This window comes from Staphylococcus simulans, assembly GCF_025561465.1.
GTDB lineage: Bacteria > Bacillota > Bacilli > Staphylococcales > Staphylococcaceae > Staphylococcus > Staphylococcus simulans.
The window spans coordinates 346,029-403,699 of record NZ_CP095100.1 but is presented as its reverse complement, the minus strand read 5'-3'; the positions used below and the strand labels follow the sequence as shown (position 1 = coordinate 403,699).

The window sequence follows — 57,671 nt, the reverse complement described above, 5'->3', positions numbered from 1 at the left end:
TGTCAGAATTTCAGGACCCACCTCTATTTCAATCGCAATATCCGCAACTGCACCAATCGCTGTATTTTTATTACAAGCAATCGCTGCTGTGTTCGCACCTATCGTATTCGCGTACTCTAGACCGCCAATGACATAAGGCGTTCTGCCACTCGCTGCTAATCCGATCACTGTATCAGTTTCATTAAGTTTAAGGTGCTTTAAATCTTGTTTGCCAAGTGTTTTACTATCTTCAGCACCTTCTACAGCTTCAGTCATTGCTTTAGCACCACCCGCGATTAAACCAATCACATCATTTCGAGTCACACCGAAAGTCGGTACACACTCAGCAGCATCTAACACACCTAGCCTGCCGCTCGTACCTGCACCCATATAAATCAATCTGCCGCCTTGCTTAAATCCTTCAATAACAATATCAATCACACGTGCAATAGACGTATTTTCTTTCGCAATCGCTTGTGCTACGGTTTGATCTTCTTGGTTCATCAAAGCAACAAAATCTTCAGTGCTTAATTCATCTAGATGCATCGTTTTCTCATTACGTTGCTCAGTTGTCATTTTATTAATGTCCATGACTTTCCTCCTCAACTGAAACGAATTCAAATGCGGTATTCGACCCAATCATATTTATACAATTTAAATCACGGGCGTCGACATAACCTAATACATTGACCGCTTCATCCTTAGGTAAATCACACCTTACAATTTGAAGTTCATTCATATAACGACCATATAATGCATTGTCTATCGTCACAGCACCTTTACGACGTTCTACTACATTATGCGGCGATACTTCTTCAGTAAATGTTTTTCGTGCTTCAATGGCTCTCACAACATCACGTGCGACATCTGGTCGATTATGATAAGTCCCTAAATATTTACTGTCTGAGCTTAAATTTGTTCGTAAAACAACACGGTTTAATCTGAAATACGTATCGAATTGATGAATCATAAAATCGTCAATTTGACTGTCTCCCACACAAGCAATATCACACAAATCCTCTTCCAGCTCGACTGCTGCGGCTAATGGATGATACTGACGATGGTCTTCTAGTGTTGGTAAACCGCGATAGATAGGTCCTCTTAATTGAGTACCAGGGACAAACGCCATGATTTGAATTTCAGGAAATGCTCCTTTTAATCGCTCGTTTATATGTTGAAAGAAAGTACGTTCCAAGCCTGTATCAGGTCTAGGATAATAATTATGTGCAACTAAGATATTCTCTTGAGAAATTGCGCGATCACTCAGCTCACGTAGAATTTGAAATGCATCTGTGCTCGCATTCAACATCACTGAATATTTTGCTTCTACATACTCTGCCAAACTATTTATATCGACCGCTTCATCCAAACGAACAATATCAATACCCGCATCACGAATCGATTCTGGTTCACTCAAAGACAAACCTAGTTGACGCAGTGTTTGTCCATTCACATCAGCAATAATTTGTGCACGGTTCCCATTTATTACGGCTAACTGTTTTAACCGCGTCAAATACGTATCTTGGTCATCTTCTGGAATTTGAAGTGATGTAAATATATATCGAAATCCATGATTCAACATTTTGTCGATATATGTTTCGTCAAACGCTTCTCCTAAATAGACAGAAAACCCTAAGTCCAATCCAACCACCTCTTTTAAAAGTTTTATTTTCATTTAAATCAACTGCTTTTTAGCATGTAAGACTGAGAATCAAATTAAGCAATCAACTATGTGTAATCGCTTACATTATCACACAGTTGTAATACTATTACAATATCAATCTTGAATATATGTATTTTTGTAACGAAAGTTCAAAAATAATTTTATTTTCAAACCTCCACTACACCTTATAGACGTGCTACAATAGGCAGTAATATCACATTAATGCTAGAAAAGAGGCCGACTATGATTAAAGAAACACTTCAACTTTTTAATGAAGGCACACCGATTTTAAACATCTTACAAGATGGACGACGCCAAGAACTATTAGTACTGTTATGTAAAAAAGGACCTTTAACTGTAAATCAACTAACTGAACTAGTAACCATCTCACGCCCTGCAGTTTCACATCATTTAAAGTTGATGTTAGATGCAGGAATACTTTCTGTTGAACAAAAAGGACTTGAACGTTACTATCGCTCTGACCTAGGTCCGACACTGGATTGGTTAAAGGCTTTAACTGCTTCTCTTGAAGATGATTTACAAAAATAACATTTTTTGAGCATATCTATGTTTAAGTTCGTAAACATAGTGGTATACTTTTACCAGAGAAAGAGACATTCTATATATGAAGGAGCTTGATTATGACTCAAAAAATTATTTTAGAACAAGCAGCACTTGACTTTGCGAAAGCCAATGACCCACATCCACGTATATATGAGTTACCTCCAGAAGAAGGTCGAAAATTATTAGAAGATGTACAATCATCAGATATTAAAAAATATGATGTAGATATTGAAGATACAACATTTGAAACAAAATCTTATGGCGAAGTTCCTGTTCGATTCATTCGTCCAAAAGGAAATCAAGAAAAGTTACCAGTGATTTATTATATTCATGGTGCAGGTTGGGTATTCGGAAGCCCGCATACACATGATAAACTTGTCAGAGAACTTGCGGTACGTACAAATTCAGTCGTTGTATTCCCTGATTATGATTTATCACCTGAAGCGAAATATCCGACAGCAATTGAACAAAACTACGATGTCTTACAACAATTAAAAGATGTCGCAGAGGATAAAAACTTAGATTTAAACCGTTTAACAGTTGCGGGTGATTCAGTCGGCGGTAATATGTCAGCTGTAATGACTTTAATGACAAAACAACGTAATGGCTTACCAATCCATCAACAATTACTTTATTACCCTGTAACAAATGCTGCGTTTGACACAGATTCTTATAATGAATTTGCGGAAGGTTACTATTTAACTAAAGAAGGTATGCAGTGGTTCTGGGATCAATATACAACAGATGAAAATGAACGCGCAGAAATTACTGCTTCACCATTACGTGCATCATTAGAAGAATTAAAAGACTTACCAAAAGCGATGATTATTAACGCTGAAGCTGACGTATTACGTGATGAAGGCGAAGCTTATGCACACAAATTAAGAGAAGCTGGTAATGATGTGACACATGCACGTATGCAAGGTACAATCCATGACTTTGTGATGGTTAACGATTTAGACAAAACAAATGCGACACGTGCAGCAATGGATTTATCTACAGACTGGATTAACAAACAAAACGAACAATAAAGTATTCACTTTAAGACCGATGTCAAAAGCATCGGTCTTTTTCTATGTATCAAAAAACACGCCCCTTACATCAAGGACGTGTTTTGAATGGATGATTGAATTTTAGTCATTTGGAAAAGTCATAGCGACTTATTTTTGATAATCATAAGCAGTGATGATAATATCTTTTAGTTCACTGATTAATGGTTCTTTCGGGTTAGCAGTTGTACATTGGTCTTCGTATGCAAGTTCAGCCATACGGTCTACTGTTTTATCTAATACTTCTTGTGTTAAACCTTGTGCTTTAAGATTCATTTCGATACCTACGCTTTGACCTAATTCATAAACAGCATCTGCCAAAGCTTCCACTAAATCTTCTGTTGTTTTACCTTTTAAGCCTAAGAATTTTGCAATATCTGCATAATCTTGATCTGCTCTGAAGTAATCATATTTAGGGAACATCGCATGTTTTTGTGGATCTTTCGCATTATATCTGATGACATGCGGTAATAAAATCGCATTCGTACGACCATGCGGAATGTTGTATTCTCCACCGATTTTATGTGCAATTGAGTGACTGATTCCTAAGAATGCATTAGCAAACGCCATACCTGCAAGTGTTGAAGCGTTATGCATACGTTCTCTTGCATCTGGATCTCCATCATTCGCTGAAGCTTTTAAATCATCGAAAACAATTTTAATCGCTTGTAAGCTTAAGCCACGTGTATAATCACTCGCCATTACGGATACATAAGATTCAATTGCGTGTGTTAACACATCCATACCTGTATCAGCAGTGACCCCTCTCGGCACACTTAATACAAATTGTGAATCTACGATAGCTACATCTGGCGTCAAGGCATAATCTGCTAATGGATATTTGACATGTGTATCACTATCTGTGATAACCGCAAATGGTGTAACTTCTGAACCTGTACCTGAAGTGGTTGGAATACAAACCATTTTCGCACGTTGTGCTGGCATAATTTTATAAGCACGTTTACGAATGTCTAAGAATTTTTGTTTCGCACCGAAGAATGATAAATCTGGGTGTTCGAAGAATGCCCACATACCTTTCGCCGCATCCATAACAGATCCGCCGCCGATTGCGATAATTGTATCCGGTTGGAATTCAACCATTAACTCTAAACCTTTATAGACAGTGTTAGTTGATGGGTTGGGTTCAACATCGCTAAAGATACGCACATCAGGTGCATCATTACGTCGTGCTAGTACTTCTTGTACACGTTTCGCATAACCAAGGTTTACCATGCCTTCGTCTGTCACGATTACAACACGTTCAACTTCTTTCATTTGCGTTAAATACATAAGTGAGTTTTTCTCAAAGAAAATTTTAGGTGGAAGTTTGAACCATTGCATATTATTTCTCCTTTTAGCGATTGTTTTTATATTGATTAAATCGACAGCTGAAACGTTATGAGAAACTGAGTTATGTCCATAAGAGCCGCAACCTAATGTCAATGATGGAATCATTTCATTATAGATATTACCGATACCACCTTCAGCTGATGGAGAGTTGACTAACACACGACAAGCATTCATGCGAATACCGAATTCTCTTTGTAAAGCTTCATCTTCTGTATGCACGACTGCAGTATGACCTAAGCCGCCTAAATTAAGCATACCTTCACATAATTCTAAGCCATGTTCACGGTTTTCTGCTTTCACCATTGCGAGTACTGGAGATAATTTTTCACGAGATAACGGATAATCTGGTCCTACACCTTCAAGTTCCGCAATTAACATTTTCGTACCTTCAGGCACTTTGATTCCGACTGATGCCGCAATTTCAGTGGCTGGTTTACCTACGATATCTGCATTGACTGCACAACGATCTTCACGCATCACGATACTTTCTAATTTAGATAATTCTTTTTTCTTCACTACATAACATTGATGTGCTTCAAATTCTTTTTTCACTTCATCATAGATTTCTTTATCTACAATGACACCTTGTTCAGAAGCACAAATCATGCCGTTATCAAAAGTCTTAGATACAATGACATCATTGACTGCACGTTTGATTTTCGCAGACTTTTCGATATATGCCGGTACGTTACCTGGTCCTACACCTAATGCTGGCTTACCTGTTGAATACGCAGATTTCACCATACCTGCACCACCTGTCGCAAGTACTAATGCCACTTTGTCATGGTTCATTAATAATTTAGTTGCTTCTAATGATGGATGTTCAATCCATTGAATAATATGTTCTGGTGCTCCTGCTTTGAGTGCTGCTTCATAAATGACTTTCGCCACAAGTGCAGAAGATTGTTGTGCACTTGGATGGAAAGCGAAGATAATCGGGTTACCTGTTTTAATTGCGATAATTGCTTTAAAAATTGTTGTAGAAGTCGGGTTCGTTGTCGGTGTTACACCACATACTACACCGACAGGTGAAGCTACATACGTCAAACCGCGTTGTTCATCTTCATCAATGACACCAATCGTTTTATTGTATTTGATAGATTGCCAGATATATTCTGATGCATATAGATTCTTGATAGCTTTATCTTCATAAATACCACGGCCTGTTTCTTCATAGGCAGCTTTCGCAAGTTCCATATGTTTGTCTACAGCTGCCATTGCCATCGCATGAACAATGTGATCAATTTGTGTTTGATCAAGCTTTGCTAATTCACGTAATGCATGTTGTCCATTTTCTGCAAGTGCATCAATCATTTGTTGCGTGGGATTAATTTCAGGTTGTACTTCTGTTGGTTGTTTCTCATTTTGAGTAGATGTAGTCATTTCTATTTCCTCCTCGACATGAATGCTTCTGAATTACTTTGTGAATTATTTCACAAACAGAATATCCTATTTTTTACTTGGAGTAAATGAAAAACACATATTTTTATTTTATTTCGTTACGATTGTGTGAACATCATAATTAAACAAATTCATATAAGACTTAGAACCGCAATTAGTTAAGCGCTTACATTACCCTTGTTAATTGTTCTGAAAAAAATTAAGTTGTTGTGAGCATATCAATTCCTATTTCACATTGAGCAAGGTAAAATAAATTTTACTTAGATGATCATTTAAGGAGCAGTTGATATTTTAGAAGTCACTGCTTAATTTTTTACCAACTATGTTTACGAACTTGAACATAAGGAAAAAGTAAAATAAACACACAAATTTGGAGTGATAAAGCATGCAAACTGTTCTAGGAAGTAATGGCCAAATCGGCCACGAAATTGCAAGAGAACTTTATAAAAATTACACAAAAGACATTCGTTTAGTCGGCAGAAAACCTAAAAAAATTCATGATAGTGATGAACTCGTTGCCGCAGATTTAATGAACTACGCAGAAGCATACCATGCGATTGAAGGCAGTGATGTTGTTTATTTCGCAGTTGGCTTGCCTGCCAATTCTGAAATGTGGGAACAACGCTTCCCTGTCATGATGAAAAATGTTATTAAAGCTTGCCTTGAAACCAATGCTAAACTGGCTTTCTTCGATAACACATACATGTATGAAAAAAACGCAAATGTACAAACAGAATCTAGCCCATTTGTACCTGTAGGACGCAAATCAGTGGTCCGTGCACAGATGGCTGAAATGGTCCTCAAAGCGATGAATGAACAAAATTTACAAGTGGTAATTGGTCGTGCACCTGAATTCTATGGTCCTGATAAAACACAAAGTATTACCAATACTTTAGTATTCAATCGTATTAAAGCTGGCAAAAAAGCGATTATTCCTGTCAGTGCTTCAGTGTTGCGTACTTTAATTTGGACACCAGATGCAAGTCGTGCGCTAGCGTTACTTGGCAATACACCAGACGCTTATGGCCAAACATGGCATTTACCAGTAGCCGGCAGTCTGACTTATGAGAAGCTCATCAAAAAAACAGAAGCAGTACTCAATCAAAAAATCGGCTACCATGTCTTACCAATGTGGGGCTTTAAAATTGGCAGCTTATTCAATGATCAAGTCAAAGAACTGATGGAATTACTACCAAGATATAAATACAATAATATTTTCAATTCAGATAAATTTAAGCAACGTTTCCCAGAATTCCACATCACTTCTTACGATGAAGGAATTAAAACAGTATTTAATGCTTAAACAGGGTATTTAAGAAGAAGTGGGCTTTTCCATAGAAAGAAGGTTAAAGTATGAAAAAAATTATGATAGTCAACACAAGTACAGATCATTTCGGTGAATTTTCAAAACCAACAGGACTTTGGTTAGGTGAACTTGTTCACTTTTATGATTATTTTAACGACGGCAACTACGAAATCGACATTTTCAGTGTTGAAGGCGGCGAAACGCCAATAGACCCAGTTAGCTTGAACCCTGTCTTTTTAGATAAAGTGACAAAACGTTATTATGATGATGAAAAATTTATGACACAATTAAAATACTCTAAATCGATTAAAGAAGCAGATCCATCAAAATACGATGTTATCTACTTCACTGGCGGCCATGGGGTAATGTTTGATTTCCCTAATAATAAATACATTCAAAATGCGATTAATGAAGTTTATGGTCACAACGGTATTGTGGCAGCTGTATGTCATGGTATCGCAGCGTTATTAAACGTTAAAGACAATAATGGCAGATACTTCATTGACCAAAAACAAATGACAGGCTTTTCTAATACAGAAGAATTGCTCGCAAATCGTAAAAAACTTGTTCCATTCATGTTAGAAGATGAAATTAAACGTCGTGGCGCAGATTATCAAAAAGCCATGTTACCTTTCACACCTGAAGTTGAAACAGATGGACGACTTGTAACAGGCCAAAATCCACAGTCACCTAAACAAGTGGCACAAGCAGTCAGTCGACTTCTTTAATTGAATCATTAAAGACTAAAAAAAGCTTCTTCTTGTTTAATTTTCAAAACAAGGAGAAGCTTTATTTTTATATTATTTATAGTTTGCGAATGAATGCCATTAAGACAAATTGCAATGGCAAGCGGCTGTATAAAGCCCACTTAGGTGGTTGATAATCGCCTAACGGCAATTGTTTGCGTGCCATATAAATATTAGCTGGAAATACCGAAATTAAAAAAGCATTGATACCTCGTTTAAATGCTCGGCTTGGGCGTTTCCAGAATAGAACGCCACCAATGATTAGTTCAACAATACCTGTTACAATTACTGCTGTTTTACGTAAGGGTAAATACTTCGGAACGATGCGAGTAAAAGCATCAGAACGCACAAAGTGCATGACTCCTGCTAGGCTGAATAGACCTCCTAAAACCAAACGTAATCCTTTACGCATTTCGTCACCTTCTTTTTATAGTCATCCTTTCTATTATTTCACAAATTGTAACTTTTTAACAAAAAATCAATATTTTTCACAAAAATTCAGAAAACGAGTTTAAAATGTAACTTTTTGAGGAATACTATTTCTAGTCAGAATCTTCAGTCACAAATTATTTCGGCAAGGGGGTAGGCATATGCCTAAGAAATTATTTAGTGTGGATTTGAATAAGAAAATGGATCAGCAAGCACATCCCGGACACAACCGATGGCACCCGGACATTCCGGCTGCATTTTCAGTTGAACCCGGGGAATCATTTAGGATGGAATGTTTAGACTGGACCGATGGTCAAGTCTCAAACAATGACGACCCAAGCGATATCAAGTATGTCAACTTGAACCGTGTACATGTACTGAGTGGTCCCGTATATGTCAACGGTGTTGAGCCTGGCGACTTACTCGTCGTCGACATCTTAGATATCGGCGCATTCCCAGAACACGAATGGGGCTTTAACGGAATTTTCGACGTTACAAACGGTGGCAGTTTCCTCGTCGACCATTATCCGAATGCCCAAAAATCGATTTGGGATTTCAATGGTATTTATGCGACAAGTCGTCATGTACCTGGTGTAGAATTTGTCGGATTGATTCACCCAGGATTGATTGGGGTTGCGCCTTCCCAAGAAATGTTGGATGAATGGAACCGACGTGAACAAGCATTGGTAGATACAGATCCGAACAGAGAGCCGGTATTAGCAAATTTACCTGATACGGATGCTGTAGTGCTTGGCACTTTAGAAGGAAAAGATTTCGACCGCGTCGCTAAAGAAGGTGCCAGAACCGTTCCTCCTAGAGAAAACGGCGGTAACTGCGATATCAAAAACTTATCGAAAGGTTCCCGCATTTATTTCCCAGTCTTTGTCGACGGTGCAAAGTTATCTGTCGGCGATCTGCATTTCTCACAAGGTGATGGTGAAATTACATTCTGCGGCGGTATCGAAATGCCTGGTTGGATTGATTTACGCGTCAATGTGATTAAAAATGGCATGGAAAAATATCAAATTAAAAAGAACCCAGCCTTCAAACCAGGACCTGTAATGCCGAACTATACAGATTATATTGTATTCGAAGGTATTTCAGTAGATGAGTTCAGCGGAAAACAAGAGTATTTAAATGCGAATACCGCTTATCGCAACGCTTGTTTAAACGCGATTGAATTCTTAAAAACACGAGGCTTTACAGGTGAACAAGCTTATATGTTACTTGGAACAGCGCCCGTCCAAGGTACAGTTGCTGGTATCGTGGATGTTCCAAACGCTTGTTGTACAATTGCAATACCTCGTGAAATCTTCAGAGATGATATCATTCCAAATTTGGAGCCTGATGAGTAATGCCCAATTACACTTATGCATGCGCAAAACACGGTGAATTTACGCTAAATCAATCTATGAATGAAAATCATGATTATGCAGTTTGCCCTGACTGCAATCAAGACGCAAAACGCGTCTTCGTCCCATTCAATACTTCAAAGATTGATTCAAATTTAAAAAGAAGAATTGAATCTGGTCAAGAACCAAAAGTTGTTTCGCACGATAAACTCCCAAACAAACCGAAACAACAAAATACGCATAACCGTCCTTGGATGGTCTAATCAATACTAAAAAAATCGAATACCCATCATACAAATGATAAAATTCGCATACAAACATACAGCCCATTTGCATGTGATCGATAAACCTACAACTGAAAATTAAACCAGGCACATCCATCTACGTTGAGTTATACCCTCCTCAATGAATGATGCTTGATGTCCATACAAACACTTGGCATATGAATGTTGCACATAATAAAAATAATAAACCGATATTGAAGATGTTAACGTGCAACGACACTGGATTAAATAATCCTATCCAATCATTGCCACAAAAGTAAAAGGTTAATCTGTCATAAATCACTCATGGCTGTTTTCTCCCCTTCGCAGCCATGAGGCTGACAGACAATAAGATAAGATGAATAAGAAAGACACATGTCGCCATTTCGGCGCATGTGTCTTTTATTTTTATTACAATAAGTATTTTTTTAAATGTTCGGACCATAGAGTCTCGGTGTATGATCCACCGCTTCTCCTTCAAGCAATTGACTTAACTCTTCTTTCCAAGACGGCGGTGTATAGTCATTATCCATTAGCTGACGCATCAGTTGCGGATGGTCTGTATGATGATATAATACATCATTCATCTTCGCAATTGTCCATGTTTCACATGGGCGTTCTACTAACTCAAACACATCGCCTTGTTGAATACGACCTTCCTCAAGCACTCTGAAGTACCAACCTGTACGCCCTGTATCTTGAATACGTTGTCCGAAGTCAATCCATTTCACCCGTCTGCCTGGTTTCCAACAAGGTCTGCGTGGTTGTGAGACTTGTACTAACGCTTCACCGACACGATAAATATCTCCGATACATACCGTCGTTTCATCCATATCTGTGACAGATACATTTTCACCATTTGTCCCGGCTTTGAATTCTGCATCTGGATATTCTTCTGCCCATTTATCATAATGAATGACACTATACGCAAATAATGCTTTTTCTGGTCCGCCGTGATGTTTCTTATCTCCCACATCATCACCTTCCAAACCGCTTTTAGTCAGAAAGACAGGTATCGGCATGGCTTTCTTATACGCAGCAGTCATCCACTGCTGATCCAGTTTATTAACGGCGTGCGGATGCCCTACTGTTTCCACACCGCCTACAAATAACGTTTCTATTCTGCTCACCGTCTTCACCCTTTCAACAAATCCCTTTCACACTATTGTAACGTATTTTAGTTTCAAATGAATACTAACAAGACGTTTAATGTCCTAGTTTCAAGCCAATACTCCATCTAAAATTCCGTTTGTGATTTATTTTACATTTATGAGTTAAACTATTTGCGAAATCACTTCATTTTTACCATACTAGAGATGAAAGAGATATAGCAAAATGCGGAAAGAGGAGTGTCAATAAATGAACCAAGAACAATTTGACAAAATTAAAAATGGTAAAGGATTTATCGCAGCATTAGACCAAAGCGGTGGTAGTACTCCTAAAGCGCTTAAAGCTTACGGAATTGAAGAAAATGAATACTCAAACGATGATGAAATGTTTGACCTTGTACACGAAATGCGTACACGCATCATTACTTCACCTGCTTTCAACGGAGACAAAATCCTAGGAGCAATCCTATTCGAGCAAACAATGGATCGTGAAATTGAAGGACAATACACTGGTGACTTCCTAGCAAGCAAAGGTGTCGTACCATTCTTGAAAGTCGACAAAGGATTAGCTGACCAAAATGAAGGCGTTCAATTAATGAAACCTATTCCAGATTTAGATGAATTATTGAAACGCGCAAACGAACGTCATATCTTCGGTACAAAAATGCGTTCTAACATTTTAGAAAACAACAAAGAAGGTATCGAAAAAGTTGTTAAACAACAATTCGAAGTTGCTAAAGAAATCATTGCGGCTGGTTTAGTACCAATTATCGAACCAGAAGTTAACATTCACGCAGAAGATAAAGAAGCAATCGAAGAAAACTTAGCAGCAGCAATCAAAGCTGAGTTAGACAACTTAAATAAAGATCAAAATGTTATGTTGAAATTAACAATTCCAACAAAAGCAAACACTTATAAAGAACTTATCGAACACCCTCAAGTGGTACGTGTTGTTGCATTATCTGGTGGTTACAGCCGTGAAGAAGCAAACAAAATCTTAAAAGAAAACGATGGCTTAATCGCAAGCTTCTCTCGTGCATTAGTAACTGACTTGAACGTTAACCAATCAGATGAAGAATTTAACAATAAATTACAAGATGCGATTGATACAATCTACGACGCATCAGTAAACAAAGCATAATTACAAGTATTTGATAAAAGCGAATCTCCCATTGAGGTTCGCTTTTTTATTTGCGTTAACTACCGCCACTTGTCCAAAATAATTATTTGGACGAGTGGTTTATTTTAACTTCACTTTCCCGCATAAAACGATTAATTTCTTTAAACCCATTTAATTCAATCCATTTCACTCGATTTAAACTATTTGTTTTAGCTTGAATCATAGAAGGAAAATGATTGCTTGGAAAGTCCCAAATATATTTTATAAATTCGAATCGCAGTGACTTTGGATTGCCGCCAGTATCCTCATTCTTTAATAATCTAAAATAACGTTTAACCACATTCAAAATACATTTCCAACGTGGTGCTTTCAACCAAATGACAAGTTCTGCTTGTTTTAAAAGTGTCTCTATAATTCCCATCTATTATCCAAGATTCATTTTCAGCAATTACTTTTTCGATTTGTTTTATAAACTCTTCTTGATTAATTGTTTCATGATCATTTTTCCAAAATAGTTTATCTAAATGAAAGACTGGAATATTCATTTTCTGACTTAACTGTTTAGCAAATGTTGATTTTCCTGTGCCAGGGCTGCCAATCACCAGAATCCTTTCCGCCATATTATCCTCCTCATTCCTCTTAATAGTGAATCGTTGTCATGTGTTTAATCAAGATTATATGCATCTATGCGCATACAAGCAAATCTATGGTCAAAAAGACTGATTCATCTCTATTCTGACCTATATATCACAAAAAACCTGACTCATTTTCGAGTCAGGCAATCAATTTATTTCTCAACTAAATAACGGTAAATATCATCTCGAACCGGCGTATCTAAAGCAAGATGCATTGTGACTACATCTTTGCCATCCGGCATCTTCGTTTGTACTGCAGTACCCGGCATAAAGCGTGCTTTACCTAAATAATAGAAGTCTGTTCCTTCACCGTCTTCTTTCTTCACGAAAAGATACATTGGAGTATTGAGTTCTTGGTGTCGCATTACTTTTTGAACTTCATCAGAACTTAACTTTCTTGGTGAACGCGTGAACCATTTCAGCTTATTTTGATTAATGAATTGATCTTCATACGCTGTATTGTCGCTGATATCTTCACTTTTGTGATACGTAATGAAAATTGGCAATGTATGATGTTTTTGTTTATAACCGTTAATAACTGCAGACTCATCTTTATCCCAGTTCATCACTTTCACAAAATCTTTTCTCGAATAACGTTCATACAAGATAAAGTCATTTTGATTTTGATAGACATGCTTATGTTTATATTGGGCTACTTCGATCAAATCATGGACGTGATGACGAAAGGCTTCATTTTTCAAGTTCATTTTAAACGGTTTAGTAAGACCGATAAGATTAGTCTCTTTATCCCATTCAACCATCGGTGTGCCATATCTTTTATCTATATTCTTGCTGAAGAATGTTTCATCTAATACCTTCAAACTGGTACGCACATCCGCTTCTTCAATTTCACTATCTCTATGTTGAAGTTTTTCAACTAAACGTTCAAAACTTTCATCTTGGCTCATCAACAACTCTAGTGCTAAATAATCGGTATTCTTCAAACCTTTCGCTAATTCTTGAGAAATGAACGTCAAATTCTTAGAGGCATTTTCAGAGATTCTTGTCGTAATATCTGTTTTCTCCACTAGAAATTGTTCATAATTCCCATACTTCGAAAGAATCACTTCTGGATCAATCGAATGTTGATGAATGAAATCCATTAAACTTGGCGTGCGACCAATGCGTGCTTTCACTTCATTGAATGCTTGTAAAATCATAGCTTTCTTATTTAAAGTCGCAGATTGAATCGAATCAAAAATTCTCTTTTGAGCAACTGCTTCAAAATTAATTGTTGAAACGCCTTTTAATGGCGCATAGTCTGAAATAAATTTTCGATAACTATCTTTATTATGGGAATGGTCACCTGACAGTGCTATCGGAATCATATAGTTATTTTTATAGTTTCCAATGAAATAAATGACTGTCACAAAATCTTTATTCGCACTCTTACGAAGACCACGTCCTAATTGTTGTACAAAGATAATACTTGATTGTGTGCTCCGTAACATCACCACTTGATTGATTTCAGGAATATCAATTCCTTCGTTAAACAAATCTACGGTGATAATATAATTTAATCTGCCGTCTTTTAACTGTTGAATCACTTCGTTACGCTGTTTTTGTGAATCTGAACCTGTTAAAGCTTGTGTGGGTATGCCTTCGGCATTTAACTTTTGTGCTAAAGCTTGTGCTTCTTTTTTACGACTGACAAAGATTAGCCCTTTTAATTCATCACCAGAATAACCATAATAATCCGTTTTCTCTAAAATATATTTCACACGGTCATTAGACGCTAAGAATTTTAAGTCTTGTGTGTTATCATCCACAACTTGGCCTTCTTGAATATAATCTGAGACACCAAAATAATGGAATGGACATAAAATATCACTTTCTAATGCCTTCTGAAGTCGAATTTCATAAGCAACATTATGATTAAATTGCGCGAAGACACTGAGATCATCACTTCGTTCAGGTGTTGCGGTCATCCCTAACATAAATTTCGGTTGAAAGTAATGGAAGATATTTTGATAACTTTGTGCTGCTGAACGATGTGCTTCATCAAAGACAATATAATCAAAAGCTGCTGGGTCAAACTGTTGATAAATGTCAGGCTTCGACATTGTTTGTACAGTCGCGAATAGATACTTCTCATCCAAATTCTTCTCAGTCCCCGTCAACTTCGCAAAGTCCGCTTCATTTTCATCTGCCAACACTTTACGATAAGCTGCCAATGCATCATTTAAGATGGTTTCACTATGCACAACAAATAAAAAACGTTTAGGTTTAAATGCACGGACATCTAACGCAGACATAATCGTCTTACCTGTCCCTGTCGCAGAAATAATCAATGCTTTATTTTCAACTTGTGCACGCATCTCTGCCAAACCTTTTAACGCTTCTACCTGCATTAAATTCGGTTCAATTTTAACCGCTTCATGTATTTTATTTTCCAACAACGTTTGTTTCTGACTTTCTTCAAACAACCGTTGTGTCATTTGTGGTTGATAAACCTCACGATACGCTTCAATCCAAGCTTCTGTTAAAGGAGTGCTCTCTTCCCATAACCCATCGAATTGGTCTTTCACTTTATGGACTAAATCACCATTTTGATGAGAAGATAATAAAATATTATGTTCATAATTAACTTTCAAAGCATTAGAAGTTAAATTCGAACTCCCCACAACTAACGTAGAATAGGCGTCATGATCAAAAATATAACCTTTCGCATGAAAGCCTGAGACATCTGTTACACGGACTTCAACATTGTCTAACTTCATCAGCTCTTCATACACTTTTGGGGAGTTGAAACCTAGATAATTGGAAGTTAATATTTTACCTTTAACACCACGTTGTGCCATATCATATAAATGTGACTTCAGACTTTGGAGACCGCTCGGCGTAATAAAAGCAACCGAAATCATAAAGGACTGACATTTCTCTAGTTCATCGATGAGCGTTGCGAGCACATTTTCTTCTTGATTATTCAGCAACAATTTCGGCACATGGTGCCCTTGATGCACAATAGAACGATCAATAAAGCCTTTATGAAGCGACTGGGTTAAGTCTTCAATTAAATGTTCCATAGGCATTACCCTTGTTCAACAAGCAAGTCGACTGCCGGAATATCTGCCGGTGCCCACTCTAATTGGTGTAACGCTTTAGGGGCTAACCATTTAATTTGACTATGTTCAGTTAATGTCGGCATCGTTTCTTGTAAAGTACAACGATACGTTGTCAGCTCGATAATCGCAAAATCATATTCATGTGTAGTCGTCGTGACTTTCTCACCCACTGCTAAATCACATTTCATTTCTTCTTGAATTTCACGTTTTAACGCTTCAATATCTGTTTCACATTGTTCAATTTTACCGCCCGGAAATTCCCATAATAACGGTAAGCTCATTTGTTCACTGCGTTGTGCACATAAAATGTTACCTTGATGTTCAATCACTGCACCTACGACTCTGACTAACTTTTTCATATGTATCCTCCGCTCATATCAATATTTCATTACTTATAAGCAGGATCTCATTTTTTATAAAAGATTGCCACACAATTGCAGCAATTTTTTATTTTTTTCATAAAAAATAGACAGGCACGGCCTGTCTGTTCATTTTCTTCTAACTTGTTGTCGATTCAATATGTTGTTCTGATTCATAAAAGAAACACCCCATTCATTTATATATGTCAATCTGTTTTTTTCGGATATACTACTTCCCCATCATCTTCAATAATTGGCATCGCACCCCATTGTCCTAACTTATGTGGTTGTGCAATAATGTCACCTTTATTATTCTGCATAATATGATACACGTCCCAACCATGTGCAGCTAAATAATTACTGACAATCAGACGATGACAACGTGCTGGATGATGTTCTGAACACATGTAAGCTGTCGTTTGGTTTTGGGCTGTTTCTGTTAATCTTTTAATCCCTTCTTTGAAGTCGTCTGTTAAAGTATAGTCCGCATAGTTATGGAAAGATTCATTTTGCCAACCACTATTCAAAGTACGTCCCACTGTTTCACTGGGTTGTCTGCGCCCACCTAGAAATTGGTCAGTTTGATACTCAATCCCCGCTTCTTTCAACCATGACTTCATATTGTCGTCTTTAAATTGCGGATGTTTACGGCTCTTCGTAAAGGCTCTGATATCCATTAAGACTTCAACATGATATTGTTTCAACATTTCAAGAAATGTTTCTTTATCATGATCAGAATGACCGATAGTATAAATCACCTTTTGTTTGGTTTGTCCCATAATGTTCACCTCTCTCTTACTATAGCCTGTTAAAAGAAAAACACGCAAAAACAGTCTCTTTAAAGGCTACTTTTGCGTGTTAACGTATTATTCTTTTTCTTCAATACCTTGATGAATCAATTCACCGATATATTCTGATGCTTTACCGTTTTCAATACTGCAGAAACGATTGTAGAATGCATCAATCTTATCTTGATATTCTGCTTGTACTTTCGGTAAGTCTTTTAAGCTTTCAGCAAGTTTGTGCGCATCTGTGAAAATAGGTCCTGGTAAATCATTATGGTAATCCATATAGAAGCCACGTAAACCTTTACCGTATTTCTCAATATCATACGCAAAGAAGAACTGTGGACGTTTTAAAATACCATAGTCGAACATCACAGATGAATAATCTGTAATCAATGCATCTGAAATCAAGAAGATTTCTGAGACATCATCATAATCAGATACATCTATCGCAAAGTTTTCATAACCAGATAAATCTAAAGCATTCGCAATCAGATAATGCATACGTAATAAAATGACATAGTCATCACCTAATTGTTTATATAAATTATCTAAGTCGATTTTAAGATTGAATAAGTATTGTCCTTTTTTAATAAACTCATCATCACGCCATGTCGGTGCATAAGTAATGACTTTCTTATCTTTAGGAATATTAAGCTTCTCTCGAATATCTTTAAGATACTCAGTATCATTTTGACGATTAACAAGCACATCATTTCTTGGATAACCGATTTCTAAGACACGGTCTCTATCCATCCAAAAGGCCGATTCAAAAATTTCAGTAGAATAACGGTTCGGTGATACTAAATAATCCCAACGTTCTGTCTCTTCTCTGAAATTACGTTTATATGCGGGCGTTGTTGTCCCTGGCATACGTACCACTTTCATATCATTCGCCAAACGTTTCAACGGCGTACCATGCCATGTTTGAATATACGTTTGATTCTCTTTCTTATTGATATAAAGCGGCGTGCGGGCGTTCGTAACCCAGTAATGTGCTTTTGAATAAGCTTCATAATAAGCTTTCGAACCTTTTTTCACTTTAGTCGCATTACCTGGAACATAAGTTTTAGCCGGGTTCTTTAATACCCAGATATAGTTATAGTACGGATAATATTTCTGCATATATTCATAAATGTATTTTGGACTATCACTATAGTTTTTACCGCCGAATGTCTCAAAAACAATTGTTTTGTTAGAAACATTTTCTGGCGCATCTGTTAACTGATACATAGAACGGTTTTTATTTTTATTACGCATCACAACATTCTTCACATGACGTAACATACCTCTGTATTTGTTGATCGCAATTGCGGCGTCAGGTTGATTAAACATTAACGCCAACATTTCTACTTTAAACAATGAACCGCCATCTGTTTCTTGTAAGAGATGCCATTTCAATTTTTGAGCTAATTGAATAAGTGTGTCTTGATGTTGTGCATAGTGGTAAGCATTTTGTTTATTCGCAGGGTCAAAACCGTTACGAATCATACTTGCCATTTTATGCGTCATAAATTGACGGACTTTTTTATTTTTCACTTTCTGCACGGTATGCAGATAAGCATCAGCGTAATCTTCAAATAATTGGTCGAACGCTTGTTGTGTCAGTTGTTCTGTTTCAAAAGGATCATAAACCTCTCCTCTGAAATAGAACGGGAAACCTAAAATACGCACAAAGCGTTCTGCATATGTCAGATAATCCACTACGAAAGAATTGTCGACATACGTTTTCAATGCCTCATCGAATTGAAGTTGATGCGCTTGTACGATTGCTGTTTTAAATAAAATGTTACAAGCCGTATTTTTTCTTAAGAATGAATTAGGGTTTGTCTCAGCGTTCATATATTCCAATCTAATTTTATTCTGATCGATGTATTGGGGTTGATTGAGTGTAAACTTATTAATCGGTGCAATTAAGGCATCTAGACCATTCACTGTTTTTAAATAGAATTGAATCGCATAAGAAGCTAATTCATCATCCGCATCTAAAAACATAAAATACGGTGTTTCTACATGTGACATTGCGACGTTACGCGCATGCGCATGCCCTTGGTTTTGTTCAAAGTTAATCACTTCAACCTTTTTATCATAGTTTTTTAAGGTGTCTTCTAAAAGTGCTTGAGAACCATCTGTTGATCCATCGTTGACTATAATCACATTAAAATCTTGATTGCGTTGTTGCTTCAAGCTTTCGATACAAGCTTGAATATAATCTTCTGAGTTGTAGTATGTGATAATGACTGTTAATTCATTCATGATTGTGATCTCCTTACTTTTTATATCTCTGTTTTCCACATTTTCTTATTGTACTGCTAATTTCTCAGCAAACCAAATAAGAAACCGTAACAATTATATACTAAATCTACTTTTTTATCATCGTCTTACTAATTTGGAAAAATAATAAAAGGTGTATTACTCTATTTATATTAACGTTTTAAATAACTGTTCGAAATGATGTTGTGCGGCTTTTGGTGTTAATGATTGACGTGTGTGCACATGCTTCAATGGATGGTTGATGATACGCTCCATCGCCTGTGCTAAAGCCTCGATATCACCTGTAGGTATTAAATACCCATTCTCACCCGCTTCAATGATTTCATTTGGCCCATAACGAATATCATACGCAAGAACCGGACAACCTTCATTGATACTTTCCATCATAGATAATCCGAATCCTTCATGTGTACTTGCTAAAATAGAAGCACGTGATTCACGGAAAACTTCTTGTGGATGATTAGTAAAGGATTCGATGTCTACATCTTCTGACAGACCTTCTTTAGAAATTAAATCTTTAAGTTCATCTTCTTGTGAGTCAGAAACACCGCCATATAATTTCAGTTTCGTCTCATAATCTTTAGCTTTAAATAACTTAAATGCCTTCACAATGTGATCAATACGTTTCTCTTTTGAGAACCTGCCTAAATACACAAACTGATTTTTACGTTCTTGTTCAGGTAACGTACTGGGTTTAATGAAATGCGGAATGACTTGAATTTTTTGTTCTGGAATATCTGATTGTGCTAAAATATCTTGTTTTTGTTGAGTTGTCAGCACAATATACGCCGAAACTTGCTTGTGATGATCTATCGCAAAGCGATATGAACCTTTAATATTATCACCGGATAAGTGAGAACTATGGAAGACAATGACAGGTTTAATCGCATGTTGATTGTCAATTAATGGTTCATCTAATAAACGTGCATCATTAAACACAATATCTCCATCTTTAAATATCTCATTATAAAAATACGCAAACAATGCTTTATCGTGCGTAAAACTTCTTACCACACGTCCCTCGCGATATATCAAAATGGACGTCGCTTCTGGTTTGCCTTGCTTATTTTCTTCAAACCATTTTTGACAATACACATTTCCCTCTAAATCATACATCGTCTCACTCAACTTCATGTTTTTACGTGCTGCATAGTAAGTCTTCTTATGCAGATAACCATAAGTGTTGTATTCATAACGGATGACTTTATGTTTAACTCCAGGCGTCATCACATCTTCAAAGTGGACTACTTCTGAATCCTCATAAAATTTACGATACAGTAAATATGTTTCATCAGTCTTGTCATAATAACGTACGACGTCCCCTTTTTTATTCGTACGTGTTGTGTAATCAGAAAGCGTCACAGGTTGTGCTTTATATTTCTTTTCTTTCTTAAAAGTCGACTTTGGAATGTTAAATAGATTATAGCCAGAAAGCCAATCATAGAGATTAATGACTTGTGTACCTTCGTTTAAGATACCTTTTTCTCTAAAATCAGCCAATACTTCTGGGTACTCAATATTGTAGTTGGTCGTTAAAATAGTTTGTTTAATACCTAATGTGTCGTCAATAAATTGAATTCGCTTCAACAATGCTTTCGTTCTTCCTCCATGATTCGGAGGCAAAGTTGATGTAACAGTATAAATCAACCCTAAACCCCATTTCATAAAATTTGTTAGAAAAAATTATATCATTTCTATATTTACACTTTAAACAATAAGTAAAACAGAAAAATTAAATTTATTCATACTCAAGTTAAAATATTTGCCTCTCCACCAAACATACAGTATAGTTTAATCTACATAGTAGTTTATTTATACTGATAGTTCTATACTGAAATCGAGTTGTTATCATATATATTTAACAAAAGGAGATGTGCCAAACATGAATCCCAATGATTTACGTGTGATTAAAACAAAACGTGCTTTATCCGAATCCTTGTTCAACTTATTAAGCGAAAAATTATTCTCTGCCATTACAGTTAATATGATATGTGATAAAGCATTAGTTCACCGTACGACATTCTATAAACACTTTTACGATAAATATGACTTGTTATCTTACTTAATTACGAATTTGACTAAAGATTATTTCGAAAAGGATATTCGAGAGCGTATTGAAGCACCTTTTAAAGCTTTAAGCTCTTTCTTTGATAAACCTATTGAAAAAATTGATATCAAACAACGTCATGATCAACAATTTATGGAAACTGTGACCGCAATCTTCATCCAAAAAATACGTCAAGACATCATAGACAATGCAGATATTATCGAAGTCCCTGGCAACCCTCCGATCAAAGTAGTTGCTCGTGTCTTTGAATCAGCAATTACCGCTATCGGTGATTGGACTTACGATGAACATAAACTTTGTGCCGACTATTCAAATGCGATTGATAATCCTGATTCGCTGGACAAGATGTTCAATCAATTACTCAACATTAAAGTTAAGTCAGAATAGCGTTGGAAAATACTTTAAAACTAAAAAAATCAGAACAGCTTCACGATTGGAAGTTGTTCTGATTTTTTTGTGATTTTATTTATTTTTCTTCTGTACTTTCGGTTGTAAATATTTTTGACCATAAGGTACGAATTTTAATCGTGCTTCTTGAGGTATACCAAAGTATTGTTTAAATACTCTCTGTGTTCTTACCGACCATGGTGAGGAATGTTGGGTATACACATCAAATGGCAACATTTCTACAATAATAACGTCATCTTTAGAGACATGTGCTGCTTCTTCTTTTATTTTCGCAACCCTCTGTGTATTCGCATAACTCATAAATGAAAAAGCACTCATAAACACGATTACTGCGACTAGTGCGATACTACCCGCAATGAGACTGGTACGTCTTTCAGGTAAAGGCAACTGTTTAAGTACAATTAATAAAATAATCAACCATAACACATACATAAAGTAGAAATTTCTTGGTCCGACAGGCGCAACGACTAATAAAGGCATGGTCGCAATCACAATCGAAGCTAAATTAAAGTATGTCGTCAATAATGACTTCTTAGATAAACCAATAAAATAGAGACCTACTGCGACTGCACAGAAATAGATCAAACACGCTAAGAAATTCAGACCAGCAACCCACGGAATGTGTTTCATCGCATCTAAATCAAAAGGTTCATAGACAAAGTATTTATAAACAGTAAAGAATGCTAAAGCTACCGTTATCATCACTTTATACACTAGTGACAAACTTAAAAATTTCGGACTGCGATATAAAACAATGAGTAGAACCACAGCTAAAACACTTAAAAATATGGCGCATTGGAAGTAGCCATAATACGGAATGATTTTTAATAACGTTTGAATGACTTTATCATACATCGAGGTACTAGAACCGACTTGTTGATATGAACTATTACCCGCTAAAATATTCATGTAGTTAGGATTTGTAAACATAATAATCGCGCCTATCCATGTTAAACAGAATCCTATCAATAATTTCAAGTTGATTTTGCGATAAATTACTAAATATACAAGTAACCCTAAACCGGTAATCGCAATATTATAAAGTGTGACATTCTCCATAAATAACTGTCCGGCAATACATACGATATAGAAACATACTAATTCAATACGTTGTGACCATTGTGTTTTTCTTTCTTGATTATGCAGTGTTTTTAAAACAAATAATAAAACTACTAATGCACATAAGGCACTTGTGACATAGTTATTAAATCCTGCATACCACGCATAGGTTTGTTTGAAGATTGAAGCGGGCATTAGCAGTAACATTATAAACGCGATTAATATATAAGCTGTACTTTTAGTTTTATCTGCGAATTTCAATACTATCCAAAGTATGGAGAATGAAACTAGCGCATACACTACCATGCGTAATAACAGACTTCTCACTGCTAAAATTTCTAAAATATTACCGAAATATCGACCGTTTAAATTTTTAAAATGTTCATTGAACCATTGGTTGTAGCCATGTATATACCAACCCCAGTCATCTTGCGCAAGCGGAACAATCGCCGCAAAAACAAAATAAAAAAGCACTAATAATCCATATACAAAACAATATGGGTGTTCCTTAATAATCCTCATGATGTTGTTCTCCTTGTTGTGTTAAGCATATAATACACTTTAATTATATGATTGTCATCATAATCTATAATTAGAAAACATACCATTTTATACCTCGTCAAACATACGTCATTTAATAATATTTTCACTCACTTCATTTTTTTACTGACAATTTATGACTTCAATAGTAAAATTATTAATTATTAACACAACGTGATTTATCACCTTTAAGAAGGAGAACACTTATCATCATGATTCAAATCATCTTGTATCTAACAATTGGACTGTTATTTACCCTATTAGATTTAATATTGATTCGTCGTAATCGACGTATTTTAGTTTGTTTGAGTACGTTTGTTTTTTATACACTCTTTATCAACGGCTTCATCATTGGCTTATTGTTACTATTTCTAGGAAAACCTAATGCCTTAAAGACGAATATGTACCACACATTTTTCGCAATAGAATATGGTGTGCTCGCCTGTGGTATAGGTATCGCTTTATTAGTAGTTCACGCTATTTTAATGCATCGTTTAACATTCACTGCTGTGCCAGGTCGTCGTGCTTGGCTGACTACTTTGAATGCATGTACATTATTATTACTTATGTTTCTCGGCAGTTTCTTAATCAAATTTACAGATTGGTGGTTCGATTTATTCGGAGAAACGAAACCACAAGATTTTATCTCTAAAATTCAAAGTCTTATACAATTATCCGATCGCATGATATTACCCGGCTTAATTCAAATGATATTGATATCATCTATCTTTTATACCTTGATTGTGCTGTTCGTGATTTATTTCAACCGCTTCAACTTTATTTGGAATGCTAAAACTAAAGCTATTACGATTATGAAGCGCTCATGGATTCAAACTGCACTCTTCGCTGTAACATTGGCTGTCTTTATTTCTGGCCTGATTTATAGTGTGTATCACCTGCATTTAATAGATGTATGTCTCACTTTACTGAAAAAGTAAACAAAGACGCTGTTCAGGTTTTTCTGACTGAATAGCGTCTTTGTTTGTATTTATTCTTTTTAACATTTTCACAGTTATATTTACGCACGTTTAAAGCGCTGTATTACTTGCATACCCATTTGTCGCTCGCTTTGGTTCATAATGACTGTCCACAACACGACAGAATACAAAATAACATAAACGATAATATTTATACCTAGCACGACTAACCCTTTACCTAAGAGTTGCGCAATCCATTGATAAATAAAATAGTAAATGACTGTAGAGATTATCATCGGCAACCATATTTTACTCATCTCAAACCAGAAACGATACATATTCAAACCGATTTTACGGTGATAATATACATTCATAATCAGTGTATAGCCGATAAAGCTGAACGCTGCGATAGAAAGTGAAACACCGTAACCACTATACTTCGGTGCTAAAATGACCGCACTGATCATGGCTAATACTAAGGTAATTGCTAAAGCCATAAAACGAAACGTTTGACGATTATGTGCTTGAATAATGCTGACTGCCGGCAACTGTGATAGTTGGAAAGTAATTGTAAACATTAAAATTACTGTCATAAGATACGCAGGTCTGAAATCTTGTCCTGCCCAAATCACAATAAAGTTCTCACCGAAAATCACAAAACCGGATAAGATAAACGATAATACAATCAATTGAATACGACTGATGCGTACCATCTGTTGAAGTAAACGTTCATTACTTGCACCTTCTACCACTAACATTGAGAATCCTGGGAAGGTCACATTATTAATAGAAGTCGCAAACTGTTGGAAGATTTTTACGAACTGTACAGCGATGACATAAATCGCAACCGCAACCGTTCCGTTAATCGCACCTAAAATCATTTGACCAGAATTTAACGTCAATTGTTCAATCGCTATAGAAAACAAAACTAAACCTAAATACACGTTCAATTGTTTCTGTTGCTTTAAGTGATTAAACGATAATGCACCTTTCCAATCAAAGCGTATCGATACATGACGTCGACATAAAATCATGCCTAAGAACAGACACGCAAAATTGACAATTAACGTAATCAATATAATCGTAACTGCGCCAAATCCCATCAATAAGAACGGTGTCGCAATGATAGAAGGCATAATCACTCGGATCAGCAACATACTCTTCGCAATCACAAAGTATTCATACGCTTGTAAAATACCGTTAAAAATACCTGGATAAAATGAAATCATGATATTGATAATGATAAAAATCAACATCAATTTCAGTTCTGATAATTGTTGAGGTGCTAATGCATTGCCGAATACCGCTTCAGCATTCAAATACAAAACCAAGCCCATCAGACCGACTAATAAGGAACACAAAAAGTAAATATTTAAGATATTACCTAAGATACGTGCCTCTTGTGCCTTTGAACCTTTGACTCTGTTTTGTGATAAGTATTTGGCGATCGTGTTACCGAACGCTAAATCCATAATGTTCAAATAAACTAAAAAGGATAAAACCAAATTATACAACCCATATTCAGAAGTGCCGAGCGTTCTGATGAAGAACGGTGTATATAAAATCGCCACTAGAATATTACCAAATATGGATATGTAGGATAAGATGGCGCCAGCTCTTCTTTGATTCATACTCATAACTCCTGTTTATGTTGGTTGCGCTTGCGTTCAAAGTAAGAACGCATCACACGTTCTAATCCGAAAATCACAAGCACTGTGAAAATATTCGCTGGTGAAAAAGTATCAATAATAAACGCGATTGTACTAGCACGTGGAATAAATAACATCATTCGTGCCATGATTAAAGCTGCCGCAATCACTAAAATATGTTTTGCGGTCAACATTCTCGTAAATAACGCAATTAGTAAACCAATGACAATACTGCCGAACATCATGCCGACATAACCGAAATCATGATAAGTTTCAGCAACGAAACTTGAACCATAACCTACACCTTTAAGATACAAGTCTTTCATAATGACATAAGACATTGTATGCGAGTACTGATACCCTTCTAAAGCACGTTCAACCGATTGGCCAGACCATCCGCCTTGCCCTCCAGTTAAATTGCCCCAAATATTGTAAACGGCATACTCTGTTAACGGTCCAATAGAATAGATTTTATCCGGGATTTCTTTCGCCTTCTCGATGGTATAACCAATGACATTGACACTGATACCTTGTGAGAAGAAAAATGATAACAGTGCATCAAAGAAACCACCGTCAGTCTTTTCTCCGCCTCGGTTATTACCGACAAAATTCATCAACGCTAATAAAATCGGTGCTGAAATAATGCCCGCAATAATTGTCTTTTTACCGAACCATGCTTGCGTACCTGTCTGCTTCGCTAAAATATTGCGATAACAGAAATAAATAAACAAGATGAGCACATCTAACATAAAGTCAGAACGAGATCCGGTTAATACAGAAAGCCCATCTACAAATAAATAAGCAAGTATCGGCAGCCATGCTTTCTTTTGTGCAGGCAATGTTGCGAGATATACAAAGAATGCGACTGGGAACATTCGACTAATCAACACAAACACACCTGGTAAATTCGATTTAAAACTAGAGAAATAGGCATAATACCCTTGTGATTGTGAAGCTTGAACCGCTTCTGCCAAATACATCAACTTAAAAATAATCGCAATCGTAAAGATACCTAAACTGATGATTCGGATATTTTGTTTATATGTCGTCTCAATAGGCTGAAACTGTTTAAACCCTTGTTGAACCGTGCGATCTAACATCGCAAATCCTAAAAAGAGACAAAACAAACTTAAACTTAATAAGATTAAAATATTAAATATTGTGGCTTGATCTGTAAAATACGTTCCCAGCAGTTTAAAATCCTTTTCATGATAATGGAACAGTTTGCTGACAACCATTCTGCCCATTAAAAAGACAAAGAAAGTCACATTGAACATAAAGAAGATGACCCGCTGGTTGAACGCTTCTAGTCCATATATCAGATTGTTCAGGAAAAATAATAAGAGTGCACTAAATAACAAGGTAATATTCGAAAAGATAATGCCGATAGTAAGCAATATCACCGCAATCATCAGCACACACCATCTTAATAACTTGGTCAAACTTCCACCTACTTACTCATTCGTTACTTATTTGTCGTTTCTTGCGTATTACACGCTTTCGTCTGGTTGTGTCATAGGTGTCTAGCAATATACTGAGTTGAACGCTTAAGGTTGTGCAAGTTCATGCGCAAATTCAGTATAAAGACTTTCAGAATCACAGAGCGTCTGCCAAGTTTGGTAAGCACCTTTCGCATAGCCTTGATAAGCTTCATCTGAAAGATTTATGAAATATTCAATCGCACGTGCTGCCTCTTCTGGCTTAAGTGCGTCACTGATTAAAGTACCATTTACATCTGTTTGTACAATTTCAGCTGTACCTCCGACATCTGAAGCTACAACAGGAATCGCATTCGCCATCGCTTCCATGACAGAGACTGGTACACCCTCTGATTCAGAAGTGTTTAAAAATAACGTCGGGTTATGCTCATGATACCATTTTCTGACGTCTTTGTTCGGCAAACGTCCAATCAATTCATATTGAGACGGCTTTAATTTCTCTTTTGCCAATGCTTCAATTTTTTGCGCATCTGGACCATCACCGATATGTACCCATTTGAAATCATAACCTTGTTCATTCAATTGTGCTAACGCATCAATAATGACATCTAAACGCTTTAATTTACGAATCGTTGAACAGCTGACAAATAAAGGCGGCTGACGTAATGAAACTTGATAATTGCCTTCACCTACACCGAGACGTCTGGTTTCAATTTTATCCGCATATTTCGGGAACTTGTTGCTTAAATAGTTCGAACTCGTATCAGACACTGGGTATAACACATCCACATGTTTCAACATTGCTTGACGCATCGGCAAGAAGCTAAACGGTTTAATATAATCATTGACATCATAACCATGTCCTCTAGAAATAAATGGGATAGAATCATCACCATAATAATCATATTTTAATTTTCTGCCGAGGTTCGCAGTGATATAAAACCAATAACTATAAATATAAAGCTGCGTATAGCCATCATTTTCCGGTAATAAATGTGAGTGTACTAGGTCTTGATAAATCGCATCTGTTCTCGATTCAAAATACAAGTTGTACATCCACTTATAAGGATTTAAGGAACCTGCATTTTCACCGATACTGCGTAAACGCGGTTGACTTAATAAAATATTTGGCCCTGTTTTTAAGAAGTTGATGGCCTTATCTTTTAGTCCTTGCGGGAAAGGCAAGTCGATGACTGTCGCAACATCCGGTACTTCTCTTGTCACTTTCATCTTCTGACTGACCATTGTCGGAACAATCACAATGTGATCAAAGGCTTCTGCCAAATATTTGATTTCTTCTTCTAAATATTCCTCTCCTTTATAGTAAGGAAAGTAATTCGTCAACAAAATCAGTTCTTTCTTCATAAGTGCTATTCCTCTCTTACTTCTGATTAATATTTTTTCGTAATAACACCGTTGAAATCGTTTTATAAATCACAAATGCATCCATTTTAAAGCTGACATTCGCCGCATAGAAAGCATCTAAACGCATACGTTCTTCCATCGAAGCACTATTTCGCAACAAAGCTTGTGTTAAACCCGTAATACCAGGTTTCACATGAAACTTTGTTTTATAGTAATCCGGATAACGATGTGTATTGCCAAGCGGACTCGGACGCGGTCCAACAAAGCTCATGTCACCTTTTAATACGTTCAGCAATTGCGGTAATTCATCAATACTTGTTTGACGTAACACACGACCGATATTTGTCACACGCGGGTCTTGATCACTATTGAACGTACTGCCATCCGCATTACGAATGTCTTGTGCGTTTTCTTTCATTGTACGAAACTTATGCATTTCAAAAGGCAACATACCGACACCTAAACGTTGTCCATTATATAAGATACTGCCTTTATCTTCTCTCTTAATCATTATACTAACAGGCAAAGCTACAATTAATAACACCGGCAACAACGCTACAAATAACAACACATCTAACAAACGCTTAATATTTTTCCGGTAACTCATCACGCAGCCCCTCCATTTCTCGATAAATTTCTTGTAATGCATCTATAAACTGATATTGAGGGACAAAATCAATTTCTTGTTGTGCTCGTGCACCATCCATATAAGAAGGTTCAAAATAATCCGGCACATCTTCATCTTGACGTTGAATGTCAGTCGGATTGCCGAACACTTGATTGATATGTTGCGCCACTTCTAGGTTCGTTAACGTTTCACTGCCTTTAATGTTTTGAATTAAGGAAGTGTTTGGATGCTGTGACGCTTGCCAAATCGCATTTGCCGCATCTTTCGTATATAAAAATTCACGTGATACATCACTCTCACCCATTACTGTTAAGGGCTTCCCTAACAAAGCTAAGCGCATAAAATAATTAATCATATAGTTATTTTTCTCATGTGCGCCAAATAAATGAGAGAAACGTAAACACACTATATCCAACTGATAATGCTTACGATAATACGCAGCCAGCTGTTCAATATAACGTTTATTCAAACCATATAAAGACTTCGGCACATCACTCACTGCGTCTTCTTCCTGCCAAGGCAATGTAGAAGTATCATCATATACAGAAATAGAAGAAGCCACGATTACTTTTTTACATTTTTGTTCAAGCGCCGCTTCAAACACATGTTGTGCCATCTGTACTTCTTCTGTATAACTGCTGATGTTTTTCTTTGGTCCTCTATTACCTGCCAGATGAACAATGACATCATCTTCTTGAAATATCATCTCCAAAGAAGCCTCGCTGTAATCGGTTTGAACTTGATGCGCATCTTCTGTATTTTGACGACGTGATAAAACTGTATAATCAATAGCTTTATCTTCTAATAAAGCAGTCAGATAGCGACCAAGCAATCCTGTGCCGCCTGTAATTCTAAAGGCCATTTAATCTTCCTCCTTCATCAGCGGATAAATATAAAAGCCCACTTTGTCATACACACCGTTAACAGGTCTGATGAATTCTCCTTGTTGGTAATAACGATAGCTTTCTAAAGTATGATCTGGTACTTTGAATTGATAATAATCAATCGGTTGTTTCGGTGTCTCACACATAAATTCTAAGACTACTGGTTGTGTCGTTGTCGCCTCCGTAAATGTAGGGGCTTGTTCTTCTAGAAGATGCTTGAACGTTTTCTCTAATAAGTCATCATGATTATAATATTGAATCAATTTATGCATATGACAACCATCAAAGCGTGGCGTAATTTCAATAATAAATGCTTCGTGATTCATTACTTTTACTTGCGCATACACAGGACCGTTTTGAATTTTCAGGGTCTCTAAGTGTGCTGCAATCGCTGCTTCAATAGAAGCCATAGGATAATCATAATCAGGGTCGATAATATGTTTATGGATTAAACCTGGATGTTGCGGCCACGTTTCACGCATCGATACTAAGGTAAATTGCAATTCGCCATCTACAACATAGCCATTCACTGAAATTTCATAACCATCGATATAGCGTTCAATAATTGCTGCGCCTTCTCTAGACTGATCCACCGCATAAGCAATCGCTTCTGGTAAATCAGCAGCTTGTGTCACTAAAGTAATGCCACGTTGTCCTTGACCATCTGTCGGTTTCACAAAGACTGGGTAGTCAATTTCTGTTTGATGGTTCACATCTTTTGTGATTTCAAAAGGGACAGAACCTGTAATCCCTTTGGTTTGTGCACGCATTACATCTTTGTGATTACATGCATATGCTGTGTCATAACTGACAAAGTGTGGTAAATCTAAGGCTTCTGAGATTTTATTCGCAACTGGCATAGCCAAATCTGAGCCTACTGAATAAACAGCATCAATATGATGTTGTTTGATATAAGCGATGACTGCCGCTTCATCTATAATATTAATCTCTTCAAAATGATCTGCACTGTCAGCACCAGGACCATCTTTTTTCATAGCCAACGCATGTGTTTCGTAACCCATCTCTTTTAATTTCTCAATAGCTTCAGCTTGTACAGGTGCCACACCTAGAATTAAGACCTTCTTCATACCAGCACCCCGCCGACTGCTTCATTCACTTGTTTAATAATGTATTCTACTTGTTCATCAGTTAACTGCGGATAGAGCGGTAATGTCAATTCGTTCACATAATGCGCATACGCATTCGGGAAATCTTTAATGTCAAAGCCGTATTCTTGGTACGCTGAAAACATCGGTAACGGTTTATAATGCACATTTGTCGCAATACCTTCATCCGCCAAATGTTCAATAATCGCATTACGTTGTTCTTCTGTTGCCCCTTTAATCCACGTGATATATAAGTGACAGCTGGATTCTTTATCATTATCAAAGTGTTTTAGCGTCTTGATAACATCTGAGTTTAAATTTTCATCATATAAACGTACCACTTCTTTACGGCGTGCTAAGTTTTCATCATAATGATTGAGTTGATCCAAACCAATGGCCGCATTGATATCTGTCATATTGAATTTGTAACCTAATTCTGAGATGTCGTATTCCCAGTTGCCTTTCTGCATTTTAGATAAGGCATCTTTACTTTGACCGTGCAGAATAGAAGTTTTGTATAGTTTCTGTAAATCAAAACCATGTGCTTCGTAATCTTTCGTCCATGTAACTGCCCCGCCTTCAGCAGTCGTCAGATTTTTTACCGCATGGAAAGAGAACGTGGTAAAGTCTGCGAAACTGCCGCTTTTGTTTTCCCCTTTGGTCGCGCCGAATGAATGGGCACCATCATTAATAATCGCAATACGATTTAATAAAGCGTGCACAGGATTTTCCGTGTGGAAAAGTGCTTGTTTACGACGTGCAATTTCAAATAATCGATCGTAATCGCATAATTGACCTGCAATATCCACAGGAATAATGGCTTTTGTGTTTTCTGTAATTTTATCTTCGAGTTGTGTGTAATCCATTTCTAAGGAGTCTTTTTGCGTGTCTACTAATACAATTTTAGCGCCGACGTGGGCGATGACTGAGGCTGAAGCGGTGTATGTATAAGCAGAAGTGATGACTTCGTCCCCTTCGCCGATACCTAATAAACGTAATGTCATTTCTAAAGCAGCCGTTGCTGAGTTCATTGCGACTGTACCTTCTGTCCCCATATAGTCAGTTAACGCTTCCTCAAATGCTTTCGTTTTAGGCCCTGTCGTAATCCAACCGCATCTTAAAGTTTCCACAACACTTTCGATGGCCTCTTCAGAAATTTTAGGCGGACTAAATGGTATTTGCATAGCTATCTTCTCCTTTATCTTTAACGATTATCTCTCACTATGATGCCAAGAAATAATACTTTAGAATATCTGCCAAATATCCAAATGGTTTTTTGTTTATCGCTTCCATCCGAAAAGATTTCTGCCATTTCATCACACATCGCAAATATTCTAATTAGATATTATGTTCCAATTTAGTAACAGTATAATCCACTAAGTAAAAAGTATTCAATCAATATTCGTAATTAAAATTATTATTTAACAATCCTAAATTTAGAATTACATACCATTAATAAACTAATTATAAAATCAACACTTACTTAACATTCTTTACATACAATTAACACAATCTCGCCTTTACCATTTCAGAAATAAAAAACCATAAAAAAGACGCCCTTGAACTTTCAAAGGACGTCTCATCTTACTTATTCAGTTTTTAAATTTAATACTTATTTCTCTTCATTATCTTTCTTACGACGTTTGCCAAAGAGTAACCAAGCACCTAAACCAGCGAACAATGTGCCGAATAATGTTTTCTTCACATCATCTTGACCTGTATCAGGTAAGTCTTTATCTTTAGCAGTTTGTTGCTTATCTGCTTTTGTTAGTTGTTTACCTTCAGCTTCTGACTGAGCTGGTACATCTTGTTCACCTTCAGTCGTTACTGTTGTACCATCATTAGTTTCAGGTTCAGATGGTACATGTGGTGGCGTTACTCCATCTTTATCTTCAGATGGCACAGTAACTTCTGGTGATGTCGGTTGTGATGGTGTCTCAGGTGTACTTGGTGTTGTTGGTTGTTCTGGTTGATTTGGTTCGCTTGGTTCATTTGGCACTTCTGTTTCAGGCTCTTCTGGTTTTTCTGGTTGCGTTGGATTTTCAGGCTGTTCTGGTGTGCCTGGCGTTTCTGGAACTTCTGGTGTTGGTTTCTCAGGATTTTCCGGCTCTTGTGGCTCTTCCGGTGTTGTACCTGGATCTTCTGGTGTTGTGCCTGGATCTTCAGGTTGTTCTGGTTCCTCTGGTGTTGTGCCCGGATCTTCAGGTTGTTCTGGTTCTTCTGGTGTTGTACCCGGATCTTCTGGGTCAACTGGTACTGTGCCAGTTCCTCTTTCAACAATTCTGTCTACCTTTTCAACCAGTGTAATTGTTGTTGTATCTGGATTGATGAGTTCACCTGTTTTCGGATCTACGCCGTAAACTGTTGTTGTTTGTGTTTGACCTGTTTTACCTGGCTGTACTTCATATTCTGTACCTGCTGGTAAGTTCGGATTGTCTTGGTAGATTGTGTCATATGGGATATCTGTCGTTGTGACCACTTTCGTGCCGACACTGATCACTCTGTCTTTCGGCAGATTATTCGGGTCATTCGGATCTCCTGGCGTACCTTCTTCTATCACTTGTGTCTCGCCAACTGGCAAGTCTGGATTTGGACGGTACGTTGTAGATGGTGCGACAGGTCCATATTCAATCACACGGCCAACTGGCGGTGTTGTGACAGATTCTGTTGTTGTCGGATTCAATAAAGCGCCTGTTGTTTTGTCTACTTCGTACGTTGTTGTCGTTGTAGTTACGCCGTTTTGACCTTCTTGTGCCACATGATTAACTGTACCGACTGGTAAATCAGGATTGTATCTGATAATTGTTTCAAATGGTATAGGTGTTGTTGTTTGTTCAACGTTGTTCACACCTACCACTTCATTGACTGGTGGTGTTGTAATTTCTGATGTCGCAGGTTGCCCTGGTACTTTCGTTGTTGTTTCAATACCTGGTTGTCCTTCTGTTGTCACTGTCTGTGTACCGATTGGTTGTGATGGATCTGGATTCGCTTCATATGAAGTTGACGGCGGTATTTCTGTTGTTGTCGTTGCGGTTGTGCCGACTCCGATTTCAATCACTCTATTTTGTGCCGGTGTCACAGTTGTTGTGACAGTTGATGGATTTTCAAGTGCACCAGTTTCTGGATTAACTGTGTACGTCGTTGTTGTTTCAGTTTGACCTGTGATACCTGCTTGTACTTCATTTTGAGTACCTTGCGGTAAGTTAGGATTTTCTTGATAAATTGTTTCGAATGGTACATCATTCGTTGTTGTTTGAGTTGTACCTTTTGCGACAATTTGCGGTGTCGGTGATGTTGTTTCAGTTGATGTTGTTGGATTTACTAATGCGCCTGTCGTCGGATCCACTTCATACGTTGTCGTTGTAGTTGTCGTACCGTCTTGACCTGGTGTTACGACACTTTCATAACCGATAGGCTCATCTGTACTGATATATTGCGTATCGTATGGTACTGATGTTGAATCAGTTACGACATTACCTACATAAACGACTGTGTTTGTCGGTGGATTATCTGGGTCATTCGGATCACCTGGTTGACCTTCCACTGTTCTTGTTTCACCTGCTGGTAAGTTCGGGTCCGGTTGGTAAACCACTTGGCCTGCAGCTGGTCCATATTCCACAATACGTTGCACTGGGTTGGTTGTCTCAGTATTCGTTGTCGGGTTAATCAACGCACCCGTTGTCGCATCTACTTCATACGTTGTTGTCTTCGTAGTAACACCGTTTTGACCTTCTTGTGCGACATGGTCCGTTGTGCCGACTGGCAGATTCGGATTATATCTGACAATCGTGTCATACGGAATCGTTTCTGTTGTTTGTTCTACGTTGTTGACACCGATAACCTCATTCACTGCTGGTGTTGTCACTTCTGTTACCGCTTCTTGACCCGGTTCTTTCGTTGTTGTAGATTCACCTGGTTGTCCTTCTGTAATCACTGTTTGTGTACCAATTGGTTGTGATACATCTGGGTTCGCTTCATATGAAGTTTGCGGCGCAATCGGTGTTGTCGTAGATGTTGTTGTACCGCTGCCGACTTCAATGATTCTGTCTTGTTTCGCAATATCAGTAGTTGTCACTTCTGTCGGATTTTCTAACGCACCTGTTTGTGGGTTCAACGTATACGTCACAGTCGTTGTCGTTTGACCTGTAACACCTGCCTGTAACTCGTTTTGTGTGCCTTGAGGCAAGTTAGGGTTCTCGATATACACTGTTTCGTATGGTACATCGTTCGTTGATGTTTGTGTTGTACCTTTTTCTACAATTTGTGTGACAGGTGGTGTCTTGATTGATGTTACTTCTGGATTAATCAATGTACCTGTTGTCTTGTCCACTTGATAAATCGTTGTTGTCGTTACTACTCCGTCTTGACCTGGTGTCGTAATATTTTCGTAGCCCACTGGTTGAGTTGTCGGTACATATTGCGTGTCATACGCAACTGGTGTTGTATCTGTTGTCATATTACCAACTTTAACGACCGTCTCTGTCGGTGGATTATTTGGATCATTCGGGTCACCTGGTGTACCTGGAACAGTTACTGTTTCGCCATATGGCACACTTGAATCTGGTTGGTAGACCACACCGCCTTCTACTGGTCCATATTCCACAATACGTTGCACTGGATTTGTTGTTTGTGTTTCAGTCTGAGGATTCGTCAACGCACCAGTTTGACTGTCCACCTCATACGTTGTTGTCGTTGTAGTGACTCCATTTTGACCTTCTTGCGCAACATAATCTGTTGTACCGACAGGTAAGTCTGGATTGTAACGGATGATTGTTTCATACGGAATCGTTTGCGTTGTCGTATCCACATTGTCTACACCAATCACTTCATTAACCGCTGGTGTAGTAACTTCTGTCACCGCTTCTTGTCCAGGTGCTTTCGTTGTCGTTGACTCGCCCGGTACGCCTGGTGTCACCACTTGTGTATCACCTGTACCTGCGTCTGGATCAGGGTTCGCAACGTACGTTGTTTCTGGCGGAATTTCTGTTGTTGTCGTTGATGTTGTGCCGACACCCACTTCAATAATCAAGTCTTGTTTTTCTACTAGCACTTGATCTGTTGATAATGGATTTTCTAGCTCGCCTGTTTGCGGATTCACCGTATACGTTACTGTTGTTTGCGTTTGTCCTGTGATACCTGCTTGCAGTATATTTTCTGTACCTTGAGGTAGATTAGGATTTTCTTTGTAAACCACATTGTAAGGAACGTCAGCTGTTGTGACTTGTGTCGTACCTTTTTCAATCACTTCATCAACAGCTGGTGTTGATGTTGTCGTGATTTGCGGGTTACTTAAAGCACCCGTTGAAGGATTCACGCTATACGTTGTTGTTGTTGTTTCTGTACCTGTTTGACCAGGTGTTTGTACATTCGTATAAGTTGTTGGTGCATCAACACCTACATATTTCGTTTCATAAGGTACTTGAGTTGTTTCGGTTGTTGTATTGCCGACTTTCACAATAGTATCTGTCGGTAAGTTATCTGGGTCGTTTGGATCTCCAGGTGTACCTGGTGTTGTAGATGTTTGGCCTGCAGGCAACGTCGCATCTGGTTGATAAATGATGCCGCCTTCTACCGGTCCATATTCCACAATACGATTCACCGCATCTACTGTTGTCGTTTGTGTTTGTGGATTCGTTAACGCACCTGTTTGATTATCTACCTCATACGTTGTTGTCGTTGTCGTTGTACCGTTCGTACCTTCTTGTGCGACATAATCTGTTGTACCTACAGGAAGGCTTGGGTTATAACGTACGATTGTTTCGTATGGAATGGTTGTTTCTGTACGTTCTACGTTATTCACACCAATAATTTCATTCACTGCAGGAATCGTTGTTTCCGTAACCGCTTCTTGTCCTGGTGCTTTCGTTGTCGTTGATTCCCCTGCTTGACCAGGAACTGTCACAGTTTGTGTTCCGACAGGTTGCGTATAATCTGGATTAGCTTCGTATGACGTAGTCGGCGCAATCGGTGTTGTCGTTGTTGTCGTTACGCCTGTACCGACTTCAATAATACGATTGATTGCTTCTTGTGTTGTCACTGTAGAAGAAACTGGGTTTTCTAAAGCACCTGTTTCCGCATTGAGTGAATAAACTGTCGTTGTTTGTGTTTGACCTGCTGAACCTTCTTGAAGCACATTTTGTGCACCTTCAGGTAAATTAGGATTTTCTACATAAACCGTTTCATATGGTACAGCACTTGTTGTGACTTGTGTTGTGCCTTTTTCAACAACTTGTGTGACAGCCGGTGTTGTATTTGTCGTCACTGCTGGATTGCTTAATGTACCTGTTGTTGGATCCACATCATACACTGTTGTCGTTGTAGATGTACCATCTTGACCTGCGACTTTCACATTTTCATAGCCTACCGGTTCAGTTGTTGGAACATATTGCGTGTCATATGGCAACGCATCCGTTGTTGTAACTTGGTTACCCACTTTCACTACTGTTTCAGTCGGTAGGTTATTCGGATCATTCGGGTCGCCTGGCGTACCTGGAATTGTTTCTGTTTCACCATATGGCAGATTCGTATCTGGTTGATACACAATCGTACCTTCAACTGGACCATATTCTACAATTTTATTGATAGGTGCTGTTGTGCTTTGTGTTACTTGCGGATTAGACAATGTACCTGTTGTGCTGTCTACATCATATGTCGTTGTCGTTGTTGTCGTACCGTCTTGACCTTCTTGTACCACTTGATTCACTGTACCGACAGGTAAATCAGGATTATAACGGATGATGGTTTCGTACGGAATTGTTTGTGTTGTCGTATCCACATTGTCTACACCAATCACTTCATCAACAGCTGGTGTTGTTGTTTCAGTGACAGGCTCTTGACCTGGTGCTTTCGTTGTTGTCGATTCACCTGGCTCACCTGGTGTGATGACTGTTTGATCACCTGTGCCTGGGTCTGCATCTGGATTTGCGACATAGTTTGTCTTAGGCTCAATCACATCTGTTGTCGTAACAGTTGTGCCGACACCTACTTCAATTATGCGTGTTTGTGCACCAGATAGAATTGTTGTTTCTGACGTTGGATTTTCTAACGCACCTGTTTGACCATTTACTTGGTAAGTTGTTGTTGTTTGTGATGTGCCAACGCTACCTGCTTGAATTTCATTTTGTGTACCTACAGGTAAATCTGGATTTTCTCTATATACTGTGTCGTAAGGAATATCCGTATTTACAACTTGTACTGTACCTTTTTCAATCACTTCAGTTGTTGAAGGGATTGTCGTTGTTGTAGTTGCTGGACTTTCAAGTGCACCTGTTTCTGGGTTCACAGTATATGTTGTCGTAGTTGTCTCAGTACCATTTTGACCTGGTGTTTGAACATTTGTATACGTTGTCGGTTCACTAACACCTACATATTGCGTGTTATAAGGAACTGGGCTTGTTTCTGTTGTCATGTTGCCCACTTTTACCACAGTATCCGTCGGCAGATTATTCGGATCTCCTGGTTGACCTGGTACTGTACTTGTTTGACCTGCTGGTAATGTCGGGTCTGCTTGATATGTTGTACCGCCAGCAACTGGTCCGTATTCTACAATTTGATTTATTGGATCAATTGTTGTTGTTTGTGTGTTCGGATTAATCAATGCACCTGTGTTTGTATCAACTTCATAAGTTGTTGTAGAAATAGTTGAACCATTTTGTCCTGTTTGTGCTACATAATCCGTTGTGCCGACTGGCAGATTCGGATTATAACGGATAATTGTTTCATATGGTACATCCGTTTCTGTTTGTGTCACATTGTTTACACCAATGACTTCATTCACAGGTTGCGTTGTTGTTTCAGTAACAGGCTCTTGTCCTGGTGCTTTCGTTGTTGTCGATTCACCTGGCACACCTTCTGTGATCACTGTTTGTTCTCCGATTGGCTGCGCTGTATCAGGGTTTGCGGTGTAACTTGTTGTTGGTGCGATTGGTGTCGTAGTTTGTGTCGTTACACCTGTACCGACTTCAACAATACGGTTTTGTACTTCTTTTGTTGTTACTGTATTTGAAGTTGGATTTTCTAACGCACCTGTTTGCGCATTTACTGTATAAGTTGTTGTTGTTTGAGTTTGTCCTGTAATACCTGCTTGAATTTCATTTTGTGTACCTGCAGGCAAGTCTGGATTTTCTCTATAAATTGTTTCGTAATTCACATCGTTAGTTTCAACTTGCGTTGTACCAATTTCCACAACTTGTGCAGTAGCTGGTGTTGATGTTGTTGAAACTTGAGGGTTCGTCAACGCTCCAGTTTCCGGATTCACATCATACGTTGTTGTCGTTGTTTCTGTACCGTTTTGACCTGTCGTTGCAACATTTTCATAACCCACAGGCTGGTTCACACCGACATATTGTGTTTCAAACGGAACATCTGTTGTGCTTGTATCTACGTTATCAACACCTACAACTTGGTCTACAGCAGGAACTGTCTCTGTGACAGGTGTTTGACCTGGTTCAGTCGTTGTCGTTGTTGAACCTGCTTGTCCTGGCGTAAGAACAGTCGTACCGCCCACACCTGCATCACTATCTGAATCCGCAACATAGATTGTTTTCGGTGGCAGCTCTGTCACTTCAGTTGTTGTGACACCTGTACCACGTTCAATAATACGATCTTGTTTTTCAACTTGTGTTGTTGTCACAGACACTGGATTTTCAAGTGCGCCTGTTGTCTGATTTACAGTATATGTTGTTGTGATTTCTTCTTGTCCCACAATACCTGCTTGGACTTCGTTTTCAGTTCCTACTGGCAAGTTCGGATTATCGACATACGTTGTATTAAATGGAATATCGTTTGTTGTCACTTGTTTTGTACCGATTTCAATCACTTGTGCCACTGGTTGTTCTGTCGTTGTTGTTGTTTCTGGAGAAATCAATGCACCTGTATTCGGGTCGACTTGATACGTTGTTGTTGTCGTTGTTGTACCATTTTGACCTGATGTCGCCACATTTTCATAGCCGATAGGTTGATCTACTGCCACATATTGCGTTTCAAATGGAATCGTATCTGTTGTTGTGTCTACATTATCAACACCAATCACTTCGTTGACAGGCGGTGTTGTTGTTTCAGTAACTGGATCTTGTCCTGGTGCTTTCGTTGTTGTTGATTCACCTGGTACACCTTCTGTAATCACTGTCGTGTTACCGACACCTGCATCTGGGTTCGGTGCTGCTTCATACGTTGTCGTCGGCGGAATCACTGTCGTGTCTGTTACTGTCACGCCAGTGCCGACTTCTACAATACGATCTTGTTTTTCAGTCAGCGTTACTGTATTCGCAACTGGATTGTATAACTCTCCAGTTTCTGGATTCACGCTATAAGTTGTTGTCGTTTGTGTCTGTCCAATGACACCTGCTTGAAGTTCATTTTGTGTGCCTTCCGCAAGGTCTGGGTTCTCTCTATAAATCGTTGTATAAGGTACTTCAGCTGTAGTGACTTGTTGTGTACCGATTTCCACAACTTCTGTCACAGGTTCTGTTGTTTGATTAACTGATGTCGAATTGCTTAACACACCTGTATTTGGATCCACTTGATACGTTGTTGTAGTAGTCGTTGAACCATCAACACCTGTTGTTGCGACATTCTTATAATCTGTCGGTTGATCTACTGCCACGTATGTCACATCGTGCGGTAAGATTGTTGTCGCAGTATCGACATTACCTACTTTAACAACCGTATCTGTCGGTAAGTTATTTGGATCGTTTGGATCTCCTGGTACACCTTCAGTAGTCGTTTGTTGGCCTACTGGTAAGCTTGGATCCGGTTGATAAATTACTTCTCCTGCCACTGGACCATATTCAATAATACGATCTACTGGCGCAGTTTCTGTTGTATTAATCGCAGGATTTAATAATGCGCCTGTATCTGGGTCAACTTCATACGTTGTCGTTGTTGTTTTAAGACCCGTTTGCCCTTCTTGTGCCACTGAATTCGTTGTACCCACTGGTAAATTCGGATTATAACGTTCAATCGTGTTATACGGAATATCTTGTTGTGTCACATCCACATTATCTACGCCAATGACTTCCGTCACAGGTTCTGTTGTCGTTGTCGTAACTGCCTCTTGCCCAGGTTCTTTAACTGTCGTTGATACACCAGATTGACCTTGTGTAATAATCGTTTGTTCGCCGACACCTGGATCATTATCAGGATTTGCTTGATAAGTTGTTTCAGGTGGGATTGGTGTTGTCGTAGACGTTGTTACGCCTGTACCCACTTCAATAATGCGGTCTTGCTTTTCAACTAATGTCGTTGTGTTTTCAACTGGACTTTCTAGTGCACCTGTTTGTGTGTTCACTGTGTAAGTCGTTGTTGTTTGTGTTTGACCTGTAATACCTGTTTGAACTTCATTTTGTGTACCTTGTGGTAAATCCGGATTTTCTTTGTAAATCGTTTCATATGGGACATCCGCTGTTGTTGTTTGAACTGTTCCTTTTTCAACCACTTGTGTCACTGGCGCAATCGTTTGAACTGCAGTCACAGGGTTTGATAGTGAACCTGTGTTTGGATCCACTTGATACGTTGTTGTGGTAATCGTTGTACCGTCTTGACCTTGTGTTTGAACATTTGTGTAATCTGTCGACTGACTCACACCTACATATGTTGTTTCATATGGTTGTGTCGTCACATCCGTTTGCACATTACCCACTTTGACAACTGTATCTGTCGGTAAGTTATTCGGATCATTTGGATCCCCAGGTGTACCTTCAATAGTATTAGTTTGATTATAAGGTACATTACTGTCAGGTTGATATACGACATTGCCTGCGACAGGACCATATTCCACAATCTGACTCACTGGTTCTGTTGTGTTTGTTTCTACTTGCGGATTTAATAATTGGCCTGTTGTCGGGTCTACTTCATACGTAGTTGTCGTTGTTGTAACGCCATCTTGACCTTGTTGAACAACTACATTTGTACTGCCTGTCGGCAAGTTCGGATTATAACGTGTAATCGTATCATAAGCTGTCGTGCTCGTTGTAGTATCCACGTTATCCACGCCAATCACTTCATTTACCGGTTCTGTAGTCGTTGTAGTGACCGCTTCTTTACCCAGCTCTTTTACCGTTGTCGCAACACCTTCTTGACCAGGCACTAAGATAACTTGGTCTCCTGTGCCAGGGTCTGCATCAGGGTTCGCTTGGTAAGTTGTTGTCGGTAAAATCGGTGACGTTGTAGATGTCGTTACGCCTGTACCTACTTCAATAATTTGGTCTTGTTTGTAAATCGTAGTTATTGTGTCAGATGTTGGACTTTCTAACGCACCTGTTTCTGGATTTATCGTATACGTTGTCGTTGTTTGTGTCTGACCAACTACGCCTTGTTGTACCACATTTTGTGTGCCTTGTGGTAAATCTGGGTTTTCTCTATAAATCGTTTCATATGGGACATCCGCTGTTGTCGTTTGAACCGTTCCTTTTTCAACCACTTGTGTAACTGGTCCAATCGTTTGAACAGAAGTGACCGGATTTGATAACGCACCTGTATCTGGGTCCACTGTATACGTCGTTGTCGTAGCTGTTGAACCTTCTTGTCCTTCTGTTCTGACATTTGTATAATCTGTCGGTTGACTCACACCTACATATTGCGTGTCATAAGGTAATGTTGCGAGTTCATGTGTTGTATTACCTACTTTAATCACTGTGTTTGTAGGCAGATTATTCGGGTCATTCGGATCGCCAGGCGTACCTTCAACCGTCGTTGTTTCATTATATGGCAGGTTCGGGTCTGCTTGATAAATCGTTTCTCCGGCAACCGGACCATATTCGATAATTTGTGTCACAGGTTGTGTTGTCTCTGTTGACACTTGTGGATTAGACAGTTGTCCTGTCGTTGTATCTACGTCATACGTTGTCGTTGTCGTAATCACACCATCTTGACCTGGTTGTGCCACTACATCTGTACTGCCTACTGGCAAGTTCGGGTTATAACGTGTTTCTGTTTGGTACGGAATTGTTTCTGTTGTTGTATCTACGTTATCCACACCAATGACTTCATTCACAGGTTGTGTCGTAATTTCAGTGACTGGCTCTTGACCAGGTTCTTTCGTAGTTGTCGTTTCACCTGCTTGTCCAGGTGTTATTACTGTGTAATCACCTGTGCCCGCATCTGGATTAGGGTTTGCTTCATAAACCGTTGTCGGCGCTATCGGATCTGTAGTCACAACAGTTGTACCTGTACCGACTTCAATAATACGGTCTTGTTTTTGAACTGTTGTCGCATCTGTTGATGACGGATTTTCTAATGCACCTGTTTCAGGATTCACTGTATACGTTGTTGTCGTTGTTGTTTCCCCAACCACACCTGGTTGGATTTCATTTTGAACGCCTACAGGTAAATTAGCATTTTCTTGATAAATCGTTTCATATTGTACTGGTGTTGTCGCAACTTGTACTGTTCCTTTTTCAACCACTTCTGTCACAGGTTGTGTCGTTTGTGTTGAAATAGATGGATTAATCAATGTACCCGTATTTGGATCGACTTCATAAGTTGTTGTCGTTGTCGTCACACCATTTTGTCCCGCTGTTTGTACATTTGTATAATCTGTCGGTTGATTAACACCTACATATTGCGTGTCATAAGGTAATGTTTCATTTGTTGTATTGACATTACCGACATACACAATAGTATCCGTTGGTAAGTTATTCGGATTATTTGGATCTCCAGGTGTACCTGGTACTGTATTTGTTTGGTTATATGGCAAGTTCGGGTCGACTTGATAAACCGTATTACCTTCAACTGGTCCGTATTCTACGATACGCGGTGTTGATGGAGACACTTCTTCCGTTGTCACCGGATTAGATAACGCACCTGTTGCCGGGTCAACTTCATATGTCTTGATTGTCGTTGCGGTACCCTCTTGTCCTTCTTGAACGACTACATTTTGTGAACCAACAGGTAATGTTGGGTTATAACGGTTGATTGTTTCATATGGAATCGGTGCTGTCGCTGAATCAACATTATCTACACCGATGACTTCATTAACCGCTGGTGTGGTTGTCGTTGTAACCGCTTCTTGACCTGGTTCTTTCACTGTTGTTGACACACCATCTTGACCTTCAACAACCACAATTTGGTCACCTGTACCTGAATCTTTGTCAGGGTTCGCTTGGTAAACCGTTGTCGCTGGAATTGGTGTAGTTGTGACAGACGTCGTACCTGTACCCACTTCAATAATACGGTCTTGTGCTTGTACTAAAGTATCTGTATTTGAAACGGGACTTTCTAATTCACCTGTTGTGCTGTTGATTGTATAAGTTGTTGTTGTTTGTGTTTGACCTACCACACCTTCTTGCAACACATTTTCTGTGCCTTGTGGTAAATCTGGGTTTTCTCTATAAGTCGTTTCATATGGTACTTCTGCTGTTGTAACTTGGACTGTCCCTTTTTCAATTACGCGATTTTCTGCAGGCACTGTTTCTGTATTAGTTTGCGGATTAATCAATTCACCTGTTTGAGGATTGACCTCATATGTTGTTGTCGTTGTTGTTGAACCATCACTGCCTTCAGCCACTACATTTCTATACGTCGTAGGTTCATTCACACCAATGTATTCCGTACTATGAATAATTGGTGTTGTTGATGTGCTGACATTACCAACATAAACAATTGTGTCCGTCGGCAAGTTGTTTGGATCGTTCGGATCCCCTGGCGTGCCTGGCACTGTATTTGTTTGGTTGTATGGTAAGTTCGGGTCGACTTGATACACTGTATCGCCTGCAACTGGTCCATATTCATAGACTTGGTCAACTGGATTGATTGTATTTGTCACAGTTTGCGGGTTAGATAATGCACCTGTTGTCGTATCTACATCATACGTTGTTGTAGTCGTTGTCGAACCATTTTGTCCCTCTTGAACTAACGTATTCGTTGTTCCTACTGCTAAATCCGGGTTATAACGATACACCGTATTATATTGAATCGGTGTCACGTTAGTATCAACATTATCCACACTGATGACTTCATCAACAGCTGGTGTTGTCGTTGTTGTAACTGCTTCTTGACCAGGTTCTTTTACTGTTGTTGCGACACCATCTTGACCTTGCGTCACAACTGTTTGGTCTCCAACTCCTGCATCAGGGTTTGGATCTGCAACATATGTCGTACCTGATGGAATCGGTGAAGTTGTTGATGTTGTCACACCTGATCCTACTTCAATAATTTGATCTTGCTTTTGTGTTAATGTCGTTGTTGATTTTGTCGGATTTTCTAATGCACCTGTTGTCTGGTTCACTGTATAAGTCGTTGTCGTTTGTGTTTGACCCGTTACCCCTTGTTGTATAACGTTTTGTGTACCTTGAGGTAAGTTTGGATTTTCTCTATAAATCGTTTCATATGGTACATCTGCTGTTGTTGTTTGAACTGTTCCTTTTTCAATGACTTGTGTTACAGGTTGAACTGTCGATGTAGTAGTCACTGGATTAGATAATTGACCTGTTGCTGGGTCAACCGTATAAGTCGTTGTCGTTGTTGTTGATCCTGCTTGGCCTTGTGTACGCACGTTTGTATAATCTGTTGGTTGGTTTACACCGACATATTGTGTGTTGTAAGGAATAGTTGTTGTCGTCGCTTGTACATTATTCACACCTATAACTTCGTTTGTTGGCTGTTGTGTCACGTTCACAATAGTATCTTTACCTGGTTCTGTTGTTACAGTTTGTGAACCTGGTACACCTTCTACCACAATCGTTTCAGTACCAAGCGGTTTTGTCGGGTCTGAAACAGCTTGATAACTTGTGCTTGGCTCAATTGTTTCTACTGTTGTTTGCGCCGGCACAGCTTCAGGGTTGACTGAGTTATTACTGATTAACACAATTCTTTGAATCGTATTTAAATTTAAAGTACTTAAGTCTTTACTGCTTGTACCTGAAGGTGTTGAGCTGGCACTTGTAGATTCTGCTGTATTATAAGTTGGTGTACCTGTAGAGAAACCTTTTTGTGCTGCTTGTAAATCTACGACGTCAGACCAAACTGTATCCGCATCTGCACTTTGATTTGGATCACTAAAGTGTGTCGCATTCCAAGTTTTAACAATATAAGAGCCATTCCACTTCATATAGCCTGGAGAGCCAGGATCCATATAAATCAAGTTCGGCTTACTGCCATTTGTACTTTGACCACTTGTGACAATACTATTCTTTTGGAAGTTGATATAGTTCGCATTATCAAAGATAAATTGGCGGTTTTGACTTGTACCGCCTAAAGGAATCGATAAAACTTCCGCGTAATAGTCACGGTTATCTGTACGCAAGTCTAATGTCGCATTATCTTTCACCCATAATAATGCACTTTGCGTACCTGTCGCATTAATGTTAACTAAGTCATTATAAGCGCCGACTTGTGTCTTAGTATCTGGATTCCATTGATGGTTTTTCGCATCTAAGAATAATGTCGCGTACTCATCAATTAAAATTTGAGAGTTACCATCTAATCCTATCAAGTTGTTGTTTGAGTAATCACCCGCACGGTGTCCATCGGAATATGCGATGAATTTAGAGTATTGGCCAACTTCGAAAGTACTGCCAGTCCCCATATCTACAATGTTACCGTTACCTTTTTGACTGATATTGATTGTAGAATTCGCACCTGTGTAAAGCGTGCCATCATTCGCAAAGTCAAAAATATTTTGACCTGTAATATTTAATGTCGAACCATCACCGATTAACACAGAGCCACCATTACCGACTTGGAATGCAGTTGTGCCGTTCGTTGTGCCCCATGGGTTGGTTGGCGAAACGTTCATTGTAATATTTGAATTCGTACCTGTTGTAATTACACCGCCATCAACGACTTGCAGTGCGTTACCTAAACCAGTACGTGTAATATTAACTGTCGCATCTGCCGCAATATTGATATTCTTCGCACCAATGTTTGAACGGTTTAAAGTACTGTCATTACTAATTGAACTGAAGTTGCCGCTAATATTAACATTCACGTTTTGGTTTGCGAGTGTACTGCTCACCAAGTTACTGCCAGTATGTTTGACGTTATTGAACGAGATAGTGTTGTTAGTCGTCGTACTTGCGCCGAAGTTTACTAAACCACCTGTATTGCCTGTTGTAATATTCATATTTTGATACGTCATATTCCAACTGCCTGATGTTGCTGGGGCGTTAATAATATTCGTTCCCGTATTCAACGTATAACCGCCACCATCAATCGTCACAGAGCGTCCTGTTGAAGTTTGAAGGTTCGGTGAGCTTGTACCTGTGATATTGCCAGTCAATTGAATATTAGAGACTGTTTTGTCATTTAACGCCGCAATAAACTGATCCCACGTGCTGACTTGTGTCGCTGGTGCTGGTGCTGCATATGCTGAAAATGCCATCATACGAAACGTCGGTGAAATACTTGTTGAACTTGATGTCGTTGATGATTGTGTAGATGTTGTTAATGGTAATTCACCCACAGGATCACTGCCAGGTGCGCTCGATGTATTCAGTAAATAAGAAGTCAATAAAGCACCTGCGATTTCTTCATCTGTCGCAGTATTCGCATCTACTGCCATACCATCTACCACTTGTTGTGCTGCTTCAGGTGATAAATTTTCTTCAGTTGCTAAATAATCTGTTAAAGCACTTTCTTTATCTGTACTGCTATCCAATGTTTGTGATAAATCTTGAGACAATGTCGGTGTTGGTGATTCAATAGATGAAATCGTTGTGTCATTCGTTGAATTTGGCGTAGAAGTATCATTAGCTGTACTATTTGTAGTGTTATTATCAGTTGTTGATGGTGCATCTGACGTTCCTGTTGATGTATCTGGATTTGATGTATCATTTGATGGTGCCGCTTGAGATTCTGATGATGTATCATTTGATGGTGTTGTTTGAGAGTCTGATGAAGTGTCGTTTGATGATGAAGGTGCGTCTGTTGAAGGTGTTGTCTTAGTATCAGGAGTACTTTGTGTTTGAGATGATTCACTTGATGATGGCTGTGAAGGTGTTGGTGTTTCTGAAGATGTTGGTGTTGAAGATTCTTGATTAGAAGGTGTTGAATCTTGTTCTGTAGTCGTATCTGGTGCTGACGCAGGGTCAGTTGTTGGCGCAGACGTCTCACCAGATGGCGTGGATGTCGCAGGTGTTTCTGTTGTTTCAGTTGTATTTTGAGCCGGTTCTTGTGGTGGAGAGGTATCAACTTGTGGTGCTGTTTCTGTCGTATTCGTCGTTGTTTCTGGCGTATTTGTTTGTGTCTCTTGTGTCGGTGTAGTTTCTGTAGTTGACTCAGTTGTTGAAGTGTCGCCACTTCCCGTCGAGCTGCTTGAGCTGCTGCCTGATGAATCAGATGTGCTGTTTTCAGCTGCTCTGGCTTCATCGTTTACTCCTAAAATCAACATTGTTCCTAATAGAATCGAAGCTGTTCCTACGGTAAATTTACGTATAGAATACTTGTTCCGTCTATTCGGAAGAAAATCTAATTTTTTCATAGAAAAAATTCCTCCTCGTTTTCTCCAAACCTTTGTTTCGCTTGTTCAACATTTAGTTTCGTTTAAAAATTGCTAATTGAGTTAATTATACTGAAATTTCAAGAAGTGTCTATAACTATTTTAGTAAATTTCAAAAGTTTCACACTTTTTTTATTTTGATAAATATTTTTAACATGAAATTTACTTTTGTACACTTCCTCGTTACGTTTCTCTTATCCCTATGTATCAAAACTTAAACATTTATAATTTTGCATCATCGTATGGCAATAAACAGACTTTCTAAAAGTATATAAAAAAAGGAGTCCTCCACTATTTGAAGACTCCTTTTAAAACGTTAATTATTGAACTGTTCCTGCATTTTTATCATGTTTACCATGTACATAATAATCCATATATTCTGGTTTCATTGGATCATTGCCTAAAATAATATCTGCAGCTTTTTCCGCAATCATTAAGACAGGCGCATGAATATTACCGTTTGTTGTTGTAGGCATGACTGATGCATCAACAACACGTAAGTTTTCCATGCCATGTACTTTCATTGTTAATGGGTCTACAACGGCCATTGGGTCTGAAGCAGGTCCCATTTTCGCACTACATGAAGGATGTAATGCTGTTTCAGCGTCGCGGCGTACCCAATCTAAAATTTCTTCATCTGTTTGAACTTCTGGTCCTGGGGAAATTTCTCCATCGTTATACGGTGCAAGTGCAGGTTGAGATAAGATATTACGTGCAACACGAATAGCTTCTACCCATTCACGTTTATCTTCTTCTGTTGAAAGATAGTTGAACACAAAGTCAGGATGTTCAAATGGGTCTGTTGATTTAATCTTCAAGCTGCCGCGAGAGTTAGAATACATTGGTCCAACGTGTACTTGGAAACCATGTTTTGTTTCTGCTTTCTCGCCATCATAACGTACCGCTAACGGTAAGAAGTGGAACATCAAGTTTGGATACTTCACATCATCGTTTGAACGTACGAATCCGCCACCTTCAAAGTGGTTCGTTGCGGCTGGTCCTGTACGGCTGAAGATCCATTGTAAACCGATAAATGGCATTTTTAATGGATTTAAACTTGGTTGTTCTGACACAGGTTGAGATGCTGCATGTTGAATGTACACTTCTAAGTGGTCTTCGAAGTTTTCACCGACACCAGGTAAATGAATACGTGGTTCAATACCTAATGATTTCAAGTGTTCAGAATCACCGATACCTGATAATTGAAGTAATTGTGGTGTATTGAACGCACCACCTGATAAGATAACTTCTTTTGCGGTAACCGTATGCAATTTACCATTACGTTTAAATGTCACGCCTGTAACCTTATTACCTTCAAAGTTTAATTTCGTCACAAACGCACGTGTTTTAACATGTAAATTTTTACGTTTCATTACTGGATGTAAGTAAGCGCGTGAAGCTGATACACGACGACCATTATGAACTTGGCTGTCGAAAGGTCCGAAACCTTCTTGACGGAAACCGTTCACATCAGGTGTTTTATTGTAGCCTGCTTGCACACCTGCATCAAAGAACGCTTGGAATAATGGGTTTTTCGCTGGTCCACGTTTTAATTTAATCGGACCATGATGACCACGATATTCGTCATCTTGTTCTGCACCGAATGTTGTTTCTAAACGTTTGAAGTATGGTAAGCAATGTGCGTAATCCCAAGTTTCCATACCTTTTGGTGAACCCCATTTTTCATAGTCCATCGGGTTACCACGTTGATAAATCATACCGTTGATTGAACTTGAACCGCCTAATACTTTACCGCGTGCGTGTGCAACTTGACGACCGCCCATATGTGGTTCGTTATTTGTCGCATAAATCCAGTCGTAGAAACGATTTCCTGATGGATACATTAATGCTGCTGGCATTTGAATAAATAAATCCCAAAAATAGTCGCTGCGTCCTGCTTCTAATACTAATACCTCATTGTTCTTGTCTACACTTAAACGATTACCTAAAACTGAACCGGCACTGCCCCCGCCGATAATAATATAATCATAATCATAAGATTTACTCATTTATGTCTTCCTCCTATAGAAAATGGTTATGCTCGATTTATCTTAATTTGTCCAAAAAGAGAGCGAGAACAGAGAGGCGAAAATTATTTCACCTGTATTCTCGCTTTATTTAAAATACATTAGCCTTTAAACCAATTCACTGGTTCTGGATGATAGTTCGTTAAAATGTGTTTAGAAACTAAGTACTCTTCTAAACCTTCTTTACCTAATTCACGACCGATACCTGATTGTTTATAGCCGCCCCAAGGTGCTTGTGCGAAGTAAGGATGGAAATCATTAATCCAAACTGTACCCATACGTAATCGGCTTGCGACACGTTGCGCTTTGCCGATGTCTTTAGAGAACACTGCACCTGCTAAACCATAAATTGAATCGTTCGCTAAACGAATCGCATCCGCTTCATCTTCAAACCCTTCAACTGTCACAACAGGTCCGAATACTTCTTCTTGTACAATACGCATTGACGTATCACAATCTGTAATCACTGTTGGTTCAAAGAAGAAGCCATCTTTCAAGTCATCACGATCAGGACGTTTACCGCCTGTCGCAATCGTTGCGCCTTCTTCTTTCGCAACATCCATATAACCTTCAACTTTTGCTAAATGTTCCGCTGAGATTAATGGACCCACTTCAGTATCTTCATCAAACCCATTACCAAGACGAATATTTTTCACGCGTTTAATCAACGCTTCTTCGAACTTATCTTTAATTGAGTTTTGAACAATGATACGTGAACCTGCTGAACATACTTGACCTGCATGGAAATAGCCGCCGTTTAGCGCTTGATCAACTGCTAAATCAAAGTCAGCATCTTCAAAAATGACGTTAGGATTTTTACCGCCAAGTTCTAATGCGACATTTGTTACATGATTTGCTGCTTGTTTCATAATGTGTTTACCAGTTTGGATACCACCTGTAAATGACACTAAGTCTACTTCTGGTGAACCTGATAAAACATCACCTACAACTGAACCGGCACCTAATACTAAATTAATAACACCTTTAGGGAAACCGACTTCTTCCATCAATTCGAATACACGAATAGTTGTCAATGGTGTGATTTCACTAGGTTTCATCACTAATGAACAACCTGTAGCTAAGGCTGGCGCAATTTTCCATGATGCTTGTAGTAAAGGATAGTTCCAAGGTGTAATTTGTGTAACCACACCGACTGGTTCTTTCACAACTTTACTTTCTGTACCTGGAATTGGTGAATTAATCATTTCACCGCCGTCTTTATCAGCTAACCCCGCAAAATACATAAAGACGTTATGGATGTCATCCATATCTGCAAGTGATTCTTCGTACGTTTTACCAGTATCTAACGTTTCTAGTTTCGCAAGTTCTTCACGATTTTCTTTAATCTTGTCAGCAATTGCTCTGACTTTTTGTCCTTTGACTTCACTTGTTTCATTCGCATAGTCACCTTGATCAAAAGCACGTCTTGCTGCTTTTACTGCACGTTCTGCATCTTCAGCTGTTGCTTCTGATACTTCGAATATAACTTTTTGATTATAAGGATTGATTATTTCACGTGTGGCTTGGTTCGCACTGTCTATCCACTCACCATCAATGTATTGTTGGTGAGATAAACGCTTTACAAGTTCCATCATTTAGACCCCCGTTAACTTTGTTAAATTTTTATTTAACGAATTTTACAAAGTTTATGTTAGCATGAATAAAGAGAAAGTGTCAAACACACTTTTTATATAACACACTGCATAGCAAGTTAAAGATAATCCTGTACTTTGATATACTATTCATGATTCAACATTGGACGAATGCGGGAAATAACTCTAAAATGAATATAAATGTAGTGGACGGAGGTTTAAGTATGACAAGTTCAAATCAACATGAACAAGCCATCGAAGAAGCTAAAGATTTAGTGATTAACGCGATTGGCGAAACAATGGATTTGTACGGCATTAATCGTAGTGTCGGCAACCTTTACGGGACTATGGTATTTGAAGATAATATGACCTTGGATCAAATGCGCGAGAAGTTGCAGATGAGTAAGCCAAGTATGAGTACAGGCGTGAAACGTCTACAAGAGTATGACTTAGTAAAACAACAATTTACACGCGGCAGTCGTAAACAACACTTTGTTGCTGAGAAAGACTTCTTTGTATTCTTTAGACACTTCTTCGATGTGAAATTCAGTCGTGAAATAAACGTCAATATGGCATCTCTTGATGAAGCAGAACAAATTATTCAACACGTTCTAGAATCAGATGATGTCGACGAAGCAACTTATGACTATGCACAACGCGTCAATGCACAACTCGAACATTCTCGTATCTATTACGAATGGCTTTCTCAAATTAATGAAGCCATCCGTACTGGCGAAATCTTTAAATATTTCCCAATTCCTGACCCGAAAGATGTATAATACACTTTCCATAACTTATCGATATAAAAATGGCACGCACTCCAGATTTGGAATGCGTGCCATTTTTTATTTCTACTTCATTTTCATTCATTTTTTATCTTTAAAAGTAATTCTACTTATAAATCGTTAAGATCTTTGTGCGTGTTGTTCCTCTTCACGTTCTTCCGCAATCTGATTAATCTTCAAGGAACGATGTTCTGCTTCTCTTAATCGTGCGGCACGTAATTGTAATTTAACGCGGTCTCTAGATAAGGTGATAATAAACGATATCATCATAAAGACGAAAATCACAATGAGCGGCACACTGGCTAGAATTGAAGCTGTCTTCAGAACATCCAGCGCACGTTGACCACCGACTAGCATTAATGAGAATGGTAATAAACATAACGCAAATGCCCAGAATAAACGGTTCGCACGTAATGGTTCACCAATTACTTTCTTTTGAGATGCTGAAGCAAGAATATATGAACCTGAGTCGAACGTCGTTGCTAAGAATAAGAACGCTGAAATCAAGAATAGAACGACAATAATATTATGGAACGGTAGTTGGTGAATGACTTCAACAATGGCTGCTTCCGTACCATGTGCATTCAAGAATGATACAACATCGAATTGATGTGTAATTTGAAGATACACTGCATAGTTACCAAAGATACCAAAGAATAAGACACAACCTAATGTACCGTAAATAATCGTACCTAAGATGACTTCTTTTAACGTACGACCTTTAGAAATACGTGCGATAAAGAGTCCGATAAACGGCGCATAAACGATCCACCATGACCAATAGAAAATTGTCCATTGTTGCGGGAAGTTTGTTTCCTTACGTCCGTCAATACCGCCAAATGGTTCTAACCATGTAGCCATTTGGAAGAAATTCTTTAACATATTCCCAAAGCCTGTAACTGTTGTTTCCATGATGAATACAGTTGGACCTACAATAAAGACAAATCCTAATAGAATAAATGACAACCAAACGTTCACGTCACTTAAACGTTGAATCCCTTTTTTCAGTCCTGTATAAGAGCTGACTGCGAAAATAACCGTAATTGTAATTAAAATCGCTGAACGTAACACCATACTTTGTCCATCAATACCTGTTAAACGTTCAATACCAGCTGAAATCATTGGCACACCTAATCCAAGTGATGTAGCTGCACCGCCAAGTAAACCGAAAATAAATAAGATATCGACAATTTTACCTGGTAATTTTTCAGTTTGTCCTTTTAAAATCGGTCGACAAGCCTGACTGATTTTATAAACTGGTTTTTTCTTCACGAAAACTAAGTAACCGATCGGTAAAGCTGGTAAAACATAAATTGCCCAAGCAATTGGACCCCAGTGGAACATACCATACATTGTGGCATATTCTAAGGCAGCATCTGTCATACCTTTCTCGCCATGTGGCGGTACTTGGAAATAGAAGGCCCATTCAATAACGCCCCAGTATAAAATATCTGAACCGATACCGGCACAGAACAGCATTGCTGCCCAAGTAAAGTTACCGAATTCCGGTTTATCACTTGCTCTCCCCAGAGTTACGTTTCCGTATTTGCCAAATGCTATGTACAGTACGAAACCTAAAACAATTAAGCCCAGTGATAAATAAACTGCACCTAGCGAATTGGATACTGCTTCGTTAATGTCAGTGATTACTTTTTGACTCGCTTTAGGAAATGCCATCATCGGAATGACAGCAATTAATAAAATAGCGACAGTACCATAAAACGTTGTCCAGTCCATAATTTGGGACTTTTTAGCTTTGTTTTGCTTTTTAGCTTTTTGCAATGTTTTTGCACTCCCTATATTGATTAATTGTCGTTGAAAACATAAAAATCAAATTCTACTTCTCTTTTTATTTTTCCAACTCCCCATTTCTTATGTTACATAAAGACATTAACGAATTATTTATAATAATGCAAATTCATACAGAAGAATATGTTGGCAAAAATGAATAAATATATATTTCAGATTAGTAATTCAAGCGTCCTAATCGCTTATATCCCTATGTTAAGTTTAAATTTAACGAATTGAACGAACTTAACCACCCATTTTTATGCATTAATATACATTTTATACGAATAAATATTTTTTTAGAAAAACTGAAAACATCCTCTAGAATCGTCAATTTTTAGTGATTTAAAATTACATTTATCAAAAGCTCTCATAAAAAAAATCCCCGACTTTAAACGTCAGGGATTTTAAATGAAAGTGCGAATCACTTCATTCATTTTTATGTGTATTATTTTTCAAATTATCTTTAGCTATTTTGTTTTGCGAAAGCTTTACCAATAGCTTCTAATTTATGCGGTGCGTCGTGCATTGCCATTTTCACTTCTACAAAGTGCATCATTTCTGGATAAGCTTTAATAGTTTCAAAGGCTTGTTTCAACTCTTCACTTGTTGAAACATCATGGATTTTCACATCATCTTTAGCGCCGAAGACTGCTGGTAAGGCTTTGTAGTCCCACATAAAGATGTCGTTATATGGTTCATTTTCACCATGAATCTTACGCTCTACTGTATAGCCATCATTATTGATGACAAACAATACTGGTTTTAATTTCTCACGAATCATTGTAGAAATACTTTGAACTGTTAATTGAAGTGAACCGTCACCGATTAATAATAAGTTACGACGATTTGGATCAGCAATTTGTGTACCTAATGTTGCTGGTAATGTGTAACCAATTGAGCCCCATAAAGGTTGACCAATAAACTTATTCGCTTGATATAACGCTAAGTCATATGCACCAAAGAATGATGTTCCTTGTTCGGCTAGAATCACATCATCAGGTGCGATAAAGTCTTGCATCATATCGAAGTACGTTTCTTGTGTTAATGGTTCATTCGTTAATTCATATTGACCCGCTTCTGGACGTTTATATTGTGGGTAATCTGCATCATTCACATAGTCCATCTCTAACAGACCTTCTAATAAATCTGGTAATGTCACATCTTGATCTTCTGTGTCATTCATTTTGAAATTGTGTTGATTCAACATCACGACATCATCAATATCAAATTCATATGAGAAACCTGCTGTGGCAGAGTCTGTTAATTTCGCACCAATATTTAAAATTGCATCACTGTTATCAACATAATTTCTAATATTTTCTTCTGCGATTGAGCCGTCATAAATGCCCATATAGTAAGGATTTTCTTCATTGAAGGCACCTTTACCTAATGACAATTGCGCAACTGGAATGTGTGTTTGATTTACAAATTGTTCTAGTTTGTCATGCAGTTTGAAACTATTGATTTCATGTCCTGCAATAATTACAGGTTGAGACGCACTGTTTAATTTATTTTTAACCATCTCAATATAGTTTGAGACATCTTGTGCTTTAAATTCTGGTAATTGATAAGCATCTTTCACTTCAATTTCTGTCATTGCGACATCAATCGGTAAGTGTAAATGTACCGGTCTTTTCTCGGCTAATGCTTCATTGATCAGACGCGGAATTTCTTCTTGTGCATTTTCAGGTGTGATATAACCTTGTGCTGTTGTAATTTCTTGGAACATTTTGCGGTAGTTATCGAATTCACCTTCACCAAGTGAGTGGTGAACATATTTACCTGCTTGTTCTACACTGCGTGTCGGTGCGCCTGTAATTGCGACTACTGGAATACGTTCTGCATAAGAACCTGCGATACCATTGACCGCTGATAATTCACCTACACCAAATGTAGTCACCATTGCGCTTAAACCATTCATGCGTGCATAACCGTCTGCCGCATAACTTGCGTTTAATTCATTTGTATTACCAATCCATTCAATATCATCACGGCTGATAATATCGTCTAAGAAAGCTAAGTTGAAATCTCCAGGTACACCAAATACTTTATCTACGCCTGCAGTACTCAGGCAGTCCATTAAATACTCTCCAACACGTTTATTCATATTCATTCCACCTTTTTCTCTTTCTCTTATACAATTCTAGGATAACGCTTCCATATATATTAGGTCAAGTAAGTTGACTTAACTGAAATATCTGCAACCATATAAAAAAATACCGCCTTGAATGTTTCAAGACGGTACTCTACAGAGAGCGTATTCAAGGTTATTCCTTGAACTCCCCTTTTAAATATTTTACTTCTTGGAATCCTGGACGTTTACTTGCTAGTTCTTCCATCATCGCATTCCAATCATTTCCGACTTCAGCTTTAATACTTTGAAGTAAATCATTTTGTGCTTTATTGATTTCTGTAACCAATGCATGACCTTTATCAGTCGCAAAGAGTTCTTTGACTCTGCCATCTATTTTAGATTTTCTTTCGACAACTAAACCTTCATCTTTTAATTTTTTCAACGTTTGATGACTGC

35 protein-coding genes (2 of these 35 cut by a window edge) are annotated in these 57,671 nt (G+C 38.3%); 10 read left to right on the top strand and 25 right to left on the bottom strand.

Annotation, left to right across the window (positions count from 1 at the left end):
• Positions 1–570, bottom strand: partial view of an N-acetylmuramic acid 6-phosphate etherase gene (murQ, locus tag MUA87_RS01520; RefSeq protein ID WP_262551184.1) — the 5' portion only. It extends 315 nt beyond the left edge of the window; only the first 570 of its 885 coding nucleotides appear in the window; its start codon is at positions 568–570; the stop codon falls past the left edge of the window.
• Complete coding sequence (locus MUA87_RS01515) at positions 560–1,654, bottom strand: MupG family TIM beta-alpha barrel fold protein (RefSeq protein ID WP_262551182.1); 1,095 nt, start codon at positions 1,652–1,654, stop codon at positions 560–562. Before MUA87_RS01515 ends, murQ begins: the two co-directional genes overlap by 11 nt.
• Positions 1,655–1,885: 231 nt before the next feature.
• On the opposite strand from MUA87_RS01515, the gene MUA87_RS01510 reads away from it, so the two are divergent.
• Together MUA87_RS01510 and MUA87_RS01505 are read left to right on the top strand one after the other, a co-directional pair.
• A complete protein-coding gene (locus MUA87_RS01510; RefSeq protein ID WP_002479982.1) occupies positions 1,886–2,191 on the top strand; it encodes an ArsR/SmtB family transcription factor in 306 nt (101 codons plus the stop codon).
• A 92-nt stretch (positions 2,192–2,283) separates the two neighbouring features.
• Positions 2,284–3,237, top strand: a complete 954-nt coding sequence (locus tag MUA87_RS01505) for an alpha/beta hydrolase (protein WP_061055178.1) — start codon at positions 2,284–2,286, stop codon at positions 3,235–3,237.
• 129 nt (positions 3,238–3,366) lie between these two features.
• On the opposite strand, the gene adhE is transcribed toward MUA87_RS01505, so the two are convergent.
• Positions 3,367–5,988 (bottom strand): bifunctional acetaldehyde-CoA/alcohol dehydrogenase, encoded by a 2,622-nt coding sequence (gene adhE, locus MUA87_RS01500; protein ID WP_262551180.1) that lies wholly within the window; start codon positions 5,986–5,988, stop codon positions 3,367–3,369.
• 403 nt (positions 5,989–6,391) lie between these two features.
• Here adhE and MUA87_RS01495 point away from each other — a divergent pair, with 403 nt between their 5' ends.
• The gene (locus tag MUA87_RS01495) at positions 6,392–7,309 is read left to right on the top strand and encodes an NAD-dependent epimerase/dehydratase family protein (RefSeq protein WP_002479985.1); all 918 of its coding nucleotides are present in this window, start codon (positions 6,392–6,394) and stop codon (positions 7,307–7,309) included.
• Between the two features lie 50 nt (positions 7,310–7,359).
• On the top strand, positions 7,360–8,040 hold the full coding sequence (locus MUA87_RS01490) for a type 1 glutamine amidotransferase domain-containing protein (protein ID WP_002479986.1): 681 nt from the start codon (positions 7,360–7,362) through the stop codon (positions 8,038–8,040).
• Between the two features lie 76 nt (positions 8,041–8,116).
• On the opposite strand, the gene MUA87_RS01485 is transcribed toward MUA87_RS01490, so the two are convergent.
• Complete coding sequence (locus MUA87_RS01485) at positions 8,117–8,470, bottom strand: DoxX family protein (protein WP_070847774.1); 354 nt, start codon at positions 8,468–8,470, stop codon at positions 8,117–8,119.
• Positions 8,471–8,648: 178 nt separating this feature from the next.
• On the opposite strand from MUA87_RS01485, the gene fmdA reads away from it, so the two are divergent.
• Positions 8,649–9,842, top strand: coding sequence for a formamidase (gene fmdA, locus MUA87_RS01480; RefSeq protein ID WP_002479988.1), 1,194 nt, complete (start codon positions 8,649–8,651; stop codon positions 9,840–9,842).
• Positions 9,842–10,102, top strand: a complete 261-nt coding sequence (locus tag MUA87_RS01475) for a zinc ribbon domain-containing protein (RefSeq protein WP_096754401.1) — start codon at positions 9,842–9,844, stop codon at positions 10,100–10,102. Before fmdA ends, MUA87_RS01475 begins: the two co-directional genes overlap by 1 nt.
• Positions 10,103–10,530: 428 nt before the next feature.
• Here the strand turns inward: MUA87_RS01475 and MUA87_RS01470 are convergent, their stop codons facing one another.
• Positions 10,531–11,232: an MOSC domain-containing protein gene (locus MUA87_RS01470; RefSeq protein ID WP_023015593.1), complete on the bottom strand. Its 702-nt coding sequence runs from the start codon at positions 11,230–11,232 to the stop codon at positions 10,531–10,533.
• Positions 11,233–11,461: 229 nt separating this feature from the next.
• Here MUA87_RS01470 and MUA87_RS01465 point away from each other — a divergent pair, with 229 nt between their 5' ends.
• Entirely contained in the window at positions 11,462–12,352 is an 891-nt protein-coding gene (locus tag MUA87_RS01465) for a fructose bisphosphate aldolase (RefSeq protein ID WP_002479991.1), read from the top strand.
• Positions 12,353–12,663: 311 nt separating this feature from the next.
• Here the strand turns inward: MUA87_RS01465 and MUA87_RS01460 are convergent, their stop codons facing one another.
• From MUA87_RS01460 to MUA87_RS01435, 6 genes are all read right to left on the bottom strand, one after another.
• Positions 12,664–12,951, bottom strand: coding sequence for an AAA family ATPase (locus MUA87_RS01460; protein WP_262551176.1), 288 nt, complete (start codon positions 12,949–12,951; stop codon positions 12,664–12,666).
• A gap of 167 nt (positions 12,952–13,118) precedes the next feature.
• Positions 13,119–15,992 (bottom strand): DEAD/DEAH box helicase, encoded by a 2,874-nt coding sequence (locus MUA87_RS01455; RefSeq protein WP_262551175.1) that lies wholly within the window; start codon positions 15,990–15,992, stop codon positions 13,119–13,121.
• Between the two features lie 5 nt (positions 15,993–15,997).
• Positions 15,998–16,390, bottom strand: coding sequence for a (deoxy)nucleoside triphosphate pyrophosphohydrolase (locus MUA87_RS01450; RefSeq protein WP_262551174.1), 393 nt, complete (start codon positions 16,388–16,390; stop codon positions 15,998–16,000).
• A gap of 206 nt (positions 16,391–16,596) precedes the next feature.
• A complete protein-coding gene (locus tag MUA87_RS01445) occupies positions 16,597–17,169 on the bottom strand; it encodes a DUF488 domain-containing protein (protein ID WP_023015597.1) in 573 nt (190 codons plus the stop codon).
• Positions 17,170–17,256: 87 nt separating this feature from the next.
• Entirely contained in the window at positions 17,257–19,431 is a 2,175-nt protein-coding gene (locus tag MUA87_RS01440) for a bifunctional glycosyltransferase/CDP-glycerol:glycerophosphate glycerophosphotransferase (RefSeq protein ID WP_023015598.1), read from the bottom strand.
• Positions 19,432–19,596: 165 nt separating this feature from the next.
• Positions 19,597–21,096 carry a glycosyltransferase gene (locus MUA87_RS01435; RefSeq protein WP_262551171.1) on the bottom strand — a complete coding sequence of 500 codons (1,500 nt, stop codon included), beginning with the start codon at positions 21,094–21,096 and terminating at the stop codon, positions 19,597–19,599.
• Positions 21,097–21,331: 235 nt separating this feature from the next.
• On the opposite strand from MUA87_RS01435, the gene MUA87_RS01430 reads away from it, so the two are divergent.
• Positions 21,332–21,904, top strand: a complete 573-nt coding sequence (locus MUA87_RS01430; RefSeq protein ID WP_002479998.1) for a TetR/AcrR family transcriptional regulator — start codon at positions 21,332–21,334, stop codon at positions 21,902–21,904.
• A gap of 75 nt (positions 21,905–21,979) precedes the next feature.
• Here MUA87_RS01430 and MUA87_RS01425 read toward each other — a convergent pair whose 3' ends face one another.
• Positions 21,980–23,506 carry a DUF6056 family protein gene (locus tag MUA87_RS01425; protein ID WP_262551169.1) on the bottom strand — a complete coding sequence of 509 codons (1,527 nt, stop codon included), beginning with the start codon at positions 23,504–23,506 and terminating at the stop codon, positions 21,980–21,982.
• A gap of 230 nt (positions 23,507–23,736) precedes the next feature.
• Between MUA87_RS01425 and MUA87_RS01420 the strand changes: the two genes are divergently transcribed.
• Entirely contained in the window at positions 23,737–24,462 is a 726-nt protein-coding gene (locus MUA87_RS01420; protein WP_262551167.1) for a hypothetical protein, read from the top strand.
• Between the two features lie 80 nt (positions 24,463–24,542).
• Here the strand turns inward: MUA87_RS01420 and MUA87_RS01415 are convergent, their stop codons facing one another.
• From MUA87_RS01415 to betB, 10 genes are all read right to left on the bottom strand, one after another.
• Positions 24,543–26,072: an oligosaccharide flippase family protein gene (locus tag MUA87_RS01415; protein ID WP_070626792.1), complete on the bottom strand. Its 1,530-nt coding sequence runs from the start codon at positions 26,070–26,072 to the stop codon at positions 24,543–24,545.
• Between the two features lie 2 nt (positions 26,073–26,074).
• A complete protein-coding gene (locus MUA87_RS01410) occupies positions 26,075–27,532 on the bottom strand; it encodes an O-antigen polysaccharide polymerase Wzy family protein (RefSeq protein ID WP_107540030.1) in 1,458 nt (485 codons plus the stop codon).
• Positions 27,533–27,637: 105 nt separating this feature from the next.
• Positions 27,638–28,894, bottom strand: coding sequence for a glycosyltransferase (locus MUA87_RS01405; protein WP_262551165.1), 1,257 nt, complete (start codon positions 28,892–28,894; stop codon positions 27,638–27,640).
• Between the two features lie 16 nt (positions 28,895–28,910).
• Positions 28,911–29,501, bottom strand: coding sequence for a sugar transferase (locus MUA87_RS01400; protein WP_002480004.1), 591 nt, complete (start codon positions 29,499–29,501; stop codon positions 28,911–28,913).
• On the bottom strand, positions 29,479–30,384 hold the full coding sequence (locus MUA87_RS01395) for an NAD-dependent epimerase/dehydratase family protein (protein ID WP_262551163.1): 906 nt from the start codon (positions 30,382–30,384) through the stop codon (positions 29,479–29,481). The genes MUA87_RS01400 and MUA87_RS01395 overlap by 23 nt, the downstream gene beginning before the upstream one ends.
• On the bottom strand, positions 30,385–31,494 hold the full coding sequence (locus MUA87_RS01390) for an ATP-grasp domain-containing protein (RefSeq protein WP_096754405.1): 1,110 nt from the start codon (positions 31,492–31,494) through the stop codon (positions 30,385–30,387). It lies immediately after the preceding gene.
• The gene (locus tag MUA87_RS01385; protein WP_002480007.1) at positions 31,491–32,696 is read right to left on the bottom strand and encodes a DegT/DnrJ/EryC1/StrS family aminotransferase; all 1,206 of its coding nucleotides are present in this window, start codon (positions 32,694–32,696) and stop codon (positions 31,491–31,493) included. Before MUA87_RS01385 ends, MUA87_RS01390 begins: the two co-directional genes overlap by 4 nt.
• A 428-nt stretch (positions 32,697–33,124) precedes the next feature.
• Positions 33,125–48,928 (bottom strand): G5 domain-containing protein, encoded by a 15,804-nt coding sequence (locus MUA87_RS01380; protein ID WP_316960860.1) that lies wholly within the window; start codon positions 48,926–48,928, stop codon positions 33,125–33,127.
• A 338-nt stretch (positions 48,929–49,266) separates the two neighbouring features.
• Positions 49,267–50,955, bottom strand: a complete 1,689-nt coding sequence (gene betA, locus MUA87_RS01370) for a choline dehydrogenase (protein ID WP_002480010.1) — start codon at positions 50,953–50,955, stop codon at positions 49,267–49,269.
• 119 nt (positions 50,956–51,074) lie between these two features.
• Positions 51,075–52,565: a betaine-aldehyde dehydrogenase gene (gene betB, locus MUA87_RS01365; RefSeq protein ID WP_262551161.1), complete on the bottom strand. Its 1,491-nt coding sequence runs from the start codon at positions 52,563–52,565 to the stop codon at positions 51,075–51,077.
• Positions 52,566–52,789: 224 nt separating this feature from the next.
• On the opposite strand from betB, the gene cudC reads away from it, so the two are divergent.
• The gene (cudC, locus tag MUA87_RS01360; RefSeq protein ID WP_002480012.1) at positions 52,790–53,344 is read left to right on the top strand and encodes a choline uptake/conversion transcriptional regulator CudC; all 555 of its coding nucleotides are present in this window, start codon (positions 52,790–52,792) and stop codon (positions 53,342–53,344) included.
• A gap of 126 nt (positions 53,345–53,470) precedes the next feature.
• Here the strand turns inward: cudC and MUA87_RS01355 are convergent, their stop codons facing one another.
• The 3 genes from MUA87_RS01355 to MUA87_RS01345 all read right to left on the bottom strand — a co-directional run.
• Complete coding sequence (locus MUA87_RS01355; RefSeq protein ID WP_031262674.1) at positions 53,471–55,087, bottom strand: BCCT family transporter; 1,617 nt, start codon at positions 55,085–55,087, stop codon at positions 53,471–53,473.
• A 517-nt stretch (positions 55,088–55,604) separates the two neighbouring features.
• Positions 55,605–57,248, bottom strand: a complete 1,644-nt coding sequence (locus tag MUA87_RS01350) for an alpha-keto acid decarboxylase family protein (RefSeq protein WP_262551159.1) — start codon at positions 57,246–57,248, stop codon at positions 55,605–55,607.
• A gap of 160 nt (positions 57,249–57,408) precedes the next feature.
• A protein-coding gene (locus tag MUA87_RS01345; protein ID WP_002480016.1) for a MarR family winged helix-turn-helix transcriptional regulator crosses the window boundary here: on the bottom strand, positions 57,409–57,671 show its 3' portion. 193 nt of this gene lie beyond the right edge of the window; 263 of the gene's 456 nt are visible here — the last part of the coding sequence; the start codon falls outside the window, past its right edge — the gene reads right to left on this strand; it ends in the stop codon at positions 57,409–57,411.

Bases quoted from the DNA above. Each gene is read 5' to 3' on its own strand.
- MUA87_RS01515 (WP_262551182.1), bottom strand. From the start codon at position 1,654: ATGAAAATAAAACTTTTAAAAGAGGTGGTTGGATTGGACTTAGGGTTT.
- MUA87_RS01510 (WP_002479982.1), top strand. From the start codon at position 1,886: ATGATTAAAGAAACACTTCAACTTTTTAATGAAGGCACACCGATTTTA.
- MUA87_RS01505 (WP_061055178.1), top strand. From the start codon at position 2,284: ATGACTCAAAAAATTATTTTAGAACAAGCAGCACTTGACTTTGCGAAA.
- adhE (WP_262551180.1), bottom strand. From the start codon at position 5,988: ATGACTACATCTACTCAAAATGAGAAACAACCAACAGAAGTACAACCT.
- MUA87_RS01495 (WP_002479985.1), top strand. From the start codon at position 6,392: ATGCAAACTGTTCTAGGAAGTAATGGCCAAATCGGCCACGAAATTGCA.
- MUA87_RS01490 (WP_002479986.1), top strand. From the start codon at position 7,360: ATGAAAAAAATTATGATAGTCAACACAAGTACAGATCATTTCGGTGAA.
- MUA87_RS01485 (WP_070847774.1), bottom strand. From the start codon at position 8,470: ATGCGTAAAGGATTACGTTTGGTTTTAGGAGGTCTATTCAGCCTAGCA.
- fmdA (WP_002479988.1), top strand. From the start codon at position 8,649: ATGCCTAAGAAATTATTTAGTGTGGATTTGAATAAGAAAATGGATCAG.
- MUA87_RS01475 (WP_096754401.1), top strand. From the start codon at position 9,842: ATGCCCAATTACACTTATGCATGCGCAAAACACGGTGAATTTACGCTA.
- MUA87_RS01465 (WP_002479991.1), top strand. From the start codon at position 11,462: ATGAACCAAGAACAATTTGACAAAATTAAAAATGGTAAAGGATTTATC.
- MUA87_RS01460 (WP_262551176.1), bottom strand. From the start codon at position 12,951: ATGGCGGAAAGGATTCTGGTGATTGGCAGCCCTGGCACAGGAAAATCA.
- MUA87_RS01455 (WP_262551175.1), bottom strand. From the start codon at position 15,992: ATGGAACATTTAATTGAAGACTTAACCCAGTCGCTTCATAAAGGCTTT.
- MUA87_RS01450 (WP_262551174.1), bottom strand. From the start codon at position 16,390: ATGAAAAAGTTAGTCAGAGTCGTAGGTGCAGTGATTGAACATCAAGGT.
- MUA87_RS01445 (WP_023015597.1), bottom strand. From the start codon at position 17,169: ATGGGACAAACCAAACAAAAGGTGATTTATACTATCGGTCATTCTGAT.
- MUA87_RS01440 (WP_023015598.1), bottom strand. From the start codon at position 19,431: ATGAATGAATTAACAGTCATTATCACATACTACAACTCAGAAGATTAT.
- MUA87_RS01430 (WP_002479998.1), top strand. From the start codon at position 21,332: ATGAATCCCAATGATTTACGTGTGATTAAAACAAAACGTGCTTTATCC.
- MUA87_RS01425 (WP_262551169.1), bottom strand. From the start codon at position 23,506: ATGAGGATTATTAAGGAACACCCATATTGTTTTGTATATGGATTATTA.
- MUA87_RS01420 (WP_262551167.1), top strand. From the start codon at position 23,737: ATGATTCAAATCATCTTGTATCTAACAATTGGACTGTTATTTACCCTA.
- MUA87_RS01415 (WP_070626792.1), bottom strand. From the start codon at position 26,072: ATGAATCAAAGAAGAGCTGGCGCCATCTTATCCTACATATCCATATTT.
- MUA87_RS01405 (WP_262551165.1), bottom strand. From the start codon at position 28,894: ATGAAGAAAGAACTGATTTTGTTGACGAATTACTTTCCTTACTATAAA.
- MUA87_RS01400 (WP_002480004.1), bottom strand. From the start codon at position 29,501: ATGAGTTACCGGAAAAATATTAAGCGTTTGTTAGATGTGTTGTTATTT.
- MUA87_RS01395 (WP_262551163.1), bottom strand. From the start codon at position 30,384: ATGGCCTTTAGAATTACAGGCGGCACAGGATTGCTTGGTCGCTATCTG.
- MUA87_RS01390 (WP_096754405.1), bottom strand. From the start codon at position 31,494: ATGAAGAAGGTCTTAATTCTAGGTGTGGCACCTGTACAAGCTGAAGCT.
- MUA87_RS01385 (WP_002480007.1), bottom strand. From the start codon at position 32,696: ATGCAAATACCATTTAGTCCGCCTAAAATTTCTGAAGAGGCCATCGAA.
- MUA87_RS01380 (WP_316960860.1), bottom strand. From the start codon at position 48,928: ATGAAAAAATTAGATTTTCTTCCGAATAGACGGAACAAGTATTCTATA.
- betA (WP_002480010.1), bottom strand. From the start codon at position 50,955: ATGAGTAAATCTTATGATTATGATTATATTATTATCGGCGGGGGCAGT.
- betB (WP_262551161.1), bottom strand. From the start codon at position 52,565: ATGGAACTTGTAAAGCGTTTATCTCACCAACAATACATTGATGGTGAG.
- cudC (WP_002480012.1), top strand. From the start codon at position 52,790: ATGACAAGTTCAAATCAACATGAACAAGCCATCGAAGAAGCTAAAGAT.
- MUA87_RS01355 (WP_031262674.1), bottom strand. From the start codon at position 55,087: ATGGACTGGACAACGTTTTATGGTACTGTCGCTATTTTATTAATTGCT.
- MUA87_RS01350 (WP_262551159.1), bottom strand. From the start codon at position 57,248: ATGAATAAACGTGTTGGAGAGTATTTAATGGACTGCCTGAGTACTGCA.